General features: G+C 64.2%; 46 protein-coding genes, 3 tRNA genes, 1 pseudogene and 1 riboswitch (1 of these 51 running past the window's edge). Of the genes and pseudogenes, 18 read left to right on the forward strand and 32 right to left on the reverse strand.

Annotated features, from left to right (window positions below; genetic code table 11):
- The 8 genes from EBS11_RS11800 to EBS11_RS11835 all read right to left on the reverse strand — a co-directional run.
- Positions 1-96: GTP-binding protein (locus tag EBS11_RS11800; protein ID WP_033470817.1), on the reverse strand; the 96-nt coding region annotated here is incomplete at its 3' end.
- An 88-nt stretch (positions 97-184) separates the two neighbouring features.
- Positions 185-259, reverse strand: a tRNA-Thr gene (locus EBS11_RS11805).
- Positions 260-302: 43 nt separating this feature from the next.
- Positions 303-376 (reverse strand) — tRNA-Gly (locus EBS11_RS11810).
- A gap of 62 nt (positions 377-438) precedes the next feature.
- Positions 439-523, reverse strand: a tRNA-Tyr gene (locus EBS11_RS11815).
- 233 nt (positions 524-756) lie between these two features.
- Complete coding sequence (locus EBS11_RS11820) at positions 757-2,403, reverse strand: tetratricopeptide repeat-containing response regulator (protein ID WP_290603173.1); 1,647 nt, start codon at positions 2,401-2,403, stop codon at positions 757-759.
- Positions 2,404-2,537: 134 nt separating this feature from the next.
- Entirely contained in the window at positions 2,538-4,133 is a 1,596-nt protein-coding gene (locus EBS11_RS11825; protein WP_290603174.1) for a DUF3369 domain-containing protein, read from the reverse strand.
- A gap of 63 nt (positions 4,134-4,196) precedes the next feature.
- Positions 4,197-5,291: a DnaJ domain-containing protein gene (locus tag EBS11_RS11830; protein WP_290603175.1), complete on the reverse strand. Its 1,095-nt coding sequence runs from the start codon at positions 5,289-5,291 to the stop codon at positions 4,197-4,199.
- Between the two features lie 139 nt (positions 5,292-5,430).
- Entirely contained in the window at positions 5,431-6,582 is a 1,152-nt protein-coding gene (locus tag EBS11_RS11835; protein WP_290603176.1) for an SAM-dependent methyltransferase, read from the reverse strand.
- An 85-nt stretch (positions 6,583-6,667) separates the two neighbouring features.
- Between EBS11_RS11835 and EBS11_RS11840 the strand changes: the two genes are divergently transcribed.
- The 4 genes from EBS11_RS11840 (at position 6,668) to pepF (ending at position 10,956) form a co-directional block, all read left to right on the forward strand.
- The gene (locus EBS11_RS11840) at positions 6,668-7,453 is read left to right on the forward strand and encodes an SDR family oxidoreductase (RefSeq protein WP_290603177.1); all 786 of its coding nucleotides are present in this window, start codon (positions 6,668-6,670) and stop codon (positions 7,451-7,453) included.
- Positions 7,454-7,516: 63 nt separating this feature from the next.
- Positions 7,517-7,915: a dihydroneopterin aldolase gene (locus EBS11_RS11845; protein WP_092798596.1), complete on the forward strand. Its 399-nt coding sequence runs from the start codon at positions 7,517-7,519 to the stop codon at positions 7,913-7,915.
- Between the two features lie 32 nt (positions 7,916-7,947).
- Positions 7,948-8,883: a tRNA 2-thiocytidine(32) synthetase TtcA gene (gene ttcA / locus EBS11_RS11850; protein ID WP_290603241.1), complete on the forward strand. Its 936-nt coding sequence runs from the start codon at positions 7,948-7,950 to the stop codon at positions 8,881-8,883.
- A 189-nt stretch (positions 8,884-9,072) separates the two neighbouring features.
- Positions 9,073-10,956 (forward strand): oligoendopeptidase F, encoded by a 1,884-nt coding sequence (gene pepF / locus EBS11_RS11855; RefSeq protein ID WP_290603178.1) that lies wholly within the window; start codon positions 9,073-9,075, stop codon positions 10,954-10,956.
- A gap of 65 nt (positions 10,957-11,021) precedes the next feature.
- Here pepF and kefC read toward each other — a convergent pair whose 3' ends face one another.
- From kefC to hppD, 6 genes are all read right to left on the reverse strand, one after another.
- Entirely contained in the window at positions 11,022-12,848 is a 1,827-nt protein-coding gene (gene kefC / locus EBS11_RS11860) for a glutathione-regulated potassium-efflux system protein KefC (protein ID WP_290603179.1), read from the reverse strand.
- Between the two features lie 84 nt (positions 12,849-12,932).
- Positions 12,933-14,723, reverse strand: coding sequence for a M14 family metallopeptidase (locus tag EBS11_RS11865; RefSeq protein ID WP_290603180.1), 1,791 nt, complete (start codon positions 14,721-14,723; stop codon positions 12,933-12,935).
- Positions 14,724-14,924: 201 nt separating this feature from the next.
- Positions 14,925-17,648: a TonB-dependent receptor gene (locus tag EBS11_RS11870; RefSeq protein WP_290603181.1), complete on the reverse strand. Its 2,724-nt coding sequence runs from the start codon at positions 17,646-17,648 to the stop codon at positions 14,925-14,927.
- Positions 17,649-17,817: 169 nt separating this feature from the next.
- On the reverse strand, positions 17,818-19,317 hold the full coding sequence (locus tag EBS11_RS11875; protein WP_290603242.1) for a S41 family peptidase: 1,500 nt from the start codon (positions 19,315-19,317) through the stop codon (positions 17,818-17,820).
- A gap of 152 nt (positions 19,318-19,469) precedes the next feature.
- Positions 19,470-23,069: an indolepyruvate ferredoxin oxidoreductase family protein gene (locus EBS11_RS11880; protein ID WP_290603182.1), complete on the reverse strand. Its 3,600-nt coding sequence runs from the start codon at positions 23,067-23,069 to the stop codon at positions 19,470-19,472.
- A 195-nt stretch (positions 23,070-23,264) separates the two neighbouring features.
- A complete protein-coding gene (gene hppD / locus EBS11_RS11885) occupies positions 23,265-24,392 on the reverse strand; it encodes a 4-hydroxyphenylpyruvate dioxygenase (protein ID WP_290603183.1) in 1,128 nt (375 codons plus the stop codon).
- Positions 24,393-24,517: 125 nt separating this feature from the next.
- Between hppD and EBS11_RS11890 the strand changes: the two genes are divergently transcribed.
- The gene (locus tag EBS11_RS11890) at positions 24,518-25,042 is read left to right on the forward strand and encodes an Lrp/AsnC family transcriptional regulator (RefSeq protein WP_034753092.1); all 525 of its coding nucleotides are present in this window, start codon (positions 24,518-24,520) and stop codon (positions 25,040-25,042) included.
- On the opposite strand, the gene EBS11_RS11895 is transcribed toward EBS11_RS11890, so the two are convergent.
- From EBS11_RS11895 to EBS11_RS11910, 4 genes are all read right to left on the reverse strand, one after another.
- Positions 25,043-25,753 (reverse strand): GNAT family N-acetyltransferase, encoded by a 711-nt coding sequence (locus EBS11_RS11895; RefSeq protein WP_290603243.1) that lies wholly within the window; start codon positions 25,751-25,753, stop codon positions 25,043-25,045.
- 79 nt (positions 25,754-25,832) lie between these two features.
- Positions 25,833-26,930: a multifunctional CCA addition/repair protein gene (locus EBS11_RS11900; RefSeq protein ID WP_290603184.1), complete on the reverse strand. Its 1,098-nt coding sequence runs from the start codon at positions 26,928-26,930 to the stop codon at positions 25,833-25,835.
- Between the two features lie 12 nt (positions 26,931-26,942).
- Positions 26,943-27,659 (reverse strand): glutathione S-transferase family protein, encoded by a 717-nt coding sequence (locus tag EBS11_RS11905; RefSeq protein ID WP_290603185.1) that lies wholly within the window; start codon positions 27,657-27,659, stop codon positions 26,943-26,945.
- 12 nt (positions 27,660-27,671) lie between these two features.
- Positions 27,672-29,636, reverse strand: a complete 1,965-nt coding sequence (locus EBS11_RS11910) for a lytic transglycosylase domain-containing protein (protein WP_290603244.1) — start codon at positions 29,634-29,636, stop codon at positions 27,672-27,674.
- Between the two features lie 132 nt (positions 29,637-29,768).
- Here EBS11_RS11910 and EBS11_RS11915 point away from each other — a divergent pair, with 132 nt between their 5' ends.
- Positions 29,769-30,296: a 5-formyltetrahydrofolate cyclo-ligase gene (locus tag EBS11_RS11915; protein WP_290603186.1), complete on the forward strand. Its 528-nt coding sequence runs from the start codon at positions 29,769-29,771 to the stop codon at positions 30,294-30,296.
- A gap of 15 nt (positions 30,297-30,311) precedes the next feature.
- On the opposite strand, the gene metF is transcribed toward EBS11_RS11915, so the two are convergent.
- The 4 genes from metF to metK form a co-directional block, all read right to left on the reverse strand.
- Positions 30,312-31,142 carry a methylenetetrahydrofolate reductase [NAD(P)H] gene (metF, locus tag EBS11_RS11920; RefSeq protein WP_290603187.1) on the reverse strand — a complete coding sequence of 277 codons (831 nt, stop codon included), beginning with the start codon at positions 31,140-31,142 and terminating at the stop codon, positions 30,312-30,314.
- The gene (locus tag EBS11_RS11925; protein WP_290603188.1) at positions 31,129-31,485 is read right to left on the reverse strand and encodes a phage holin family protein; all 357 of its coding nucleotides are present in this window, start codon (positions 31,483-31,485) and stop codon (positions 31,129-31,131) included. The genes metF and EBS11_RS11925 overlap by 14 nt, the downstream gene beginning before the upstream one ends.
- Before the next feature lie 195 nt (positions 31,486-31,680).
- Positions 31,681-33,105: an adenosylhomocysteinase gene (gene ahcY, locus EBS11_RS11930; protein ID WP_290603189.1), complete on the reverse strand. Its 1,425-nt coding sequence runs from the start codon at positions 33,103-33,105 to the stop codon at positions 31,681-31,683.
- 27 nt (positions 33,106-33,132) lie between these two features.
- A riboswitch (S-adenosyl-L-homocysteine riboswitch) is annotated at positions 33,133-33,200 on the reverse strand.
- A 122-nt stretch (positions 33,201-33,322) separates the two neighbouring features.
- Positions 33,323-34,489, reverse strand: coding sequence for a methionine adenosyltransferase (metK, locus tag EBS11_RS11935; RefSeq protein ID WP_102297496.1), 1,167 nt, complete (start codon positions 34,487-34,489; stop codon positions 33,323-33,325).
- A gap of 188 nt (positions 34,490-34,677) precedes the next feature.
- Here metK and EBS11_RS11940 point away from each other — a divergent pair, with 188 nt between their 5' ends.
- Genes EBS11_RS11940 through dapF form a run of 3 tightly spaced genes read left to right on the forward strand, consistent with a single transcriptional unit; the run spans position 34,678 to position 37,294 of the window.
- Positions 34,678-35,547 (forward strand): lysophospholipid acyltransferase family protein, encoded by an 870-nt coding sequence (locus EBS11_RS11940; RefSeq protein WP_290603190.1) that lies wholly within the window; start codon positions 34,678-34,680, stop codon positions 35,545-35,547.
- Positions 35,544-36,419 carry a lipid A biosynthesis acyltransferase gene (locus tag EBS11_RS11945; RefSeq protein ID WP_290603191.1) on the forward strand — a complete coding sequence of 292 codons (876 nt, stop codon included), beginning with the start codon at positions 35,544-35,546 and terminating at the stop codon, positions 36,417-36,419. The genes EBS11_RS11940 and EBS11_RS11945 overlap by 4 nt, the downstream gene beginning before the upstream one ends.
- Before the next feature lie 11 nt (positions 36,420-36,430).
- On the forward strand, positions 36,431-37,294 hold the full coding sequence (gene dapF, locus EBS11_RS11950; RefSeq protein ID WP_290603192.1) for a diaminopimelate epimerase: 864 nt from the start codon (positions 36,431-36,433) through the stop codon (positions 37,292-37,294).
- An 8-nt stretch (positions 37,295-37,302) separates the two neighbouring features.
- Here the strand turns inward: dapF and EBS11_RS11955 are convergent, their stop codons facing one another.
- Positions 37,303-38,823: an SEL1-like repeat protein gene (locus tag EBS11_RS11955; RefSeq protein WP_290603193.1), complete on the reverse strand. Its 1,521-nt coding sequence runs from the start codon at positions 38,821-38,823 to the stop codon at positions 37,303-37,305.
- Between the two features lie 416 nt (positions 38,824-39,239).
- Here EBS11_RS11955 and EBS11_RS11960 point away from each other — a divergent pair, with 416 nt between their 5' ends.
- The 8 genes from EBS11_RS11960 (at position 39,240) to EBS11_RS11995 (ending at position 46,749) form a co-directional block, all read left to right on the forward strand.
- Positions 39,240-40,319 (forward strand): porin, encoded by a 1,080-nt coding sequence (locus EBS11_RS11960; protein ID WP_290603194.1) that lies wholly within the window; start codon positions 39,240-39,242, stop codon positions 40,317-40,319.
- 181 nt (positions 40,320-40,500) lie between these two features.
- Positions 40,501-41,178 (forward strand): DUF484 family protein, encoded by a 678-nt coding sequence (locus EBS11_RS11965; RefSeq protein ID WP_290603195.1) that lies wholly within the window; start codon positions 40,501-40,503, stop codon positions 41,176-41,178.
- Between the two features lie 7 nt (positions 41,179-41,185).
- Entirely contained in the window at positions 41,186-42,133 is a 948-nt protein-coding gene (locus EBS11_RS11970; RefSeq protein WP_290603196.1) for a tyrosine recombinase XerC, read from the forward strand.
- 138 nt (positions 42,134-42,271) lie between these two features.
- Positions 42,272-43,360 carry a GTP-binding protein gene (locus EBS11_RS11975; RefSeq protein WP_290603197.1) on the forward strand — a complete coding sequence of 363 codons (1,089 nt, stop codon included), beginning with the start codon at positions 42,272-42,274 and terminating at the stop codon, positions 43,358-43,360.
- A gap of 481 nt (positions 43,361-43,841) precedes the next feature.
- Complete coding sequence (gene dksA / locus EBS11_RS11980) at positions 43,842-44,294, forward strand: RNA polymerase-binding protein DksA (RefSeq protein WP_131374491.1); 453 nt, start codon at positions 43,842-43,844, stop codon at positions 44,292-44,294.
- Between the two features lie 223 nt (positions 44,295-44,517).
- Positions 44,518-45,054: an ATP-dependent protease subunit HslV gene (hslV, locus tag EBS11_RS11985; protein WP_034783551.1), complete on the forward strand. Its 537-nt coding sequence runs from the start codon at positions 44,518-44,520 to the stop codon at positions 45,052-45,054.
- A 135-nt stretch (positions 45,055-45,189) separates the two neighbouring features.
- Entirely contained in the window at positions 45,190-46,539 is a 1,350-nt protein-coding gene (gene hslU / locus EBS11_RS11990) for an ATP-dependent protease ATPase subunit HslU (RefSeq protein WP_290603198.1), read from the forward strand.
- Positions 46,540-46,554: 15 nt separating this feature from the next.
- Positions 46,555-46,749 carry a hypothetical protein gene (locus tag EBS11_RS11995; RefSeq protein ID WP_290603199.1) on the forward strand — a complete coding sequence of 65 codons (195 nt, stop codon included), beginning with the start codon at positions 46,555-46,557 and terminating at the stop codon, positions 46,747-46,749.
- A gap of 148 nt (positions 46,750-46,897) precedes the next feature.
- On the opposite strand, the gene EBS11_RS12000 is transcribed toward EBS11_RS11995, so the two are convergent.
- Positions 46,898-47,518: an outer membrane beta-barrel protein gene (locus EBS11_RS12000; RefSeq protein WP_290603200.1), complete on the reverse strand. Its 621-nt coding sequence runs from the start codon at positions 47,516-47,518 to the stop codon at positions 46,898-46,900.
- Between the two features lie 180 nt (positions 47,519-47,698).
- Here EBS11_RS12000 and EBS11_RS12005 point away from each other — a divergent pair, with 180 nt between their 5' ends.
- A complete protein-coding gene (locus EBS11_RS12005; RefSeq protein ID WP_290603201.1) occupies positions 47,699-48,493 on the forward strand; it encodes a helix-turn-helix transcriptional regulator in 795 nt (264 codons plus the stop codon).
- On the opposite strand, the gene EBS11_RS12010 is transcribed toward EBS11_RS12005, so the two are convergent.
- The 8 genes and pseudogenes from EBS11_RS12010 to gspL all read right to left on the reverse strand — a co-directional run.
- Positions 48,466-50,721 carry a patatin-like phospholipase family protein gene (locus EBS11_RS12010; RefSeq protein WP_290603202.1) on the reverse strand — a complete coding sequence of 752 codons (2,256 nt, stop codon included), beginning with the start codon at positions 50,719-50,721 and terminating at the stop codon, positions 48,466-48,468. The two genes, EBS11_RS12005 and EBS11_RS12010, sit on opposite strands and share 28 nt — an antisense overlap.
- Before the next feature lie 70 nt (positions 50,722-50,791).
- Entirely contained in the window at positions 50,792-51,346 is a 555-nt protein-coding gene (locus EBS11_RS12015; protein WP_290603203.1) for a type II secretion system protein N, read from the reverse strand.
- A gap of 19 nt (positions 51,347-51,365) precedes the next feature.
- Positions 51,366-52,586, reverse strand: coding sequence for a type II secretion system inner membrane protein GspF (gene gspF, locus EBS11_RS12020; protein ID WP_290603204.1), 1,221 nt, complete (start codon positions 52,584-52,586; stop codon positions 51,366-51,368).
- 10 nt (positions 52,587-52,596) lie between these two features.
- Positions 52,597-54,018 (reverse strand): type II secretion system ATPase GspE, encoded by a 1,422-nt coding sequence (gspE, locus tag EBS11_RS12025; RefSeq protein ID WP_290603205.1) that lies wholly within the window; start codon positions 54,016-54,018, stop codon positions 52,597-52,599.
- A gap of 10 nt (positions 54,019-54,028) precedes the next feature.
- Positions 54,029-56,272 carry a type II secretion system secretin GspD gene (gene gspD, locus EBS11_RS12030; RefSeq protein ID WP_290603206.1) on the reverse strand — a complete coding sequence of 748 codons (2,244 nt, stop codon included), beginning with the start codon at positions 56,270-56,272 and terminating at the stop codon, positions 54,029-54,031.
- Positions 56,269-57,025, reverse strand: a pseudogene (locus EBS11_RS12035) (type II secretion system protein N). Before EBS11_RS12035 ends, gspD begins: the two are co-directional and overlap by 4 nt.
- Positions 57,022-57,555, reverse strand: a complete 534-nt coding sequence (locus EBS11_RS12040; protein WP_290603207.1) for a type II secretion system protein M — start codon at positions 57,553-57,555, stop codon at positions 57,022-57,024. Before EBS11_RS12040 ends, EBS11_RS12035 begins: the two are co-directional and overlap by 4 nt.
- On the reverse strand, positions 57,552-57,671 hold the 3' portion of the coding sequence (gene gspL, locus EBS11_RS12045; protein WP_290603208.1) for a type II secretion system protein GspL. Its footprint extends 1,110 nt past the window's final position; only the last 120 of its 1,230 coding nucleotides appear in the window; its start codon lies beyond the right edge, outside the window; it ends in the stop codon at positions 57,552-57,554. Before gspL ends, EBS11_RS12040 begins: the two co-directional genes overlap by 4 nt.

The raw sequence follows: 57,671 nt of genomic DNA on the forward strand, positions 1-57,671 counted from the left end.
GATTGCAGCGGTCAGCGTGGTTTTACCGTGGTCGACGTGGCCGATGGTGCCGACGTTGACGTGCGGCTTGGTCCGTTCGAATTTACCTTTTGCCATTTTGAACTCCTAATGATTTGATTAGATTGCTCAGGCACACGCCCGACGGTCTGGTTTGAATTGCTTCTGTGCTGCCTGCTGCGAATTCTGGTGCCCTTGACGTGGATCGAACACGTGGCCTCTCCCTTACCAAGGGAGTGCTCTACCACTGAGCTACAAGGGCTGTAATTTGTTGCATGCGATGCATCAAGCATCTGAACGGAAACTGGAGCGGGTGAAGGGAATCGAACCCTCGTCGTAAGCTTGGAAGGCTTCTGCTCTACCATTGAGCTACACCCGCGAGGTATCGTTCACATTATCTTCACTTACTTTTGCTACTACCCAGTTTTCCTTGCAAAAACTTGGTGGAGGGGGCTGGATTCGAACCAGCGTACTCATAGAGAACAGATTTACAGTCTGTCGCCTTTAACCACTCGGCCACCCCTCCGCGGGAACCGCAGAGTATGAAGCATCTACTCACAACTGTCAACCTTATTTACTGATGCCTGACTGCTGCATTTGCTTATAAAGAAGAAGTTGGCTGCTTCGGGGCGTGATTATAAGCTCCCGATTTGAGAATGTGCAAGGGTTGGCGCGAAAAAGTCGTCTTTTTTCGCATTTTTTTTATCCCCCCTGCTTGCAAGCCGCATTTTTCCGTCATTTGCCCCGCATTGCTCCCCTTTACCGGGCATCGGGCGGATGCATCCAGGACGTCCCATGGGGCTTATATTTACGCAACAACTGCTGATGCAGGCCCGACAGCACGGGTAATTTGGGATTGCGCGGATCCAGGCGGCGCACGCCGGCAATCAGCGTCAGCGCCTGCTGCCCCATGCGCTCGTCCCAACCTTCGTGCTCCAGGCATTTCAGCACGGCCACGGCCGCATTGAACACCACTTGCGGATTGTCGGGCAGGCGCGTGACGGCTTCGCCCATCAGCTCGACGGCGCCGCGGAAGTCGCCCTGCCCCGCCTTTGCGGCGCCGGCCGCCACCATGTCGGCCACTTCCTGGCGGCTTTGCCGCGCCAGCGCCTTGGCCAGCTCCTCCTGCCCCGCCCGCTCAAACACGGCCATGGCGCGCGTCATGGCGGCGCTGTCGGGCGCATTACGCATGACTTCGCGCATCACCTCGGCGGCACCGTCTTCGCGCCCATGCGCCAGGCAGTGGCGCGCCAGCTCCGTCTTGAGCATGTTCGAGCCGCCCACGCTGTGGCGGTTGGCGGCCAGGGCCGCGTCGAGCGACTGCTGCAGCCGCTCCTCGTTGCCCGTCTGCGCATGCAGCATGGCGCTGCACAGGGCACTGCACAGTTCCGCGTTCTTCTGTCCGCCCATCGACTTGTCGAGGTCGCGGATGATGGCCCCCGCCTGCAGCGGATCGCCCTTGCGCACGAGCGTCTGCACCAGGCGTACATGGTCTTCCGGATCGCGGAACTCGGAATACTTGGCCTTGCTGACTACCAGCTTCAGGGCTTTTTCCGCCGTCTCGATATCGTCGGCCGCCAGGGCCGCCTCGCCCAGGCGGCGCAGACGGCGCACGGCGTGCGGCGACAGGGCCACCGCTTCGCTCAGGGCTGCCTGCGCCAGCGCCGGCTTGCCTTGCGCCAGATGCGTGCGCGCCAGCCAGTCATACGCGTCGAGAAAGCGCTTGTTGTTTTCCAGCAAACCTTCCAGGGTGCCTTGCGCCGCGTCGTACTCGCCCAGCAGGAACTGCGTCTTGGCCTGGCCCAGGCGCGCCCAGCCGATAGCCTTGGACGCATACAAGGCCGCATAGATCGGCTCGGCATCGGCCGCCTCGCCCAGCAGCAGGTGCAGCTCGGCGCGCAGGCGCAGGAAATCCGTGGCATAGCGGGGATACAGGCTGGCGCCCTCGGCGCAGGCGGCGATGGCCGCGCGCTCGTTGCCCACGTCGATCAAGGCATACACGGGCACGAAGGCGTTGCGCTTGTCCAGCGCGCGGCCGATGCGTTCGAGCATGTTGTCAGCAGTAAACGGTTTCAGGATGTAATCGGTAGGCAGCAGCTCGACGGCGCTGACCACCTTGGCGAAACTGCCCTCGCCCGTGACCATGAAGAACATGGTCGACGCATGCATCAGCTTGTGGTGGCGCAAGTCTTCCAGCATCTGCTGGCCGTCCTGGCCCCCTTCGAGATCGTACTCGCACAGGATCAGGTCATAGGATTTGCTGCCCAGCATGCGGATCGCCTGGCCGGAACTGGCGGCGTCGTCGATCTTCGCCAGGCCGCACAGGTTGAGCATATTGTGCAGGCTGGCGCGCATGCCCGGATGCGGCTCGATGATCAGCGCGCTGAGGCCCTTGAGTTCTTTCATGTCGTGATGTCCGAAAACTCCGCGGCGCACCACACTGGTGCGTGGCGCCAGCCGGCATGAGGCTGCCGAGTATATGCCGGCGCCGCGCGCAAGGGAATGGCACGGCGCGGAAACTGCTCCGGAAAAGCCGTAAATCAGGCGATGGCGCGCTCCGGATGCCACAGTTGCGGCTCGTGGTCGATCAGGTCGAGCAGCGCGGCCACCACTTCCGGATCGAACTGGCTGCCGCGGCGCTGCTCGATGTACTCGCGCACCTGCGGATACGGCCACGGTTCCTTGTACGGCCGCTCGTGCAGCAGCGCGTCAAACACGTCGACCACGGCAACGATGCGCGCGGCCACGGGTATGTCGCGCCCTTTCAGGCCATGCGGATAGCCGGCGCCATCGAAATGCTCATGGTGGCCGCCCGCGATCTGCGCGCCGTAGGTGAGATAGCTGACGCCGTCGACCATGTTCGCCGCCCGCTCGAGGATGGTACGCCCGACACTGGCGTGCAGCTGCATCTGCGCCCGCTCCTCGTCAGTGTGCTTGCCGGGCTTGAGCAGCACGGCGTCCGGCGTGGCCACCTTGCCCACGTCGTGCAGGATGCTGGCCAGGCCGATCATGTCGAGCAGCTGCGGCGTGAGTTCATCGGCATACACGCCGCGCTGCTGCATGCGGCGGGCGATGGCGTCGGACAATTGCTGCACGCGCCGCACATGGCCGCCCGTGTCGCTGTCGCGGAATTCGGCCAGGTCGGCCAGGGCCACCACGGTCGCTTCCTGCGCCTTGCGCAGCTGGCCGAACATGTACAGGTTGTCGAAGGCGGCGGCGATGCGCTGGCAAAACACTTCCAGCAGGTCGCGCTGGATCTGCGCCAGCGGCCACGGCGGCGTGACGGAGATGGCCAGCTCGCGGTTGCCTTCCGTATGGATGAACAGCACGTTGGCCGGATGCTCGAACTGGCTGCGCTTTTCCGCAAACGCCTTGTCGATGGTGGGCGTGAGGGCATGGTCGGCCGGCATGGCTTCCGATTCGGCCAGCACGGCATACGTGCCCGTGGCGGCCACCACCTCGGGCCGCCCCGCGCCGCCCTGCATCAGGCACAGCACGCCGTCGGCGCCCACGTCGAGGATGGCGCTGACCTGGTTCAGCACCCCCGAGGCGAATTCGCGCAGGGAATGGATCTGGTACAGATTGGTGGCGCCGGCGAGGATCTTGCCCAGGCCGATGCGGCTGCGTTCGAGCATCATCAGGCTCTCGTAGGCGCGCAGGGCCGAGATGACGGTGGTAAACAGCTTCTGCGTCGTCAGCTCCGTCTTGGCCTTGTAATCGTTGATGTCGTACTCGATGATGACGCGCTGCTCGGGCGCCTGGCCCGGCTGGCCCGTGCGCAGCACGACGCGCACGATGGAGTTGTTCAGGTCGGCACGGATGCGCTTGGCGAGGATCAGGCCCGCGTCATCCGTTTCCATCACCACGTCGAGCAGCACCAGGGCGATATCGGGCGTGTCGCGCAGGATCTCATACGCTTCGCGGCCGCTGTAGGCAGAAAACAGTTCCAGCTCGCGGCCCTTGAAGCTGACATTGCGCAGCGCCAGCCGCGTGACCGCATGCACATCGACGTCGTCATCGACAATCAGGACGCGCCACAGGCGCTGGTCGGGTGCCGCCAGTCCCGCAGGACTCGCCACCGGCTCATCCTCGTCGAGCAGCCAGTTATCATCTGCATCGGCTTTGATGTCGGTCATGAATACTCCTAATGGATAAGGTCGATGTGGACGCTGCCTTGACGCCTGTCAAGCATAATCAGATTAGATGCTGCTTACAACTGGATTCTGCGTGCCACCCTCGCCGCTGGCCGGCGCCGATGCAGGCGCGGGCGCAGCACTCAGCGGCTTGACGCCGCAACTGTCCTGGCCGGGTCCGACGGCCTGGTAGCGCACTTCATACTTGCCCGCGCCAAGATGCTCCACCGTCAGCTTGTCATGCGCCAGGATGTACAGGTAGCGCACGTTCGAGCGCCGCTCCAGGTCATACAGCTTGACGAACACGGGTGCCGCATTGGCGCTGTTGTCGAGCGTGACAGCCAGCTCTTCGCCCTTGTTACTGATCGGAAATCCATCCACATACCCCGATTGCGCCGGCCATGGCTCGCCATTCGGCGCCACCAGCGCCGCGGACTCGGCCTGGGCCGCGCCATCGCAGACGGGCCGGGTGGCTTTCAGGCTCAGCTGGGAGACGGCCAGCACGCGGATCTCGGGCGCCTTGGCCTGCGCGGGTTCGGCCGCATACGGCTTGCCCACCGCCCAGCTGTCGATGGCCACGGCCTCCCCCTTGGATGGTGGCAGCAAGGCGCCGGCGCCGGGTGCTGCCGGCTCCGGCTGCGGTTTGGCGCCATCGCGCGCCAGGCCGCTCCAGGCCAAGGCCAGCGCGGACGGCATCGGCCGTGACGTATCGAGCATCAGCAAGGCACCCAGCCAGCCCAGCAGTAAACAAACCACCAGGCTCAGCCACCAGCGCCAGTTGCGCCAGATGGGTGCCTGGCCGCGCCGCGGCTTGCCCGTGGGGGGCGGCACGTCCTGCGCCCAGGCCTGTTCCTGCGACGGGGCATGACCTTTCTGCCGGCCATCCTTGGGCTTGCCTTCTTCGTGATGGGTGCTTTCCAGCCATTCGATTTCCCACTCCTCGGCGGCAATCCACTCGTCATGCTCCTTGCGGCGCTGCGGATCGGACAGGGTGCCATAGGCGCTGTTGAGGATGGCCATGATGCGCGCGGCCTTCTCGTCGCCGGGATTCTTGTCGGGATGGTATTTCTGGCTGAGGGCCTTGTACGCGGCACGTATGACTTCCTGCGGCGCCAGGCGCGCCACTTTCAGGTTGTCATAGTGTGTATGTATCTTTCCCATCGTTCTATCTTGAAATCGGTGCGCGGCGACGGGTTCTTGCAGGATGGAACCGTGCTGTATCGGTCATCATATACGATATGACAAGATAATAACCACCGGCGGACAGGAAATTGCAGGGCCTTCATGCCCTGCCTTGATATCAGAGCCGGTGGCTGCGGTCACCCGACAACAGGGCTTCCGGCAGTTCCACCTGGTGGCCCACCACCAGCACCTTGAACAGCTCGCCCATCTCGGCCGGTGACAGCAGTTTCTGCACGGCGCTGGCCTGCGGCAGGTAGGTCTTGACCTCTTGCGGGTCCGTGCGCAGCAGCAAGTCGCCGATGCCGGCGCCCAGCAGGAAGGTGGCCTGGTTCATGTAGGCGAGCACATCGAGGCCCGCATCCTGCGCCGCCACGGCCATGGCCGTGAAGTCCACGTGGGCCGTGATGTCCTGCAAGCCGGGCAGATAAAACGGTTCCGCGTGGGCATGGTGGCGGTAATGGCACATCAGCGTGCCCGTGGCGCGCAAGTCCAGGTAATACTCGTGCGCAGGAAAACCGTAGTCGAACAGCACGGCCGCGCCGCCCTTGCCGGCCGTCAGCATGCGCGCCAGCGAACGCATGAAGCCGCTGGCGACGCCGTGGATTTCCGTGACGTAGCCGACAGGCAAGGCATCGGCATCGGGGATCTGGGCGGCGATCTGCGCCGCCACGTCTGCACCGGCGGGCCGCTCGACAAAGACGAACTGGCCATCGGCGATGCTGACGTCGAGCTCGCACCAGCCGGCGGGCGTCTTGCTGATCAGATTGACGGGCATGGCATCGAGCACTTCATTGCCGAACACGGCGCCGTCGAAACTGTCGGGAAAGCCGTCGAGCCACACCACTTGCGGGAAGGCGGCCAGCGCCAGCTCCTGGCGCGCGCGCAATTCGCCGGACAATTCGACGATCGCATACTGTTCGATATGGATGCCGGCATGCGCCGCTTCCGTCAGGATGTCGCAGGCCAGCTTGCCCGTGCCGGCGCCGAATTCGAGGATGCGCGGGGCCGTTTGCGCCATAATAGCGGCTGCCACATGGGCCAGGGTGGCGCCGAACAGGGGCGAGATTTCCGGTGCGGTTGTAAAATCGCCATCTTTACCCAGCTTGGCGGCACCGCCGCTGTAATAGCCGAGGTCAGGCGCATACAGCGCCAGCTCCATGAAGCGGACAAAGGGAATGGCGCCGTCATTGCGCGCGATTTCGGCGGCAATCTGGTGCTGCAAGGCATGGGACGCGGCCAGCGCGTCGCTATCGGGTACGGGAAGAGACATACCGTATTGTAGCGAATCGGCGGCGCAGGCCGCCAGTACCGGCCACGGCAAGCCCGCTCACTCCACACCTCGACACAGTAAAGACATGACACCAGCATCGACATCGCCACACAGCACACCCCGCGTCGCCCTCGTCACGGGCGCCGCGCGCCGCATCGGCCGCGCCATCGCCCTGGGCCTGGCGCGCGACGGCTGGGATATTGCCGTGCATTACCGCGCGTCGCACGATGAAGCGCTCAGCCTCGTCGCGGAAATTATCGCGCTGGGCCGGCGCGCCCACGCCTTCCCCTGCGACCTGGCCCAGGAAAATGCCGTGCGCCAGCTGCTGCCGCAGGTGCAGGCGGAACTTGGGGCCGTGACTTGTGTCGTGAACAACGCATCGTTGTTTGCATACGACAATGCCGGCACCTTCTCCACCGGCGCCCTGGACGCCCACATGCACGCCAACCTGGCCGCGCCCATCCTGCTGGCGCAAGCCCTGTACCAGGCGACGCCAAGCGGCGAACAAAGCGTTGTCATCAACTTGCTGGACCAAAAACTGTACAATCTCAATCCTGATTTTTTGTCGTACACCTTGTCCAAGGCGGCGCTGCTGTCGGCGACCACCATGCTGGCCCAGGCCCTGGCGCCGAAAGTGCGCGTGGTCGGCATCGCCCCCGGCATCACCATGGTCTCCGGCGACCAGAGCCAGGCGAACTTTGCCAAGGCGCATGAAAACACGCCGCTGGGCCGTTCCAGCACGCCCGAGGATGTGGCCGATTGCGTCTGTTACGTGGCCGGCGCCCGCGCGCTGACGGGCACGACCTTGCTCGTGGATGGCGGCCAGCACCTGATCGGCCTGCCCCGCGACGTCATGTTTTTGACCAAATAATCAGCAGCCACACCAGACAAACCAGACAAACCAGCATTCCAGCATCCCCTAAAAGGTAAAACTATGTCGTCCGCCCTGTTCCACCCCCGCCTGGCCGATTGCCGCCGCCTGTTCCTGCGCAATTACGAAGTGCTCATCAACATCGGTGTCTATGACTTCGAGAAAAAGGGCGAGCAACGCGTCCTCATCAACGTCGACCTGTACATTCCCCTGGCCCTGTCGACGCCGAAGGATGACCAGCTGGAAGAAGTGGTCGACTATGACTTCATGCGCGAAACCATCGCCAAACGCATGGCGCAAGGCCACGTGCAGCTGCAGGAAAGCCTGGTCGACGACGTGCTGGCGGCCATGCTGTCGCACCCGCGCGTGCGCGCGGCCCGCGTGTCGAGCATGAAACCGGACGTGTATCCCGACTGCGAAGGCGTGGGCGTGGAAGTATTCAAGATCAAGGATGAAGTATGAGCAACATGAACAACACCGCAGTGCTGGAAACGATGACAACGGCCGTGGAGATTCCCGCCAACGTGGACGCGCAGAAACTGGCGCGCAAGAAGGCGGAAAAGATCGCCCTGGAAAACAACAAGCTGCACAAGCGCTTGTGCCGCCTCGTGGGCCAGGCCATCGGCGACTTCAATATGATCGAGGATGGCGACAAGGTGATGGTCTGCCTGTCGGGCGGCAAGGACAGCTATGCGCTGCTGGACATCCTGATGACCCTGCGCGAACGCGCGCCCATCCACTTCGACATCGTCGCCGTCAACCTGGACCAGAAGCAGCCGAACTTCCCGCCGGAAATCCTGCCCGCCTACCTGACGGAACTGGGCGTCGCTTTCCACATCGAAAACCAGGATACCTACAGCATCGTCAAGCGCCTGATTCCGGAAGGCAAAACGACCTGCTCGCTGTGCTCGCGCCTGCGCCGCGGCATCCTGTACCGCGTGGCCGACGAGCTGGGCGCCAACAAGATCGCCCTGGGCCACCACCGCGATGACATTCTGGAAACTTTCTTCCTGAATATGTTCTTCGGCGGAAAATTGAAAGGCATGCCGGCCAAGCTGCAATCCGACGACGGCAAGCACATCGTCATCCGCCCGATGGCCTACGTGAAGGAAGAAGACACGCAGCGCTATGCGGAAGTGAAGGGCTTCCCCATCATCCCGTGCGACCTGTGCGGTTCGCAGGAAAACCTGCAGCGCAAGCAGATCAAGGGCTTGATGCGCGAATGGGACAAGAAATTCCCTGGCCGCGTGGAAAGCATCTTCTCGGCCCTGTCGAACGTGGCCCCATCGCACCTGATGGACCCGAAACTGTTCGGCTTCAAGGACTTGAAGGCGGACGGCGTGGCCAATCCGATGGGCGACATCGCCTTTGACGAAGAGCCGTGCTCGACGCCGACCACCTTCGGCACGATCCCCCTGCAACCGTTGTAATCGGCTGTTGTCAGCCCGTGTTGTTTCGCCGCCACCATCACGGTGGCGGACAGTATCTTCCCCCTGCCTCTTCCCCCCTCCCTTCATTTGATGTACCGTAGACAACTCTGCCGGTACGCGGTGTGTCACGCGCGCATCCCTGCCCGGCGGTCAGCACGCATTCTTCCGACAACCTCACTGGAATGAACCATGACGCCATCCGCGCTCAAGCGCCCCCTGCTGTTCTCCCTGCTTGCCCTCAGCCTCGCCACCGCCTTCGCCGCAACTGCCCCCGCGCCCGCCGACAGGCAGGCCGACCGCTGGGATTTGACGGCGCTGTATGCCAGCGACGCCGCCTTCGATGCCGACGCGAAAAAGCTGTCGGCCCAGCTGCAGCAGCTGGCCACCTGCAAAGGGCAGCTGAGCGCTTCGCCGGCCCGCCTGAAAAGCTGCCTGGACCTGTACGCGGATGCGCGCAAGCGCGTCAACATGCTCTACACGTATGCGGGACAGTATTACGACCAGGATACGGGCGACAGCAAGGGCAACCAGCTGAACCAGCGTGCCGCCCTGCTGGGCAATGAATTCAACCAGGCCACCACCTTCCTGCAGCCGGAAATCCTCTCCCTGGGCGCCAAGCGCATCGACGCCATGCTGGCGAAAGACAAGGGCTTGCAGTTATATCGTTTCCAGTTAAGCAACATGCTGCGCAGCGCGCCGCACACGCTGGACGCTGCCGGCGAACAGCTGGTGGCGCAGTTCGGCCTGGCGACGAGCTCGGCCGCCAGCGTCTACCGTACCCTGGCCAACGCGGAAATCCCGTGGCCGACCATCAAATTGTCGAATGGCACGGAGGTACGCCTCGACCAGGCGGCCTACACCAAGTATCGCGGCGACGACAACCGCGCCGACCGCAAGCGGGTGTTCGATGCCTTCTTCGGCAAGTGGAAGGAGTACGAGCGCACCTTTGGCGAAACCCTGTACGGCCAGCTGAAGACGGACGCCGCCTATGCGAAGGTGCGCCACTATGCCGATTCGCAAAGCGCCGCGCTCGACGCCGACAACTTGCCGCCGGCCGTCTACCAGACCCTGATCGCGCAGACCAACGCCAACCTGCCCACCTTGCACCGCTACTTCAAGCTGCGCGCGCGCATGCTGGGCGTGAAGGACCTGGCGTATTACGACATCTATGCGCCGCTGCTGAAAAGCGAGCGCACCTTCCCGCTGGCCGACGGCAAGCAGATGATGCTCGATTCCGTCGCGCCGCTGGGCCCCGACTATGTGAACGCGTTGACGGCCGCCGTCAACGCGCGCTGGATGGATGTGTATCCGCGCCCGCGCAAGGTGGCGGGCGCCTACATGAATGGCGACGCGTATGACGTGCACCCGTTCGTGCTGCTCAACTACACGGACAACTATGAAGCCGTCAGCACCCTGACGCACGAATGGGGCCACGCCATGCACTCGGTGCTGGCCAACAAGGCGCAGCCGTCCATCTATGCGCCGTACAGCATCTTTGTCGCGGAAATCGCCTCGACCACCAACGAGGCCCTGCTGCTCGACGCGCGCCTGAAACAGGCCAAGGATGACGACGAGCGCCTGCTGTACCTGGGCGCGGCACTGGAAAACCTGCGCGGCACCTTCTTCCGCCAGGCCATGTTCGCCGAATTCGAGGCGGCCATCCACGGCAAGGTGGACAAGGGCGAGTCACTGACGGGCGAAGAGATCACGGCCATCTACGCCGGCATCCTCAAGCGCTACCACGGCGAAGCGCAGGGCGTCATGACCATCGACCCCGCCTACGCGCTGGAATGGGCCTACGTGCCGCATTTTTATCACGGCTTCTATGTGTTCCAGTACGCCACCTCGATCGCCGCGGCGCAGGATTTCGCGCAGCGCATCCTCGACAAGGAACCGGGCGCCCTGGCCGCCTACCTGAAGATGCTCGGTGCCGGCGGCTCGGCCTATCCGTATGAACTGGTGAAGGCGGCCGGCGTCGACCTGGCCTCGCCGAAACCGTACCAGGCGCTGGTGGCGCGCATGAACGGCATCATGGACCAGATCGAAGCGATCGAAGCGAAGCGGGGGAAATAAGCTTCAGCAAGCCCCGGGCAAAGGCCGGGGTCAGCCCCTTTCGACCGCTAGCACAAGCCTTGGCGTTAGCGGTGTTGAGGGTCTGCCCCCGGTTCTGCCGCCTGCTCCGAGGCAAACGCGGCCGCATCGCTCTCGAACATGTCTTCCAGCTCCTCGCGTGCCTGGCGCGTGAGCGACATGACTTTTTGCTGATCCTGGAAGTGCGGCGCCACCTCCAGCAAGGTCTTGAGGTTATGCGCGCGGAAGATGCCGGCCGCGCGCTGCGCCCGCTCCTCGCTGAACCCCACCTGGCGCAAGGTTTGCTCGCCCAGCAGCAGGGCCGCGGCGAACGTCTCGCGCTCAATGATGGTCACGCCCCGCTTCATCAGTTCATAGTAATGCGTGACGTTGCGCGCCCGCGCCAGAATCGTCAGCTGGGGCAGGCGCAGGCGCACGGCGTCGACCAGCGCCAGGCTGTCGTCCACGTTGTCGATGGCGATCACCAGGGCCCTGGCCTTTTCGATGCCGGCCGCCACCAGCAGGTCCACGCGCGTGGCATCGCCATAAAACACCTTGAAACCGAACTTGCGCAGCAGCTCGATCTGGTCCGGATCGTGGTCGAGCACCGTCACGCCGATCTTGTTGGCCGCCAGCAGGCGGCCGATGATCTGCCCGAAGCGGCCAAAGCCGGCGATGACGATGGGGTTGTCCTGCGCCTCGATATGGTCGTCGGGGCGGCGCTTCTTCTCGCTTTGCAGGCGCGGCGCGACGAATTTGTCGTGCGCCAGCAGCAGCAGGGGCGTGGCCACCATCGACACCGTCACCACCACCACCAGCAAGGCGCCCGTCTCCGGCGCAAAGACGTGGGCGGCCACGGCGGCGGCAAACACGACGAAGGCGAACTCGCCGCCCTGCGACAGCAGCAGCGCGAAGAACAGCTGCTGGCCGCGGGGAATGTCGAAAAACTTCGACAACACGTACAGCAAGGCGATTTTCACCACCAGCAGGCCCGCCACGAGGGCCAGGATCAGCAGCGGCTGGGCGCGCAGCACGCCGAAATCGACGGACATGCCGACGGCCATGAAGAACAGGCCCAGCAGCAGGCCCTTGAACGGCTCCAAGTCGGAAATAAGCTCATGGCGGTATTCGGAATCGGCCAGCAGCACGCCGGCGACAAACGTCCCCAGCGCCATCGACAGGCCCACCGATTCCATCAGCACGCAGATGGCGATTACCAGCAGCAGGGCGAAGGCCGTGAAGATCTCGCGCAATTCCGTCCTGGCGATGAAGCGCAGGATGGGGTTCACGAGGAAGCGCCCGCCGATCACGAGGGCGGCCAGCACGGCGGCCAGCTTGGCCACGCGCAGCCAGCCCGGCTCGCCCCCATGCGTGACCAGGCCGCCCAGCAGCGGCACCAGCGCGATCATGGGAATGGCGGCGATATCCTGGAACAGCAGGATGGAAAAGCCGGCAGAACCGGCCGGCGTGCTCATCAGCTTGCGTTCGCCCAGGGTGGCCAGCACGATGGCCGTCGACGACAGCGACAGGCCCAGGCCGCCCACCAGCGCCGTGCGCCAGTCCACGCCGAAGGCCATGGCCACGGCGCACAGTCCCGCGCTGACGACGGCCACCTGCGCCCCGCCCCAACCGAAAATCGGGCGGCGCAGCAGCCACAGACGCTTCGGCTCCAGTTCCAGGCCGATCAGGAACAGCAACAGCACGACGCCGAACTCGGAGAAGCTGAGGATCACCTCGACATTCTTGATCAGGCCCAGGCCCCACGGCCCGATGACGACGCCGGCCACCAGGTAGCCCAGCACGGCCCCCATGCCCAGGCGCTTGGCCAGCGGCACCATGATGATGGCGGCCACCAGGTAAAACAGTATGTTGATGAGAAAGCTGTGGTGTTCCATGCAGGTTCCGGGCAGAGATGTGGATGAAACGACATCATGCCTGAAATGCCCGGCCCGGGTTTGTCCCGGGCCGGGAAGTGTCGCTTATTGGGCGGATGGCGCGGCGGCGACGGGCGCCACGTCCGTGCGCAGCACCGGATACAGGTTCAGGCGCTCGTCCCACGAACTGTGGCGGCGGGCGAAGAATTCCAGGCGCGCCTGCGGGCTTTTGGCAAAGGCGGGATCGCTGGCCAAGCGCTCGTGGAACTGCGCCGCCAGCGCCGGGTCGGCCGCCAGCTGGGCGCGCGCCACGTCCTCGGCCACATAGGCTTCCATGTATTCCTTGCGCTCGAAGGCCATGTTGAAACTGCCCCAGGCCAGCAGGGAATCGGGCGCGCGCGGCTCCAGCAGGGCCACCACCAGCCGCGCCTTGGCCTGGCGGACGGGCACGTACAGCGCTCCGGCACCGATCACGCGCGCCTCGTCCTGCCATTCGCCCTGCACGGTCGCCGTCTGCCGGCCTTCGAACGACTGCGCGCCGAATGCCACCTGCGTGGCGCGGAAGGCCTGCACCGGCTGCCGGCCCCAGTCCGCCGCCAGCACCTGGTAAGCGACGCCATGCTGGCGCAGCTTGGCGGCCACCATGCCCGCCTGGGCGGCCGGCACCAGGTAGCCGGCCTTCGGTGCGGCCTGCTGCAGGTCGGGCACGATCTCGTCGCGCAGGGGGACCGTCCACAGCTGCGGCGTGGTCTCGTCATAGCGCGTCATGAGCGCGCCGGAAATGTCGGATGGCGTGCGCGTGTAGGCATAGCCGCGAAACGCGATCAAGTGGCTCTTCTCCGTCGTCTTGTACGTGAGCGGCAAGGTGGCGCCGGCCAGCTGCGCCGCGCGGCTGTCCGCTTCCAGCGCCGTTTGCCGCCACTGCGCGCCATGTTGCGCCATTTGCGACAGCAGCGAGACGATGGTGTTGCGCGTGATGCGCACGCGGGTCGGATAATCCTTCCACGAATGGGTTTCCACCAGCATGCCGAAGCGGTTGCGCAGCAGGAAATAGCCGTGCGAGAAGCGCGGGTTCGGCGCCGAGTCGACAAAGCCCGATTGCGGGTTGTCTTCTTCCGCGAACGAGATATAGAACGGCTTCGGGTCCGAGCCCTGCCGCGCCAGGTCGGCCAGGACGTTGTCGCGCAGGGCCGTGCCAGCCACGCGCAAGGCGGGATCGCCCGCATGCACGGGTTCAACCTGGATCGAAATGTCCGGCTCGAACTGCGCGCCATCGGTGACGTGCAGGTCGACATAGGCCAGCGGGTCCCAGGCGTTCACCAGCGCCAGCATGTGCTGCATCTCGGGCGCATCCGCCTTCACATAGTCGCGGTTCAGGTTGTAGTTCTGCGCCGTGCTGCGCCAGCCCATTTCCACGGGGCCGCGCTGGTTCGGCCGGTTCCACTGGCCATAGCGCTCGTGGCCATCGACGTTAAACACGGGCACGAACAGCAAGACCTGCTTGTCCAGCGCGCCGGGCGCCGCCTTGCCTTCCAGGACTTCGCGCAGGGCCAGGAAACCGGCGTCCTTGCCGTCGATCTCGCCCGCATGGATGCCGCCCTGGACCAGCAGCACGGGCAGCTTGCGGCGCGCCGCCTCGGCCGGCGTCAGGGCCCCCGTATTGCTCACGGCCAGCGCCAGCATGGGCCGGTTTTCCGGCGTGCGGCCAAACTCCACGCAGCGCACCTGCTTCGGATAGCGTGCCTGGAACTGGCGGCACAGCGCTTCCACTTCCGCGTAGCGGCCCGTCTGCAAAAAGCCCGAGCGTTCGGCCACCGTGGTCAACGGCGAAGCGGCGTAGGAGGGCAAGGCAAAGGTGGACAACAGGGCGGCGGACAGCAGGGCGTGGCGTAGCATGGGACGGGCTCCATCGAGAGAGGACAAGCGGGCAATTATAGGGGGAGTATCGAGCGGGAGGACAAATAAAAAGCCGGGAAAGCAGCGTGTGCGATCCCGGCTTGGGAGGCTATGCCCCAGCATCTTCAATGCCGGGGTCAGACGGGGACGCCGAGTCCCGGCGGGTCCGACCCCAGGTTTCAGGTTGGCGCCTGGGTGAGATCAGCTGCCGAAATGGTAGTTGAACTCAACCCAGCCCTGGCGGCCTTGCGGGCTGTAGTTACCCACCGGGTAGTACGGCCAGCCGCCGCTGTTGTCGCGCTTGACCGTGTCGAGGACGTTGTTGATGATCAGCGACAGGGTGGCGCGGTCGCTGAAGCGGTACACGGTGCTGATATTGGCCAGCGCCGTTGGCGTCAGGTAGGCGGTACCGGCGCCGTTCGGGATCTTGCCGTAACGGGTCACCAGCAAGGTATTCGACCAGTCGCCTGCGCTCCAGTTGACGCTCAGGTTCAGCTTGTCAGGCCAATCCGTGCTGCTCATGTCCTTCAGCTCGTCGATCTCTTCGTCGCCCGCAAACTGCTGCGACTTCTTGCTCAGCACCTTGGCGTAGTTGGCCTTGAAGGCGAAGCGGCCATAGTCCGTCGTGCGCAGCAAATACTTCAGGCTGATGTCGACGCCGCTGGTGCTCTGCTTGGCCGCATTGATCGGATTGACGGTGATGGTCTTGATCTCGCCGGCGCGGTTCAAGGCATTCGCGGCAAAGCGTTCCACGCGGTTCAGGGTATCGACGCAGGTCGGCGAATTGATGTCGGTCTTGCCCAGGCGGCAATCGGCTTCATCGCGCAGGATCTTGTCGGCGCTCAGGTTGGTCACCAGATCGTCGATCTTGATGTTCCAATAGTCGACGGAGACGTCGAAGCTGGCACTCGGCGACCAGACGGCGCCCACGCCGAAGGACTTGCCCTTCTCCGACTGCAGATCCTTGCTGCCGTTCTGCACATAGTCGGCGCCCGGCGACTTGTTCGCGTAGTCGCAATCCTCGATGGCCTGTCCGGCGGCGCCGCAACGGTAGTAGTCGGTGGTGCTCGAATAATAGCCCGTGCCGCGCGCCTTGTAGATGTAGTTCATGTCCGGCGCGCGGAAGCTGGTGGCGTAATTGGCGCGGAACAGCACTTCCTTCGTCGGACGCAGCTCCAGCCCGCCGTTATAGGTGAACTTGCCATCGCTGCGGCCGGCAAAGTTGTAGCGGTCATAGCGGCCGGCCAGGGTGCCCGTCAGCTTGTCATGCAGCGGCAGGTTGACTTCGGCGCCCAGCGCGTAGCGCGTGCGCGTGCCGGCCGTGATGTCGGACTTGGTGGCGACGTTGAAGTAGCCCTCGTTGAGGCGCGCATCGGGCACGTTGCTGAAACCCTGCTTGCCCGCCTCGGCGATGGTGGCGATCTTCGCCACGCCGGCCGGCAGCTGGAACAGGTCGCCGTTGGTGGCCAGGCTCAGGGTATTCGTCCAGGCCTTGTCGTCGCTGTCGGAATTGCCCGTGATGCTGTCGAACTCGGCGGCGGTCAGGCGGCGCGACAAACGGGCCGGGTCCGGCGCGTAGATGGCGACGCCATTCGCGTCCGTGCCCAGTTTCGGTCCCAGGAAGAAGCTGTCGATATTGGCCAGCGCGCGCGGCGTGTGGCTTTCGCTCTTGTACAGCGAAGCGTTGTAGTTGGCTTCATACTGCCACGATGCCGTGCCGGGAATGCGGCCCTTGGCGCCCAGCGAGATGGCGGTGGCCAGGTCGTCCCACTTGCGGTTGTAGCGCGACACGCCGCCCATTTCCTCGGGCGAGATGTAGCGCGTCCACGCCTCGTAATTGCCCGTGTTCTGGTTCTTGAAGTAGCTGTTGCCCGTCGACGCAGAGGTCCAGGTGGGGCCGCGCGTATTATTTTCCGTCGCGTTCTTGCCGATCAGGAAATCGGCAAACAGCGTCGTTTCCGGCGACAGCTCGTAATTGGCGCTGCCGAACACGTTCTGGCTCTGGTTCTTGGTCTGCGTGGTCCAGTAGGTCGGGCCCACTTTCGGGCTGGCGCAATAGCTGCCGTTCTTCGCCTGGTATTTCACGACGCTGCCGCCGAACAGGTCGCCGAACTGCTTGCAGGTGTCCCCCAGGTCCACGTAGGTGCCGGAAGTGCCCGACTGCACCACGCGGCGCGAGGCGATGTTCGTCGGCGTGCCCGAGCGGGTGGACATGAAGTCACGCTCCAGGCTGGACAGCGGATCGCGCTGGCTCAGCTCCACGCTGAACAGGGTATGCAGCTTGTCGAAGTTGCCGCCGCCCGTCAGCTGCACGCGCTGGTTGCCGCCGCCGCCGCGCGTGGTGGTACCCGCCTTGAGGTTGATGTCAAAGCCTTCCGTCTGTTTTTTCAGGATCACGTTGATCACGCCGGCGATCGCGTCCGAACCATAGATGGCGGAGGCGCCGCCGTTGAGGATTTCGATGCGGTCGACGATGCTCGACGGGATATTCGCCAGGTTGGTGAAGTTCACCGTGCCTTCGTAGGCGACGGGGAAATCGGCCAGGCGGCGGCCGTTGAGCAGGATCAAGGTGTGATTCGGGCCCAGGCCCCGCAGGCTGATGGTGTTGGCCGACGGCGTGAAGGTATTGCCGAAGTCTTCGCCTTGCGTAAAGCCGCTGTTCTGCACCTGGTTGCTCAGGGCGTCATAGACGTTTTTATAGCCTTGCTTGGTGATTTCATCGCCGGTCAGGATGGTGACGGGCGACGGACCTTCCAGGCTGGCGCGGGGAATCCGCGAACCGGTCACGACAACCGAGTGGGCGCCGGTGTCGGCCTGGCCCTCGGCAGCCGGCGCGGCAGATTGTGCCTGCGCCACGCTGGCGGAACCGCCCAGGATGGCCAGTACGGCAATGCTGAGCGGGGTTAACTTGAATTGTCTAGGCATCTTTACGCTTCTCAAGGTGGAAGAAAAGCCAAAAGATATCAAAATGCAAGTAATTACAGAACGAATCGATTCGTCTTTCTATATACCATAATTGTTATATAGAAATATTTCACAGGAGAAAACCGCACCGTTCCCGGTGCGGCTTGCAGCAGAACATGCTCCGTTATGCTTACCTGACGGAAATTTCCTTATACTGGGGCCGCAACACGCGCAGGGCGACGTCGGCCGGGCTTTCCAGCGTGCCCAGCAGCCTCATGGCGCCCGTCGTCGGGGTGCAATTGCCATTGCTGCGGTACTGCAGCGCTGCCGCCAGCATGCCTTCGGACGTATCGCCCAGCGCATGCTGGTAATCGTCCGCCACGCTGCAAGTGGGCGGCAGGCCATCGGCATAGTCGCCAAAGCCCTTGGCGTTGACGCCCTTGAACTGGATGGCAAAATAGGTGGTGCCGCAGTTGGGCGTCGGATAGAAACCGTAGGGCTTGCCGCAGGTGGTGCCACCGATGAGGTTGACTTCCACGTCGACGCCGCGCAAGCCATTGATGATCGATTCGCTGGCCGAACAGGTACTGCCCGTGGTCAGCAGGGTGACGCGCTTGAGGCCCAGGGTCGGCAGGGCCTGGCCGGCGGCGACGGGATTGGGGGCCGCGAAACCGACGCTGCGCGACAGGAACAGCGAGGGTGTCGCCGCTTTCGTCTTGTCATTGAAGACCAGTTGCTCGAAGGTCTTGCCCGCCGTTTGCGGTCCCGCAATCATGTAGGCCAGTTCGCTGGCGACATCGAGCAAGCCGCCGCCGTTGTAGCGCACATCGAGTACCAGGTCGCTGATGCCGGCAGCCTGGAATTGCCGCATCGCATCAATCAACTGGCGCTCGGCAACATTGTTATGCGTATTGAAGGTCAGGTAGCCGACCTTGCCCGTGGGCGTATCGATGATGCGCTGGTTTTGCACGGCCGTCGTATTGACGTTGACGGGCATCAAGGTCACGCTCAGCGGCTGGCCGTCCCGGCTGAAGTCCAGCTTGTGATTCACCTGCGTGGCAGGCGACAGGCCCCCGTTGATGACGGCGACATTGTCCGTGCCCGTGGCACTGATGAAATCGACGCCATCGACGGCCTGCAGCACGTCGCCGCGGCGCAACCCGGCCAGAGCCGCGGGCGAACCCGGCTCGACAATCGCCACCACGGCATTGCGCGGCGGCGTGTTGCGGCCTATGCCCAGCAGCATGCCATAACCGAACTCGACGCCTTTCAGCGACGCTTCCCATTCCGCCGTCGTATAGGTGAAATGGTATTGATCCTTGGCCTTGCCCGAGGGCGTGATGACAGGCGTCTTGAGCACGTTGAAATACGCGATCGGGGTCGCGAAATTCTGCGGCAGATAGGTCGTCGGCACTTCCTGGTACCACAGATACGTTTCATCGATCCAGCTGCGCACCCACGTCTGTTCGTTGAGCAAGGTGCCTTGCCGGTCCGTCGCATTGCCGCTGCGGGGCTTTTCGCACAGGTTCTGCACGCTGGACGAGGCCACGATCAGGGGCGTGCCGCTGCCGTCCGAGCCGGCAGGCGTGCTGCTTCCGCCACCGCCTCCACCACCGCCGCAGGCGCTCAGCAGCATGAACAGGGGCGCCAGCACTAGAGGCAAACAGGCAGAGGAATAACGGGTTGTCATCACAATCTTTTCCATAAAGAAACTATCAGGAAATTATAGTACCTTTTGGAAAAATAGTTGCCCATTACGGTATTGAAAAGAACATGAAAAAATGGCGCCCGCAGGCGCCATTTCATTTCTTCATGCAAATGCGGACATTTGCGCCTGCAGCATCAGGCCAGCGTTACCGCCACAGGGGCGGCGGCCGTCGCCGACGGCAGCGGCGTCGGCGCGTTGAAGGCGATCAGCAAACTAGCTTCCTTCTCCTTCGCCGCCTTCAGATGACGCTCCTTCACGTGGCCATAGCCGCGGATGTCTTCCGGGATGCTGGCGATGGCCACGGCTTGCGCCAGCTTGGCCGTCGTCAGCTTCGGCAGCAGACCGCCCACCGTCGCGCGGTATTCGAGTATCAGCGCGCGCTCCATCTTGCGCTCGGCCGTATGGCCGAACACGTCGAAGGCCGTGCCACGCAAGCCTTTCATCTTGGCCAGCACGCCGAATGCCTTCATCATCCACGGGCCGAATTCCTTTTTGACCAGGTGGCCCTGGGCGTCGGTTTTCGCCATGATCGGCGGCGCCAGGTGGAACTTGAGCTTGATGTCGCCTTCGAACATGGATGCGATCTTCGCCTGGAAGGCGCCGTCCGTGTACAAACGCGCCACTTCGTACTCGTCCTTGTAGGCCATCAGCTTGTAGAAGTAGCGGGCCACGGCTTCCGTCAGGCGCAGGTGCGGGCCATTCAGGGCGCTTTCGGCGGCGCGTACCTGGCCGACGAAGTCCAGGTATTGCTGCGCATAGGCGCGGTCCTGGTAGGCCGTCAGCAGGGCCACGCGCTTTTCGATCAGGTCGTCGAGCGTTTCGATGCGCTTGAATTCCATTACCTTGGCGGGCGTCGTCATGCGCACCAGGCTGGCCGTATCGTGCGCACCGGCGCGGCCCCAGTTGAAGGCCGCCTTGTTGAATGCCACGGAGACGTTGTTCAAGTCGATGGCCTTCATGATGGATGCCTCCGACAGCGGCACCTTGCCCTTTTGCCAAGCGTAGCCGAGCATGAACATGTTCGTCGCGATGGAGTCGCCCATCAGCGCCGTGGCGATCTGCCCCGCGTCGATGAAATCCACGTGGTCCGCGCCGCAGGCCTTTTCGATTTCCAGGCGCGCGCCGACGCCGGGGAACTGCCAGTCCGGGTTCTTCACGAAGGCCGCCGTCGACGAGCTGGTCGAGTTGATCATGGCCCAGCTGCGGCCTTCTCCCATGCGCGACAGGGCATCGCGGCTGGCCGTGACGATCAGGTCGCAGCCGATCACCAGATCAGCCGCACCCGTGCCGACGCGGGTCGAGTGGATGTCTTCCTGGCGGTCCGCCAGGCGCACGTGCGACATCACGGGGCCGCCCTTCTGCGCCAGGCCGCTCATGTCCAGCACGGAACAGCCCTTGCCTTCCACGTGGGCCGCCATGGCCAGGATCTGGCCCACGGTGACGACGCCCGTGCCGCCGATGCCGGTGACGAGGATGCCGAACGGTTCGGCCGTCGAGGGAATCGCTGGCGTCGGCAGGGCCGGCACTTCCGGGCCGCCCTTGTCGGCGCTGGCCGCCTTCTTCGGCTTTTTCAGGCCGCCGCCTTCCACCGTCACGAAGCTGGGGCAGAAACCCGTCGTGCATGAGAAATCCTTGTTGCAGGACGACTGGTTGATCTGGCGCTTGCGCCCCAGTTCCGTTTCCAGCGGTTCCACCGACAGGCAGTTCGACTGCACGGAGCAGTCGCCGCAGCCTTCGCAGACGGCTTCGTTGATGACGGCGCGCTTGGCCGGGTCCGGGTATTCATTGCGTTTCCGGCGGCGGCGTTTTTCCGACGCACAGGTCTGGTCGTAGATCATGGCCGACACGCCCGGCATGTCGCGCAGTTCGCGCTGCACGTCCATCAGTTCCGAACGGTGGCGCACGGTGACGCCTTCCGCCCAGGCGTAGTCGGACGGGTATTTTTCCGGTTCGTCCGTGACGACGATGATGGGACCGACGCCTTCGGCGGCGATCTGGCGCGAAATGATGGCCGGCGACAGGGGGCCGTCGAATTCCTGGCCGCCCGTCATGGCCACCGCATCGTTGAACAGGATCTTGTAGGTGATGTTCACCTTGGCCGAGACGGCGGCGCGGATGGCCAGGATGCCCGAGTGGAAATACGTGCCGTCACCGAGATTGGTAAACACGTGCTTTTCATTCGTGAACGGCGCCTGCCCCACCCAGGTGACGCCTTCGGCGCCCATGTGGGTAAAGGTCGACGTTTCGCGGTCCATCCACAGCACCATGTAGTGGCAGCCGATGCCGGCCAGCGCGCGCGAGCCTTCCGGCACCTTCGTCGAGCTGTTGTGCGGGCAGCCGGAACAGAAGAACGGCGTGCGGTCCTTCTGCGGATCGGGTTTCACGCTGATGGCCTTGAGGACGTTTTCCTTCGCTTCCAGGTAGGCGATGCGTTCCTTCACGCGCTGCTCGACGGGGTGGCCCGCGTAGTAGCGCGAAATGCGGCTGGCAATCGCGCGGGCGATCATGGCCGGATTCAGTTCATACGTGGCCGGCAGCAGCCAGTCGCCGTGGCCCGTGCCCTTCTGGTTGCTCCATTCGCCCGTGTCGTCGAACTTGCCGACCACGCGCGGACGTTCGCCGTCCTTCAGGTTGTACAGCTCTTCCTTCAGCGCGTATTCGAGGATCTGGCGCTTTTCTTCCACCACGAGGATTTCGTCCAGGCCCTTGGCAAATTCGTGCACGCCGTCCGCTTCCAGCGGCCAGGTCATGCCGATCTTGTACAGGCGGATGCCGATGTCGGACGCCGTCTGCTCGTCGATGCCCAGGTCGGCCAGCGCCTGGCGCGTGTCCAGGTAGGATTTGCCGGCCGTGATGATGCCGATGCGCGCCTTCGGGCTGTCCCAGATGATCTTGTTGAGCTTGTTGGCACGCGCATACGCCAGCGCCGCATACCATTTGTAGCTGTTCATGCGGACTTCTTGTTCCAGCACCGTGTCGGGCCAGCGGATGTTCAGGCCACCGGCCGGCATCTCGAAGTCCGTCGGCAGGGTGATCTGCACGCGGTCCGGGTCGAAATCGACGGCGGCACCCGACTCGATGATGTCGGTCACGCATTTCATCGACACCCACAGACCCGTGTAGCGGCTCATGGCCCACGCATGCAAGCCGTAGTCGATGTATTCCTGCACAGACGAGGGGTACAGCACGGGGATGCCGCAGGCGTTCAGGATATGGTCGGACTGGTGCGCCGTGGACGAGGATTTCGCCGCATGGTCGTCGCCGGCCAGTACCAGCACGCCGCCATGCTTGGCGGAACCGGCATTATTCGCGTGCTTGAAGACGTCGCCGCAGCGGTCGACGCCGGGGCCCTTGCCGTACCACATGCCGAACACGCCGTCGTATTTGGCGTCTTCGAACAGATTCGTTTGCTGCGTGCCCCAGACGGCCGTGGCGGCCAGGTCTTCGTTCAGGCCCGGGTGGAACTTGACGTGGTGTTCATCGAGGTATTTCTTGGCCTTGATCGCCGTCATGTCGACGGACGTCACAGGCGAACCGCGGTAGCCGGTGATGTAGCCGGCCGTATTCAGGCCAGCCTTCAAATCGCGCTCGCGCTGCAGCATGGGCAGGCGGATCAGCGCCTGCGTGCCCGTCATGAAGGCGCGGCCGCGCTCCAGCGTGTATTTGTCGTTCAGGGAAATTTCGGACGCGTGCGCGCCCGGCTCAAGACTCGAGCCCTTGATTGGTGCATTCATTACTTGTCTCCATTATTCTCTGTGCTACGCGTGCAAAGTCGGTTGAACTCACACGTACCGGCGGTGCCTTGTGGGCAATGCCGATGCGGAAAAATGACTTGTTTGTCGTAGACTACCACAGGAATGCGCGCAGTTCTTTGCTGCGCTGCACTCCCATGTTAATGCCTTTTTACTACTATTTTTACAGGGCAATACTTATGCCGCGTTCGTATCTTTCAGCACGCCGCGCTTGATCTGGTCCAGCTCGATCGACTCGAACAGGGCGCGGAAGTTGCCCTCGCCGAAGCCCTGGTCGCCCTTGCGCTGGATGATCTCGAAGAAGATCGGGCCGATCACCGTCTGCGTGAAGATCTGCAGCAGCAGTTCGCGTTCGTTTTCCGTGCTGTGGCCGTCGATCAGGATGCGCAGGCGGCGCAGCTCTTCCAGCTGCTCGCCGTGGTTCGGCAGGCGGCGGTTGACCAGCTCATAGTAAGTTTCAATCGTGTCCTGGAAATCGATACCCGTATCGCGCATGCCTTGCACGGATGCGTAGATATCGTCCGTGCCCAGGGCGATGTGCTGGATGCCTTCGCCATGGTACTGGTCCAGGTATTCGGCGATCTGCGACTTGTCGTCCGACGATTCGTTGATGGGAATGCGGATCTTGCCGCACGGCGAAGTCATGGCCTTCGACTTGAGGCCCGTCAACTTGCCTTCGATGTCGAAATAGCGCACTTCGCGGAAGTTGAACAGGTTTTCATAGAAGCTCGCCCATTCCTTCATGCGGCCGCGGTGCACATTGTGCGTCAGGTGGTCGATATACGTCAGGCCATGGCCGACGGGGTTGGCGACGGCGCCGGGAATGGCGACGAAATCGACGTCATAGATGCTGATGTCGCCGATGCCGCCCGGAGCGGCCGCATCCGGCTTGTCCGCGCCCTTGCCGCGCCAGCGGTCGACGAAGTACAGCAGGGAATCGCCCACGCCCTTGATGGCGGGGATGTTCAGCTCCATCGGGCCGGTTTTATTGTCGAAGCCCCAGGCGCCCAGTTCCAGCGCGCGGCGGTACACGAAGGCCGCGTCGTCGACGCGGATGGCGATGGCGCACACGGACGGGCCGTGATGGCGGGCAAAACGCTGCGCGAACGAATCTTGTTCGGCATTGATGATGAAATTGATGTCGCCCTGGCGATACAGGGTCACATCCTTGTGGCGGTGGCGCGCGATGGCCGTGAAGCCCATGTTCTCGAACAGCTTGCCCAATGCTTTTGGGTCTGGTGCTGCATACTCGACGAACTCGAAACCATCGGTACCCATCGGGTTATCCCAAGGCTGAAATTGCATGATGTCTCCTCCAAGAAGTAGCGCACAGTATAGGCGCGGTCTGTGGGCATTAAATGCCAAAGATCTCCCGAACAATCATGATTTGCGCAATAATATTGCGTGAAAGTCGAACCACCGGAGGAAGCATGAGCAAAATTACGCTGGATAAAACGGACCGCAAGATCCTGGCCGTCCTGCAGGCCGATGGCCGCCTGTCGAACCAGGACGTGGCCGAGCAAGTCAGCCTGTCACCGTCGCCATGCTTGCGCCGCGTCAAACGGCTGGAAGAAGCGGGCGTGATCCGCCAGTACGTGGCCCTGCTGGACCCGGAAAAGATCGGCCTGGGCTTGCTGGCCTACGTCAACGTGCGCCTGGAAAAGCACAGCGACGCCACCGCCCACAGCACGGCGCGCGTGCTGGCGCCCAACCTGGTGACGAATACCTCGCCGCGCGCCGACTTCGCCGTGGCCGTGGCGCAATGGCCGGAAGTGGTGGCCTGCTATGCGATGACGGGCGAAATGGATTACCTGCTGCGCGTGCACGTGGAAGACATGGAGCACTTTTCGCGCTTCATGATGGCGACCCTGCTACGCCACCCGGCCGTGCTGGACGTGAAATCGAGCTTCGCCCTGCAGCGCATCAAGGATACGACGGCCCTGCCCCTGCTGTAATCAATCAGCCGGCGGGGGTGCCGGCGGCGCCGGCTTCTTGCGCCCGGGCAAGCGCTCGAACAGCTTGTAGGCGGCGCGCGCATTGGCCTTGAAGGTGTAGTCGAACATGGCGAACTGCTCCTGCACGGCTTCCTGCAGCATGCTGCTGGGGTTCGGCGGCAATAGTTTCAAATATGCATCGGCTTCGCCATAGTCGCGCTGGATTTCCATGCCCGCCTTCTTGGCGATATGCATCATCGTCTTGTTGGACGACAAACAATGCATGTACAGGGTATCGACATCGTTGTTGCGGCAGTGAATCGCCGCCCGTTCGAACAGCTTCGAGCCCACGCCCATGCCGCGCATGGATTTCGACACGGACACGCCAAACTCGGCCACCTGTTCCTTGTCCGTCACGGTGCTTTTCGCCGGCGACTTGTCCTTCGGCGCGAAGGCCAGGTGCCCCACGCCCACCAGCTTGAACAGGCTGTTGTAGACGCCATAAATCATGTCGCGCGAGAAATCCATCTTTTGCACGTACTGGGCCACCAGTTCATCGGGCAAGGCGCTGCCGAAGCGCAGCAGGCGGTCGCTTTTCTCCAGCGACAGGAAATGCTTCATCATGCGGCGCCGGTCGCGCTCATGCAATTGCTTGACGAGCACGGTCGGACGCCCGCCGCCGCTACGGCCAAGCCAGCGGCGAAACGGGTTTTGAAACAGCTTGGGTAAGATCACGACGACTCCTGGAAGCGGTGCGGCGGCACGTCAGGCCGGCATTGTGCAGTGCAACATTGTAACGTAGTTCCGCCGTTCAAGCCTGGGCCAGGAACGCCTGCACGGCCGCCACCCGCGCCGCATGGATGACGTCGGGGATGCGTTTGGGCTCCGTGCAGGCTTGCGCCAGCGCGCCCGCATTCACGCCCCGCGCCGCGTCCAGGCCGCCCTGCAGCCGCGCCGCCTGGACAAACTCGCCGGCCACCAGGCCGTCGCAGGCCACGGCTTGCAGCAGCTGCGCAAAACGCTGCGGCTTGCGCCAGCCGTCGCAGCGTTCGCACAGGGCGACGATGGCGTCGGCGTCCAGCGCCAGCGCGCCATTGATAGTGTCACGTTCGCGGGCCGCCATGACGGCCAGTTCGCGGCACTCGTTGGGCACGCGCAGACGTACGCTCAATTGCTCGATGGACTCTTTACTCAAATGCAACATCAGGGCGGCGAAGCGCACGGGCAAGTCATGGCCTTGCGCTGCCGCATGGTCGATGACCTGCAGCAGGTGCGCGCTGACGGTGATTTCCCCCATGATGCGTTCCAGCGCGCCGCATTCCTGCAGCACGGCCAGCATGCGCGAAGGACGGCGCTCCATCAACCCCTTGGCCACTTCCTGCCACACGCGCTCGGCCACGAGCGCATCGACTTCGCCATTGGCCACCATCTGGCGCATCAGGGCCATGGTGGCGGGCGCCACCGTAAAAGTGTCGAAGCGGGCGGCAAAACGGGCCAGGCGCAGGATGCGCACGGGATCTTCGCCGAACGCGTCGGACACGTGGCGGAACACTTTATCCTGAATATCCGCAATGCCGCCGAACGGGTCGGTCAACGTCCCGTCCTCGGCCCGGGCGATGGCGTTGATGGTCAGATCGCGCCGCACCAGGTCTTCTTCCAGGGTAACGTCGGGCGCCGCGTGGAAGACGAAGCCCCGGTAGCCGGGCGCCGTCTTGCGTTCCGTGCGGGCCAGCGCGTATTCTTCCTGCGTCTTCGGGTGCAGGAAGACGGGGAAATCCTTGCCCACGGGACGGAAGCCTTTGCGCAGCATGTCGTCGGGCGTGGCGCCGACGACGACGTGGTCGTGGTCTTTCACGGGCAAGCCCAGCAGTTGGTCGCGCACCGCGCCACCGACCGTGTAAATCTTCATGTTGCTCTTTTCTTAATCAGGGAGTTCCGCATCGTGCTTGGGCGCCGTTTCCGTCTCCGCCAGCGCTTCCGTGATCCAGCGCGCCACGGCCGGATGCGCCTGCACGCGCTCGCAATACGCGTTCAGGGCCGGCGCCAGGCTCACGCCATAGGTGCGGAAACGCATGACGACGGGGGCGAAATACGCGTCGGCGATGGAAAAATCGCCAAACAGGAACTGGTGATGGCCGAAGCGCGACAAGCACTCTTCCCAGATTTCGCTGATGCGGCCGATATCGGCTTGCGCGGCGGGCGTGCGGCCCCGGCCCGGCAAGTTCGCCTTGATATTCATCGACATATCCGTGCGCAAGCCGGCGAAACCGGAATGCATTTCCGCGCAGACACAACGCGCCATGGCGCGCGCGGCCACGTCCTGCGGCCACAGATGTTTGTCAGGAAACTGCTCGGCCAGGTATTCGCAGATGGCCAGGCTGTCCCAGATCGTCATTTCGCCCGCCAGCAGCACGGGCACCCTGCCGCAGGCCGAGTATGCGGCGATTTTCGTCGCCGTGTCGCGCTGGTCGAGCAGCACGCGCACTTCCTGGAACGGGATGCCGAAGGCCGTCATGGCCACCCACGGCCGCATCGACCAGGACGAGTAATTCTTGTTGCCGATGATGAGGGTCAGGCCCGGCTCGCGCGCGCTGGCCAGGGCTTGTGTCAGACTGGGGTCAAGGATGGTCGTTTGCATGGTCGGCGAAATTTAGTTGGATGATGGCAAATCGGCAGAAACGGCGCTGTTTTTCGGTCCCACGGTGCCCAGGCGCGCCTTCAGCGACTGCGGGCTTTTCTCGAACAGGGCCGCGTAAAAGGTGGCGTTGGCCATCACGTTCTTCACATAGCCTCGCGTTTCCGTGTATGGAATGGTCTCGGCAAAGACGGCGCCTTCCAGCGGACGCGTCATGGTGGCGCGCCAGATGCGCAGGCGTCCCGGCCCCGCATTGTAGGCGGCGCTGGCCAGCACTTGCGAACCGTCCAGGCCGCCGAGCACCATGTTCAGGTAATTCGTGCCCAGCAAGACATTCGTGCGCACATCGCTCAGGGTTTCCGTGACGAAATCGGTCAGGCCGATCTTCTTGGCCACGTAGCGGGCCGTCGACGGCATGACCTGCATCAAGCCGGAGGCGCCCACGTGCGACTGCGCATCCATGATGAAGCGCGATTCCTGGCGGATCAGGCCATATACCCAGGCCTTGTCCAGGCCCAGGGTTTGCGTGGCCGGATGCATGACGTCGTCGTGCGGCGTCGGGTAGCGCTGCGTGTAGTCCACTTCCAGGCGCGTGCGGTCCGAGGTGTTGACCATGCGGTCGAGCACATTGTTCTGGCGCGCAAATTCCGCGGCCGCCAGATGTTGCCTGTCCGTCATCGAACGCAGTTCCCAGTTCCACTCGCGCGTGCCTTCGAAGCGCAAGCGCATGTTGAAGAATTTCAAGGCCCGCTGCAAGCCCGGATTGGCGGCCATGGCGGCGATTTCCATCGGCGTGACGGGCTGGCCCGGCGGCGGCAAGACCAGGTGATTGCCCAGCTCTTCATTGGCCAGCAGACCATAGAAGTTCGATTGATCGCTGATCGTGCGGTACAGGGCATCGGCCTGCGCGTTCGGGCGGCCCGGCGTTTCCGCCTGCTGCGCCCGTGCCAGCCAGTACACCCAGGTGGGGTCCGTGCGCAGCGAGGCCGGCATGGCCTGGATCGACGACTTGACCACGGGCCAGTTGCCTTCGCGCAAGGCAATGCGCGCCTTCCACTGCATCTGCTCCAGGGTCAGCGGTGCGCCATTACTTTTTTGCCAATATTCAAACGCTTCCGGCGCCAGCGAATACGATGCCTGCAGGGCCAGGTTGGACCAGCCGATGGCCTGCTCCTGCGCCGTCAGGGACGGGCTGGCCTTTTGCAGGGCCACCACGCCCAGTTTCAGGGTGCTTTTCGCCATGCGGCCCACGGCCACCAGATACATTTCATGGTCGGCGCGGCTGGCGCCCGCGCCCTTGGCCAGCACCAAGGCGGGCAAGTCGATCGCCTGCGCCATCTTCGCGTCGGACGCGCCCAGCAGCAGCGCGATGCGGCGCGCCGGGCCCGTGGCATTCGTCTGGCCCGCCAGGCGGATCTGTGCCCACAGGTCGTTCGTATCGAACTGGCCATTTTGCGCCAATACCGCGATCAGGCTGCCGCACGCTTCGCCATAGCCGGGCGGCGAGACGAGCAGGTTGCGCGCCTCGGGCGCCACGTTCTGCCCCTTGGCCGCGCGCGACATCAGCGCGTAGCACTTGAGCTGGGTATCGTCGTCGAGGGCGAATTGTGGATATTGCTCATCAAACACGACCCAGTCGCGCTTGCGGCCCAGTTCCAGCAGCCAGTCGTTGCGGAAACGGTCGGCGATGGCGCTGCCCTTGTAGCGGTTCAGGTAATCGCGAAATTGTGCTTCGGTCAACTGCTTGATGCGCGGTTTCAGCCGATAATAGTCAACATACGATGGAATCTGGTAATTCGTCAGCCGGGCCGCATAGAAGTCCGCCTTGTCGGCGTCATCCTTGCGCGCGGCGTCGCGCAGCAGCAGGAAGGCATCGTCCTCGCTGCGCGTATCGGACGCAAGCGCTGCGGCAGGCGATACGGTGGCGGTCACCTGTGCCAGGGCGGCCAGGGGAGACAGGACCGATGCGGCACACAGCATCGAGCCGGCAATCCATTTCAGTGGGGAAATCAATGTACGACTCTCAATCTTGATGGTGATATGAATAGCGACCCTAGAATAACATGCGATCCGGCTACACGGCCACCCATTGCGCCACAGGAAAAAGCCAGCTTGCGCAAAGCCCTGCTGGCGGCCCGCCGCGCCCTGCCCGACGCCACGCGCGCGCCGTGGGATGCGGCCATCGCGCGGCGCCTGCTGGACTGGTGCGCGCAGGAAAATGTCAGGGAACTGGGCGTGTACTGGCCCCTGCATGGCGAGCCGGACCTGCACGACGCCTATGCCCGGCTGGCCGCGCGCGGCGTGCAGTTAAGCTTGCCGGTGGTGCTGGAAAAACATGCGCCGCTGGCGTTTTCCGCCTGGACGCCGGGCGAGCCCATGGTCAAGGATGGCATGGGCGTGGCCGTGCCGGCCCAGCTGCGCCTGCGCCCGGCACCCGCCGCCCTGCTGGTGCCCTGCCTGGGATTTAATGAAGAACGTTACCGGCTCGGCTATGGCGGCGGCTATTACGACCGCACCCTGGCGGCCACGCCCCGCCCGCGCACGGTCGGCATCGCCTATGCGTGCCTGGCGGCACACTTTCCCAAGGGCGAATACGACATCGCCCTCGATCACATCGTGACCGAGGGCGATCTGCTCTGACGCATCAGACGGGGATTACTTGACCAGGCGCTGCCACAATGCGGTCGTGGGCGCCGCCTGGTTCATGCTATAGAAATGCAAGCCTGGCGCGCCGCCTTCCAGCAGGCGTTCGCACAAGCCCGTCACCACGTCCAGGCCGAAGGCCTTGATGGACGCGCTGTCGTCGCCGAAGCTGGCCAGCTTCAGACGCACCCAGCGTGGAATTTCCGCGCCGCACATGTCCGAAAAACGCATCAGCTGCGTGTAGTTCGTGATCGGCATGATGCCGGCCACGATGGGCACGTTGATGCCCACCTTCTGCGCCTGCTCGACGAACTGGAAATACGCGTCGGCATTGTAGAAGTACTGGGTGATGGCGGCATCGGCACCGGCCTGCACCTTGCGCGCGAACGCCTGCAGGTCGTCCTGCGGCGAACGGGCTTGCGGATGCACTTCCGGATAGGCGGCCACCTCGATATGGAAATGGTCGCCCGTCTCGGCGCGAATGAATTCCACCAGCTCGTTGGCGTAGCGGAACTCGCCCGAGGCACCATAGCCGCTGGGCAAGTCGCCGCGCAAGGCGACGATGCGGTTCACGCCCGCCGCCTTGAAGTCGGCCAGCACGGCGCGAATCGATGCGCGCGAACCGCCCACGCAAGACAGATGGGGCGCGGCTTCTTCGCCGGCCGCCAGGATCTCGCGCACGGTGTCGAGCGTACCCTGCTGCGTCGTGCCGCCCGCACCGAACGTCACCGAAAAATACTTCGGATGCAATTCAGACAACTTGGCGCGCGTGGCGCGCAGCTTTTCCGCCCCTTCCGGGGTTTTCGGCGGGAAAAACTCAATACTGAAGTTATGGGTTGCCATTGTCATTACTCAAAAGTAAGGTCGACAAGGCCCAGGAAATGATGCTGTACAGAATGGCACCACCCACGGCCGACCAGAAACTGGCGACATGGAAACCAGCGATCATCTGCGCCACCAGCCAGAACATGAAGCCGTTGATGATCAGGATGAACAGGCCCAGTGACAAGAACGTCACGGGCAGGGTCAGCAGGATCAGCAGGGGGCGGATCAGCGCATTGACCAGCCCCAGCACGGCAGCGGCCAGCAGCGCGGTCCAGCCGCTGCTCATCGTCACCGAGTGCATCAGGTAGGGAACGGCAAACAGGGCTGCCGCATTGATAAACCAAATCAGTAGCAAGCGCATTTCTCTAGCCTGTCAAAAAAGAGGGGCAAGCCGGCCGCAGCCGGCTTTCAAGTAGTCCGCGAAGTATCGTTGCTTCGGGAGCCGTAGCGAGCAGACGTGCGGCGTGGCCGAGAAGCGCAGCTGTACTTTATGTACAGCGAGCATCGCCGGCCTCGCCCCGCGTCGCGCAGTAGGCTCGCGGAGCAACCAGCCAAATTAGTAGCGGTAGTGGTCGGGCTTGTATGGACCTTCCGTGCGCACGCCGATGTAGTCGGCTTGCTCTTGCGTCAATTCCGTCAGCTGCGCATTCAACTTTTTGAGTTGCAGGCGGGCGACTTTTTCATCCAGGTGTTTCGGCAGGGTGTACACGCCGACCGGGTAGTTGGCCGTGTTCGCGTACAGTTCGATCTGCGCGATCGTCTGGTTGGCGAACGACGAGCTCATCACGTACGACGGGTGGCCCGTGCCGCAACCGAGGTTGACCAGGCGGCCTTCGGCCAGCAGGATGATGCGGCGGCCCGACGGGAAGATGATGTGGTCGACTTGCGGCTTGATGTTTTCCCACTCGTATTGCTTCAGCGAAGCAACATCGATTTCATTGTCAAAGTGACCAATGTTGCAGACGATGGCCTGGTCTTTCATGCGCGTCAGGTGATCGTGCGTGAGGATATGGTAGTTGCCGGTGCAGGTAACGAAAATGTCGCCGTGTTCGCAGGCGTAATCCATGGTCACGACGCGGTAGCCTTCCATCGCCGCCTGCAGTGCGCAGATCGGATCGACTTCCGTCACCCATACTTGCGCCGACAGGGCGCGCATGGCTTGGGCCGAACCCTTGCCCACGTCACCGTAACCGGCGATGACGGCCACTTTGCCGGCGATCATCACATCGGTGGCGCGCTTGATGCCATCGACCAGCGACTCGCGGCAGCCATACAGGTTGTCGAATTTCGATTTCGTCACGGAATCGTTCACGTTGATGGCAGGGAAAGCCAGCTTGCCTTCCTTGTGCATCTGGTACAGGCGGTGCACGCCGGTCGTCGTTTCTTCCGTCACGCCGAGGATTTCCGGCAGGCGCTTCGAGTACCAGGTCGGGTCGACCAGCAAGTGCTTCTTGATCGAGTTGAACAGGCAGATTTCTTCTTCCGAGCCAGGGTTGGCCAGCACGGACAGGTCGGTTTCCGCGCGCACGCCCAGGTGCAGCAGCAGGGTCGCGTCGCCGCCATCGTCGAGGATCATGTTCGAATAGACGGCCTTGCCGTTCGCATCCGGCCATTCGAAGATGCGGTGCGTGTATTCCCAGTAGTCATCCAGCGACTCGCCCTTGACGGCGAACACAGGGGTGCCGGCGGCGGCGATGGCGGCGGCGGCATGGTCTTGCGTGGAGTAAATGTTGCACGATGCCCAACGCACTTGCGCGCCCAGTGCTTCCAGGGTCTGGATCAGCACGGCGGTCTGGATGGTCATGTGGATGGAACCGGTGATGCGCGCGCCTTTCAGAGGCTGCGCTGCCGCGAATTCTTCGCGGATGGCCATCAGGCCTGGCATTTCCGTTTCAGCAATCTTGATTTCTTTGTCGCCCCATGCGGCCAGAGTGATATCGGCGATGGTGTAGTCGTGTTGCGATTTGAGTACGGCGTTCATCACGCCCTCCTTTCAGTTGTTGAAAAAGGTACGTGAGCGCGGTTGCAGGATATTCCGAGCCTGGCGAATTTCTTCGTCGCAACGCTCCTCGGACGCCGGATTTTAACATTGTCAAGCCGCGCGCGCCAGCCTGTTCGGCATGCATGGCCCCGCAACAACACATAAAAAAAGCGCCCGCGGCCTAGCGGCCGGGGCGCTCATCAGCAAGCGGGCTGGATTACTTCAGGCCGGCCGCGTCGCGCAGCAGGGCGACCTTGTCCGTGCGTTCCCACGTGAATTCCGGCTCTTCGCGGCCGAAGTGGCCGTAGGCGGCGCTCTTTTGGTAGATCGGGCGCAGCAGGTCGAGCATTTGCACGATGCCTTTCGGACGCAGGTCGAAGTGCGCCAGCACCAGCTTGGCGATTTCCGTATCGGGAATCACGCCCGTGCCTTCCGTGTAGACGGTGATGTTGATCGGCTTGGCCACGCCGATGGCGTAGCTGACCTGCACCTGGCATTGGCGCGCCAGGCCGGCGGCAACGATGTTTTTCGCCACGTAGCGGGCCGCATACGCTGCCGAACGGTCGACTTTCGACGGGTCCTTGCCCGAGAACGCGCCGCCGCCGTGCGGGGCTGCGCCGCCGTAGGTATCGACGATGATCTTGCGCCCGGTCAAACCGCAATCGCCTTGCGGACCGCCGATGACGAAACGGCCTGTCGGGTTGACGAGGAATTTCGTGTCCGTCAGCCATTCGCGCGGCAGGATGGGCTTGATGATTTCTTCGATGACGGCTTCTTCGATCTGCGAGTGCGAGATTTCCGGCGCATGCTGGGTCGACAGCACGACCGTGTGCACGCCGACAGGGCGGCCGTCGACGTAGCGCAGCGTGACTTGCGATTTGGCGTCCGGACGCAGCCATGGCAGGCGGCCATCCTTGCGCAGCTGCGACTGGCGCTCGACCAGGCGGTGCGCGTAGTGGATGGCGGCGGGCATCAGCTCGGCCGTTTCATCGCAGGCGTAGCCGAACATCAGGCCCTGATCGCCAGCGCCTTGATCCAGGTCAATCCCCGCACCTTCGTCAACGCCTTGCGCGATGTCCGGCGACTGCTTGTCGTAGGCCACCAGCACGGCGCAACCCTTGTAGTCGATGCCGTATTCCGTGTTGTCGTAGCCGATGCGTTTGATGGTTTCGCGCGCAACTTGAATATAATCCACATTGGCGTGGGTGGTAATCTCGCCAGCCAGCACCACCAGACCCGTGTTGCACAAGGTTTCGGCAGCCACGCGGGCGGCCGGGTCCTGGGTCAGGATGGCGTCAAGGATGGCGTCGGAAATTTGATCGGCAACCTTGTCGGGATGGCCTTCCGAGACGGATTCGGAAGTGAAGAGATAGTCGTTTGACATTGCAAGCTCCTGATTACTATGTGAATGTTCTGTCGCAGTAAAGAGGATTTTGCCTGCGACGCTTTAGCGATATTTATATTCCGCTTCGCAAGTTGTCTATTAACTCAGCGGTTACTGCATACGTGGTATTTTACGCTTCTTAAAAAATTTTGGCACGGCAACACGCCATTCCTGGAAACAGCTCATTCATGTTAGTCCCCATTTTTCGCTTCTTATCGATCTTTCCCTTGCCCGTCCTGCATGGCCTAGGCGCTGTGCTGGGGTGGGTGATTTACGCCATTTCACCGTCCTACCGCCGCCGCATGCGCGAGAACATGCAGGGTGCGGGTTTTTCGCAACACTTGCATACGGCCGTGGCCGAAGCGGGCAAGAGCGTGCTGGAACTGCCCTTCATCTGGTGCGCCCCCGCCGAGCGCGTGGCGCGCCATGCGACGGTGGAAAACTGGGAGCTGGTGGAACAAGCCCTGCAGCACGGCCGCGGCATCGTCTTTCTCACGCCGCACCTGGGCTGCTTTGAAATCGTCGCCCAGCAGATCGCCCTGCGCACGCCGCTCACCGTGATGTACCGCCCGCCCAAGCGCGCCGCCTTGAAGCCGCTGATCGAAGGGGCCCGCGCGCGCGAAAACCTGATGCTGGCGCCGGCCAATATGTCGGGCGTGCGCATCTTCGCCAAATGCCTGAAAAAAGGCCAGCCCATCGGCCTGCTGCCGGACCAGGTGCCGCAGGAAGGCGAAGGCGTGTGGGCCGATTTCTTCGGCCGTCCCGCCTACACCATGACCCTACCGGCCAAGCTGGCGCAGATGGGCGGCGCCGAAGTCATCATCACCTACGCGGAGCGCCTGCCGGGCGGACGCGGCTACGTCGTGCACTTCGTGCCGTTTACCGAGTCGCTCGATTGCACCTCGGCGGAGCAGGCCCGTACCATCAATGCCGCCATGGAACAATTGATCGCCCGCAGCCCGGCGCAATACCTGTGGAGCTACAACCGCTACAAGGTGCCGCGCGGCGCGCCGCCGCCCACGCCCGCCACGCCCGATGCCGCCAAGGAGCCGGCATGAGACTGCTGATCGCCTTCATGTGGCTGCTGCACTGGCTGCCCTTGCCCATCCTCGGCCGCTTTGGCGTGGCCGTCGGCAGCCTGCTGTTCATCGCCATGCCCACGCGGCGCAAGATTGCCCTGACGAACCTGCGCCTGTGCATGCCGGAATTGACGGAACAGCAACGCGTGGCCCTGGCGCGCCAGCATTTCCAGGCCTACTCGCGCAGCGTGTGGGAGCGCAGCATCCTGTGGTGGGCGCCGGAAGAACGCCTGAACCGCCTGATCAAAAAAGTGCCCGCCTTCCCGGGCCAGCAGATCGCCGCCAAGCCCACCATCCTGCTGTGCCCGCACTTCGTCTGCCTCGACGTGGCCGGCGCCGCCACGGCCATGGAAATTTCCGCTTCCTCGATGTACGTGCAGCAAAAGAACGCCGCCTTCGACCAGGCCTTGCGCGCCGGCCGTTCGCGCTTCAAGCCGCCCAAGCTGTTTACGCGCCAGGACGGCATCAAGACGATTCTGCGCGCCCTGCGCGACGGCTTGCCCTACTTCATGCTGCCGGACATGGATTTCGGCGAGAAGGATGCGGAATTCGTGCCCTTCTTCGGCGTACCCGCCGCCACGCTGACGGCCACGGCGCGCCTGGCGCTGGCCGCCAAGGCGCAGGTCATTCCCGTCATCGCCACCTTCCTGCCCAACTACGAAGGCTGGCAAGTGACGTACTACCCGGCCTGGGACGATTATCCGGGCGACGACATCACGGCCGCCACGCGCCGCATGAACGAATTCATCGAAGAACGCGTGCGCGAAGCGCCGGCCGAATATTTCTGGACGCATAAGCGCTTCAAAACGCGCCCCGAAGGCGAAGCGTCGTTCTATAACCAGCACAAGTGATACGGCAGAACATGAAACTCCACTTTACCAAGATGCATGGCGCCGGCAATGACTTCATCGTCATCGACGCCATCAGCCAGGACATCGATTTCACGCCGGCCCAGTGGCAGCGCCTGGCCGACCGCCGCTTCGGCATCGGCGCCGACCAGATCCTCGTGGTGGAAAAGCCGCGCCTGCCCGGCTGCGACTTCCGCTACCGCATCTATAACAACGACGGCGGCGAAGTGGAGCAATGCGGCAACGGCGCGCGCGCCTTCGTCAAGTTCGTCAGCGAAAAAGGCTTGTCCGACAAGGCCAGCATCCGCGTGGAAACCATGGCCGGCGTCATCGCGCCGCGCCTGGAAGCCGACGGCAGCATCACGGTCGACATGGGCGCGCCCGTGCTGGAGCCAAAGCTGGTGCCGTTCGATGCGCATGGCCTGGACGGCGTGTCGCAAGGCAGCGATCTGCTGTGGCCGCTGGAGCTGGACTTGCCAGGCGACAACGCTCCCGTGCTGGTGTCCGTCGTCTCGATGGGCAATCCGCATGCCGTGCAGGTGGTCGACGACGTCGAGGCGCAAGACCTGGAAACATCGGGCCCGCGCATCGAGCACCATCCGCGCTTTCCGCGCCGCGTCAATGCGGGCTACATGCAGGTCATCGACCGCCACCACGTGAAACTGCGCGTGTACGAGCGGGGCGCGGGCGAAACCCTGGCCTGCGGCACGGGCGCCTGCGCCGCCGCCGTGGCCGGCATCCGCCGCGGCTTGCTGGACTCGCCCGTGCGCATCAGCGCGCGCGGCGGCGAACTGTCGATCGCCTGGCAAGGCCCGGGCAAGCCCGTGCTGATGACGGGTCCGGCCGTGACCGTCTTCGAAGGCACGATCGAGCTGTAACCCCTGCCTCAGGCCGCCAGGAACTGCCGCTCCTGCGGCGCATGTTCCTGCGGTACATGTTCCTGCGACAACTCCAGTTCCGTCAGATAGCACTTCAGGCGGTACAGCCGCTGCCGGTAATTGCCTTCCGGGCCAGTCACGCCGCAGTCGACACGCTCGAACAGGCGCGCGACCTGGTCGAGCACCTGGCGTTCCTGCGCCGTGCGGACCAGCACCAGGCGCCGCTTGCCCCGTCCATGCGTGGCGCTGATATCGACCAGCAGGCAGTGCCCCTGGTCGGCCGCATGCACGTCGAGCAGCAGGGCTTCGGCGCGCGACAGGTGAAACCAGCGCGCCAGCTCCAGCCGCGCCGCCAGCAAGGGGTGATTCTGTCCCAGCTGGCGCAGGTGCGCGCCCGCATGCACGGCGCCGCACTGGCCCCAGTCGCCCGGCTCGCCGCGCGGCGCAATGCGCGCCAGCGCCGCTTCCGCTTCGCGGCTGCCTTGCGCCTGCGCCTGCAGCAGCCAGTAGGCGGCCCGCACGTCGCTGTTGACGCCTTCGCGCCGGTTGCGCCAGGCATGCATGCCGCATTCGAGCTGGGCCGGGGCATGTCCCAGGTCGGCAGCACGTTCTAGGCAGCAATGGGCTTCGACCACATTGCGCTGGGAAAATTCCGGTTTCGTATAAATGCGCGACAGCACGAACCAGGCTTCGGCCAGGCCCTGTTCGCCGGCCTGCGTCAGCCAGCGCACGGCCCGCTTGAAGTTGGCGGCGCCATGGCGCGTGGCCAGGCGCTGGCCCTGCGCATCCATGCGCGCATAGCCAAGTCCCAGTTCCAGCTGCGCCGTGCGGTCGCCGCCATGCGCGGCCAGTTCGCAGCACTGCCAGCCTTCGGCATCGCCAGCGGGGGCCAGCGCCTGGGCGCAGCGCGACAGCAGCAGCACCTGCTGCGCGTCGAGCGCGAGGGTGCGCGCCCCGGCGGCGGCCTGGCGCTGCAACAGCTCGCGCGCCAGCGGCAAGCCCTGCGCCAGGAAGCCGGCATGGTCGCCGCTGCTCCACGCCTGCTCCAGGGCCGCGTACAGGGTGACGTCGATGTCGCTGGCGGGCTCGGCCGCATGCCGCACCAGCGGTGCAGCCGCGCCGTCCTGCAGGGACAACAGCCAGCGGGCATCGGGCAAACCGGCCGCCGCCGCCGCTTCCAGTCCCCGGCGCGCCGTGGCCCGCAAGGTGTCGCAGCTGCCCGGATGGCCCAGCACCAGTTGCGCCAGCACCAGCCCGGCCTGGGCCAGCCCCGCATCGAAGGCTTGCGCATAATACGGAATCAGGGCCTGGGCCGCCGGGCGCGCCACCTCGAAAGGCACATGCGTGCCGATCAGCATGCAGGCTTCCTGGCTGCCTTCCTGGGCGGCCCGCGCCAGCCAGTGCAAGGCCGTGGGCAGGCTTTGCGGCACGCCCTGGCCGAACAGATACACCCTTCCCAACGCCAACTGGCAGGCCACATCGCCCGCCCGCGCCCCCTTGATCAATCCTAATGTTTCGCGATTTGCCATCGATTCTCGATATTGAGTCAATGATTCTAATAATGAGTATGCCGTCTCCAGGCCCGTCCATGCAGGCCGTCCCCTAGTGTACCGTCCTTGTGTGGGAAATCCGCCAAAGCCGGCGCAAGAACTTGATTCAACGCAACAATGCCTACCCACCAACAAGTCAATATGGCGACATGCCGCTACCGTGGCAATGGGAAAACGCTTGCCTCAAGCATACGGTCGGCAGAAATCGCGCGTTACAAAAATACAACAGGGTCATGGATTTATGACGCTTTCCACCAACCTTTTCACGCACATTTGACCAATCCCGCACGTCTTGCGTGCCAACGAATTAAGGTTCATTCATCGAAACGCGATCGTTAATGCCTTTCAATCTGCTCGGATCTCGGACGGAACTCACTTTTAATAGGGATTAAAACATGAAAAAATCACTCGTTGCCCTCGCACTCTTCGGCGCTTTCGCCGCAACCGCACAAGCGCAGTCGTCCGTTCAAATCTACGGCACGATCGATGCAGGCGTGGCCAAGGCGACTGGTAATTCCGCCATCGTGACCAAACGCGACAACAACAAACTGGGCTTCAAGGGCACGGAAGATCTGGGCAATGGCTTGAAAGCTATTTTCCAACTGGAAATTCGCTATGAATCCGATACCGGCACCATCGAAAACACTTCGGGCACCAATTCGCGTCCCCTGTTCCAGGGCCAGAGCCGCGTCGGCCTGCAAGGCGACTTCGGTACCGTGCGCCTGGGCCGTGGCCTGACCGCCTTCCAGGAAACGAGCACCGCGTTTGAACCGTGGTCGGGCATGCCGACGCCAGCCGGTTTCCAGACCGACCTGACCGTGGCCGGCTACACCAGCGATCCGCTGAGCGCCCCGGGCAACTCGCGTAACCGTTTCTCGAACGCCGCGTTCTACAACTCGCCCGTCATCGCCGGCTTCCAGTTCAACGCCACCGTGGCCGCCAAGGAAGCGAACAACAACGCCGCCGTTCCAGTGACGTTGCCTAACCTGACGACAAATGCCAGCGGCAACTACGCTCTGGCAGCCAACGTGGCACCGGCGTCGAGCCCGTACTCGGTCTCGCTGACCTACAACTACGCGCAATTTGCCGCCATGGCCGCCTACGAGCGCAATGGCGTGCAAGCCAAGCTGTGGTCGATCGGCGCCTCGTTCAATCCCGTCACGGAATTGAAACTGATGGCAACGTACCAGCACCAGGATGACGGCGACTTCAAGATCATCAACACCGACACCAAATCGTGGGTGCTGGGCATGAACTACGATGTGGGCCCAGGCAAGGTACGCGCTGGCTACGGTCAAAAAACGCCGGATGGCGTCGCCAAGACCAAGCAGGCATCGCTGGGCTACGATTACAACCTGTCGAAGCGTACCTACCTGTACGCAGATATTTCGAACAAGAAATCGGCTAGCGTCACCAACTACAACAACACCACGTCGGTCAACTACATCGGCGTAGGCGTGCATCACAACTTCTAATGGCGCCGCGGCCCACCCCTTGCGGGTGGGCTGACGACCATGGAAGAACGGGCGGCATGGGCAACCATGCCGCCTTTTTCATGGGCGCGCGGAAAATGCACCGGTGCCGCGCCCTTTGCGCCTATGGCGCGGCACTCTCGGTTAGAATGAAGCGTTCAACTTTCACTGACAGACATTCTCAATGACCGCCACTCTCGATTCCAGCACCGTCGCCCAGTATCTGAGCGAGCATCCGAATTTCTTCGAAGAGCATACCGCCCTGCTCGGTGAGGTCAAGCTGAGCAGCCCGCTGACGGGACGCACCATCTCGCTGCAGGAGCGGCAGATGGAAGTGATGCGCGACAAGTACAAGGCGCTGGAACTGCGCATGTCCAAGCTGAGCCGCCTGGCCGAGGAAAATGGCGACATCGCCAGCAAGTTTCACGGCTGGAACCAGGCCATGCTGCAGGTGCGCAGCGATGCCAACATGCCGCGCGTGCTGGTCGACGCCTTGCAAAGCAGTTTCGACGTGCCCCACGTCAGCCTGCGCCTGTGGCAAGTGCTGCCGGAACACGCCAGCGGCTGGTTCACGGAAGACGTCACGGCCGACGTGCGCATGTTCGCCAACAGCCTGCAGGCGCCGTACTGCGGCAGCAACCGCGATTTCGAAGCCGTGCACTGGCTGCAGGCGGACAAGATCGAATCGACCGTCATGATCGCCCTGCGCGCCCCCGGCACCACGGGCACCTTCGGCCTGCTGGTGCTCGGTTCGCCCGACAGCGAACGGTTTACCTCCAGCATGGGCACGGACTTCCTCGTGCACATCGGCGCCACGGCCAGCGCCGCCCTGGCGCACCTGCGCGCCGGCTCGCCTGCCTGAGCACGCCATGCATGCGGCGCGCGGCAAGAGCGACTGGCTGGATGCCTACCTGGCGCAGCTGGCCACGCAGCGCAAGCTGTCGCCGCACACGCTGGACGCCTACGGGCGCGACCTGCGCGCCTTGCTGGCCCTGAGCGGCGATGCGCCCTGGACGGCCCTCGCCCATAACGACGTACGCCGCTACGCGGCCAAGCTGCACGCTGGCGGCCTCGACCCACGCTCGATCGCCCGCAAGCTGTCGTCGTGGCGCGGCTTCTTCAACTGGCTCAGCGGTGAAACGGCACTCGACGCCAACCCCGTCGACGGCATCCGCGCGCCCAAGCGGGCCAGGACCCTGCCGAAAGCCCTGTCGGTGGACGATGCCGTGCGCCTCGTCGCACCCGCGCCGCACCAGCAGGGTGGCGCCGAGCCGGAACAGCTGTGCAACCGCGCCATGTTCGAGCTGCTGTATTCGAGCGGCTTGCGCGTCTCCGAGCTGACCAGCCTGGACACCCATTACTGCAAGGCCGACAACGGCCAGCCCGCCTCGCAGGGCTGGCTCGACATGGCCAGCTTCGAAGTCATCGTCACGGGCAAGGGCAGCAAGATGCGCAAGGTGCCTGTCGGCAAGGCCGCCCTCGTGGCCCTGAGCACCTGGCTGGCCGTGCGCCCGCCGGCGGCCGACGGCAGCGCCGCCCTGTTCCTCAGCACGCGCGGCACGCGCATCTCGCCCCGCGTGCTGCAGCTGCGCCTGAAGGCGCACGCGCTGGCGACGGAGATTCCCGCCAATGTGCACCCGCACGTGCTGCGCCACTCGTTTGCCTCGCACGTGCTGCAATCGTCGGGCGACCTGCGCGCCGTGCAGGAAATGCTGGGCCACTCCAGCATCACCTCGACCCAGGTCTACACGGCCCTCGATTTCCAGCACCTGGCCCACGTGTACGACCAGGCGCACCCCCGCGCCAAGGCCAAGTAGACGCCCCTGCCCGCCGTCCGGCCTGATCCATATCAAGCGAACCGGCCCCCATTTGCAAGCTTTTGCAAAATTCCGGCATAATCGTCCGCATTCGACCGCTTGCGCGGCGGCATCCCTGATTCCAGCATAGGCATTCTCATGGCAATGATTCCCACCACCATACTCACCGGCTTCCTCGGCGCCGGCAAAACCACCTTGCTCAACCGCATACTGCAGGAAGAGCATGGCATGCGCATCGCCGTGATCGAAAACGAGTTTGGCCAGGAAAACATCGACAACGAGATCCTGGTGCAGGACAGCAACGAGCACATCATCGAGATGAACAACGGCTGCATCTGCTGCACCGTGCGCGGCGACCTGATCGTGGGCCTGACGGAACTGGCGCGCAAGCGCGACGCCGGCCTGCTGGCGTTCGACCGCGTCGTCATCGAAACGACGGGCCTGGCCAATCCCGGCCCCGTGGCGCAAACCTTCTTCGTCGACGAGGAAGTGGGCAGCCACTACATGCTCGACGCCATCCTCACGGTGGTCGATGCGCGCCATGCCATGAAGCAACTCGACGAATATGAGGAAGCCCAGCGGCAAGTGGGTTTTGCCGACAAGCTGCTGCTGTCGAAAACCGACCTCGTCAGTGAAGAGGACGTGGCCGTGCTGACGCGCCGCCTGAAGCGCATCAACCCGCGCGCGCCCATCGCCAAGGTCGATTTCGGCCGCGCCCCGCTGGCCGAGGTGCTCGACATCCGCGGCTTCAACCTGAACGAAAAGCTGGAACTGGACCCGGACTTCCTGGCCACGGAAACGGCGCACGTGCATGACCATGACCACGCGCACGAGCATGGCCATGCGCACGCCCATGAGCACCAGCACGAACACAGCGACGCCTGCGCCACCGACTGCGGCCATGCCGACCACCACCATGCCCAGCACAGCGACGACATCGCCGCCTTCGTTTTCAAGAGCACGCAACCGTTCGACAGCGCCAAGCTCGACGAGTTCCTGGGCGGTCTGGTGCAGGTGTATGGCCCGCGCATGCTGCGCTACAAGGGCGTGCTGCTGATGCAGGGCGCCGAGCGCAAGGTGGTCTTCCAGGGCGTGCACCAGCTGATGGGCAGCGACCTGGGCGCCAAATGGGGCGAAAACGAAGTACGCAGCAGCAAAATGGTCTTTATTGGCAAAAATCTACCAAAAGACATTTTTATTCGCGGACTCGAACAATGTTTGGTATAAACTAGCCGGGTTTTGCAAAGTACCCGTTGCAAAGCAGAAACAAAAGGGAAAGTTAAGCACGCTTTCCCGCTGTCCGACACCAATCTTGCTGGCATAAACCAACAAGTCGCCGTTCCTGATCGGCTAGTCAACAAATCGGGATGGCAATATAAAGCAAAGCGTGCCAAAATCAGCGACGAAAACGGCCCTTGTCGTTCGCCTGTCATGAAATGCTGGCAAACTGCCGCTGGCCGCATGCCAGGCATGCAACCGATCCACCCAACACGCCGGTAACGCGCGCGCAGCGCGACTGGCATAGAGCGGTAAAAAGTTATCAACATGGCAAATATAGCCGGCCGGTAGTCCTGGCCGCCGCCGGCAAGCCAAGGTCGCAAGCAGTACATCCGGACAGCAATGCCCAGCGGAACCTGTACAGTTGCTCGGCATCGCCGCATCAACTGATCAATTTGAAAACTCTGTCGTATCGAAGGTAAGCGAAGTCATGACCAAAACTAATAAATCGACCCCGGCCGCCAACCAAGACATCCCTCTCATCAGCGAAGAGCAAATTCGCGCCATGAGCGACGATGACTACATGAATCCGGCACAACTGGCATTCTTCAAGGCACGTTTGCAACAGCTGGAAAAAGAGCTGCTGAAAAACGCCGGCGAAACCACGGAACACTTGCGTGAAACCGTGCTGGTACCGGACCCTGCCGACCGCGCCACCATCGAGGAAGAGCATGCGCTGGAACTGCGCACGCGCGACCGCGAGCGCAAATTGCTGAAGAAAGTACAACAATCGATCGCCAGCATCGACGCCGGCGACTATGGCTGGTGCGAAGAAACGGGCGAGCCCATCGGCATCCCGCGCCTGATCGCCCGTCCGACGGCCACCCTGTCGCTGGAAGCCCAGCAACGGCGCGAGCTGAAGCAGAAACTCTACGGCGACTGATCGCCCGCCCCCGCGCAAGCCGCCCCGGCGGCCGCGCGACGGCGCATGAAAAAGCACGCACTCTACGGATGCGTGCTTTTTTTTCGCCCCGCGCCAGCTACACTGAAGCAGGCACGGCAGCGGCAAGCGGCGCTTGCAATTGCCTTTTCCATCCCCACTTTTGAGCCATGGGCGCGCAACCGCATGACGCTGCACGCATAGGCATGAAACTTTTGAGGTCAATATGGAACAATTTCACGGCACCACCATCCTCTGCGTCCGGCGCGGCAAGCAAGTGGCCCTGGGCGGCGATGGGCAAGTTACCTTGGGCAACATCGTCATGAAGGGCACGGCCCGCAAAGTGCGCAAGTTGTACCAGGGCAAGGTCCTCGTGGGCTTCGCCGGCGGCACGGCCGATGCCTTCACCCTGCTCGACCGCTTCGAAGGCAAGCTGGAAAAACACCAGGGCAACCTGCTGCGCGCCTCCGTCGAACTGGCCAAGGACTGGCGCACGGACCGCGTGCTGCGCCGCCTGGAAGCCATGCTGCTGGTGGCCGACAGCGAATCGACCCTGGTCATCACGGGCAACGGCGACGTGCTGGAACCGGAAGACGGCATCGGCGCCATCGGCTCGGGCGGTACCTACGCCCAGTCCGCCGCCAAGGCGCTGCAGGAAAATACGGACTTGTCGCCGGCCGACGTGGTCAGGAAATCGCTGACCATCGCCGCGGAACTCTGTATCTACACCAATATGTCCCACATCATCGAGACCCTGGACTAAGCGTCCCCGAGAAAACGCCCATGGCTGCGTTGCCTGGCCTGGGCGTAAAAAAAGGTACTGCCTGCGGCCAAGGGCCTTGCCCTGAACGTTTTTCGGGCACTCTACGCAAATGAAGGATAGAAAGCCATTATGATCATGAACATGACCCCGTCGGAAATCGTCACCGAACTCGACAAGCACGTGGTGGGCCAGGCCAAGGCCAAGCGCGCCGTCGCCATCGCCCTGCGCAACCGCTGGCGCCGCCAGCAGGTGGCCGAGCCCCTGCGCCATGAAATCACGCCCAAGAACATCCTGATGATCGGCCCCACGGGCGTCGGCAAGACGGAAATCGCGCGCCGGCTGGCCAAGCTGGCCGAGGCGCCCTTCATCAAGATCGAAGCGACCAAGTTCACGGAAGTGGGCTACGTGGGGCGCGACGTCGATACCATCATCCGCGACCTGATCGACATCGGCATCAAGCAGACGCGCGCGCTGGAAATGAAGAAAGTGCGCGCCCGCGCCGAAGACGCGGCGGAAGACCGCATCATCGACATCCTCGTACCGCCGGCGCGCGACTTCGGCTTCACGCCGAATACGGCGGCGGCCGTGGACACGGGCGGCGACAGCACGCGCCAGACCTTCCGCAAGCGCCTGCGCCAGGGCGAGCTCGATGACAAGGAAATCGAGATCGAGCTGGCCGAGGCAGGCCCGCAGATGGAAATCATGGCGCCGCCGGGCATGGAAGAAATGACGGAGCAGATCAAGTCCATGTTCTCCGGCGTGGGCGGGCAGCGCAAGAAGGCGCGCAAGGTCAAGATCCGCGAAGCGTTGAAGTTGCTGGTCGAGGAAGAAGCGGCCAAGCTGGTCAACGAGGACGAGCTGAAACAGAAGGCCATCCAGAACGTCGAGCAGAACGGCATCGTCTTCCTCGATGAAATCGACAAGATCGCCTCGCGCTCGGAGTCCGGCGGCGCCGACGTCTCGCGCGCCGGCGTGCAGCGCGACCTGCTGCCGCTGGTCGAGGGCACGACCGTCAACACCAAGTACGGCATGATACGCACGGACCACATCCTGTTCATCGCCTCGGGCGCCTTCCACCTGTCGAAGCCGTCGGACCTGATTCCCGAGCTGCAGGGGCGCTTCCCCATCCGCGTGGAACTGGAATCGCTGTCGATTGCGGACTTCGAGCGCATCCTGACGAGCACCGACGCCTGCCTGACGATGCAGTACGAAGCCTTGCTGGCGACGGAGAATTTGAAGCTGCAGTTTGCGCCGGAAGGCATCACGCGCCTGGCGGAAATCGCCTATTCGGTCAACGAGCGCACGGAAAACATCGGCGCGCGCCGCCTGCACACGGTGATGGAAAAACTGCTGGAAGAAGTGTCGTTTACGGCCAGCGAAGGCAGCAGCACGACGGAAAATGTGCTGGTGATCGATGCCGCCTACGTCAACGAGCGCCTGGAAGCGTTGTCGGTCAACGAAGACCTGTCGCGCTACGTGCTGTAATCAGGGAGGGGACCGATGGCAAACAAGGCATTGGCGACGCGGCAGAAGATGCAGTTCCGCGTCGAACCCTCGCAAAAACCGCGCAACCCCGTGGCCAGCGCTGCCCTGCAGCGCAGCGCCGGGGCGCACGTAAAAACCGTCTCCGGCCAGCGCCAGCACGAAAAACGCCTGCTGGCGAAACTGCTGCTGAAGGCAGACGTCAAAGACTGATCTGCAAATGTCCATGGCAAGGCGCATGGACGAAGACAGCATGAGCATGGCGACGCCGTGCTACGCCGCCAGGGACATGTCAGGCCGCCCGCGGACACCCCGCTCCCGGGGCGTCCGCCATCAGGCCATCCTTGCCAGCCGCCCGCCGTCAGAAACGGTAGGACGCGCCCAGCGAAAACATGTCGACCTTGGTCGTTTGCTTGTCGTTGTACTTGACGGGCACGCGGTCCCAGTCGAGGTGCAGCGACCAGTTCTGGTTCAGCGCATACGCCGTGCCGATGCCATAGATCAGGCCAGCCTTGTTCTTCTTGTCCGAACCGCCGCCCAGATAATCGACCTTGCCCTGCGTGTAGGCCACGCCCGCACGCCCGCTCAGCGTAAACGCGTCGAACTGGTAGCCGAGCACGCCCTGCACGCCGGCGCCCGTGAACTTGCCGCGCCCTGCCGCCTTGCCGGCGCCCGTGTCAAAACCGGATTTGACCTCGCCGCCCGTGTACCCCACCAGTTCAATCGCAGGCAGGGCCACGCCGCCCTGAAACGGCAGCGCGTTGAAACTGTAGCCCACGTAGGCCTTGCCATTGCGCTTGCTGCTTTTGTCGCAATCGGCTTGTCCTGGCACGCAGTCAAGGCCGGTATTGGCGCGAAAGCCGTAGCTGGCGCCCGCGTAGACGGGACCCGGCGCAGGATCGGCTGCGGCAGCCGAGGCATGCAGGGGAGCGATGGCGGCCAGCGCCAGTAATGCTGCGGGAAAACGGAAAGTTGGGAACATGGATAACCTCTACAAGTGGGTGGATTGCCTGGTTGTAGCGCACTGCGTGAACCACGCTTCGGCGCCACCAACGGGAGTGTCATCGCTTTTGCGCCAAAGTACTATCACCTTGTGCAAAGTGTCATTACGGGCTACATTCGGTACCGGCATCCGCTACCAAACTTGTAAAAAGGATATATCGTGAGTTCGCCTGAACTGGTCTTACGCGTGCTGCGCACCCAATTGCGCGCCGCCGGCATCACTTATAAGGTTCTGGCCGAGCGCATCGGCATGAGCGAGTCGAGCGTCAAGCGCATGTTCGGCCAGCACGACATGTCGCTGTCGCGCCTGGCCCTGATCTGCAAGGCCTCCGGCATCGCCATGGAAGACGTGCTGCGCGGCGCGGCCGACATCACGCCGCACGCCGACACGCTCACCCTGGTGCAGGAAAAGTCGCTGGTGGCGCATCCGCGCCTGCTGCTCGTGGCGATCTGCTGCCTGGGCCACTGGAGCCTGGAACAGGTGGTGGAAACGTATGCGCTGACGCAGGCCGAGTGCATCGGCTGCCTGGCCGAGCTGGACCGCCTGGGCTTGATCGAGCTCAAGCCGCTGAACCGCTACAGCCTGCGCGTCTCGAACGCCTTCCACTGGCTGGCCGACGGACCCGTGCAGCAGTACTTCCGCGAATACGTGGTGGCCGATTATTTCAGCGGGCATTTCGACGGCGCCGGCGAAACCCTGATGTGCATCCCCGCCCGCCTGTCGCTGTCGAGCGCGCAGGAGCTGGTGCAGAAGATCCGCCAGCTGGCCGAGGAACTGGCGCGCCTGCACCAGAACGACCGGCGCCTGGCGCCGCAGGAGCGCGACGGCTTCACCCTGCTGCTGGGCTTCCGTTCATGGGAATTTGCCGCCTTCACGGCCCTGCGGCGCAACCCGGCCAGCGCCCTGCCCGCCACGCCGGGCGCCAGTTACCAGACGGGGCCCAGGAACAGATAGAAGGTGCTCTCGCCGCCCTTCGAGGCGCCCGAAGCCATGTACACGGGACCGAAGCGGGTATCGACGGAGATGAAGGCGCTGCTGGCCTGCGTGAACTTGCTGGCCTTCCAGCGCTCGCTCTGGTCGAAGCCGCCGCCCATTTCCAGCGAAAAGCCGGCCCGCACGGCGCCGCCCAGGGTACTCGGCAGGGAGCCGATGCGGCGCGCCATCACCACGCGCGCCAGGGCGATGCTGCGCCCGCTCACGGATTCAAATTCCGTGCCGGACAGGCGCAGGAAGCCGCCCAGGCTGAGCGGCGCTTCGCCCCGCTGGGCACGCGCCCACTCGCCATACACGTGGCCGGCCCAGTTGCCGTAGCCGAAAGCCTTCAGCGCCGTGACCGAGGAGCGGCCCAGCGCCGCTTCGCCCGAACCCGTGGTCGAGGCGCGCGTCCAGGTGGCGTCAAACAGCACGCCGCGCGTGGGAAAGCCGGGCGAATCGAGCGTATCGGCGCGGAACTGCACGAACTGCGTCGTGCCCAGCGCGCGCGACTCCGGCAGCGTGGGGTCGGCCGGAATCGCCAGCTTGCCCTTGACCTCGCTGCGCGTGACGCCGAACTGCAGGTCGCCCCAGTTGCCGAACTCGCGTCCCAGGATCAGCGCCCCCGCCTGGCCGTTGTACGCCAGGCGCGCGCTGCGCCGGCCCTGGTCGAACAGGTCCATCGCCGACGAGGTATACTGCAGCTGCGGCGCGATATACCACGGGTTGCCGGCGCCCAGCGGCTGCCAGTACTGCACGCCGAAGCCGCGCGCGTTGCCGATCTGCGCCGTGCTGCGCAGCTCGCCGCCCCAGCTGTTCAGGTTCGAGCGCACATGCAGCAGTTTCAGGGCGAAGCTGTTGCTGTCCCTGAAATCGCTGGACAGCTCCAGGCCCACGCGCAGGCGGTTGCTGGCCCATGGCGCCTCGACGGCCTTGATGTTGACCGTGCGCTGGTCGCCCGCGTCGACCACTTCCGTCTCCACGCGCGCCACGTCGCCGCGGCCATACAGCCTGGCGGCCGCCTTGAGCACGTCTTCCTGGCTGACCGCCTGCCCTTCCACCAGGCCCGATTGGGCCTGCAGGATGCGCGGGTTGATGTCGCCCTCGCTTTCCACGGCCAGGCGCGTGAGTGGCAAGGCCACGTCCAGCAGGGCCGGCGCGGCCAGGCGCAGCTGCTCGCGCGCCGCATACTGCTCCGGCGGCAGGGCCAGCGGCGCCAGGCGGGCGGCCAGCGCCTGCGCCGCCTGCTCGCCGGCGCGCATGGCGCGCGCGTAGTTCTCGAAATCGAGGAAGCTCACGCCCGTCAGGTCCGGCGCCACCAGGATATCCTGCGGCCGCAATTCCTTCAGCGAGCGCTGCACGTTCTGCTCCGTGAGGATCTGCAGCATCTGCTGCGCCACGCCGATGGCGCTGCCCAGGTCCTTTTCCGGCGCCAGCGGCGTGCCCACGTTGACGGCGATGACGATGTCGGCGCCCATCGCGCGCGCCATGTCGACGGGCAGGTTGCGCACCAGGCCGCCATCGACCACCAGGCGGTTATTCACGCGCACGGGAGAAAACACGCCCGGCACGGCCAGCGAGGCGCGCATCGACAGGAACAGCGGCGTGTCGACCAGTTCCACCAGTTCGCCGCTGACCAGGTCCGACGCCACGGAACGGAAAGGCAAGGGCAGCTGGCTGGCCGGACGGTCGCGCATGCCGGCGGGCAGAAGACGGTTCAAGGCCATCTCCAGCGCCGCATTGCTGGCCGCGGCCGGCGGCGTGGAAATGCCGTTGCGGCTGAGGCCAAATTCGATGCGCGAAGGCAGCAGCAAGTCTTCCTCGCGGCGGCGGAAGGCCAGTTCGTCGCGCGGCGGACGGTCGGCCACCACGCGCGCCCAGTTGGTTTCGCGCGCCATCTTTTCCAGGTCGGCGACGGAGGCGCCGGCCGCATAGGCGCCGCCCACCACGCCGCCCATGCTGGTGCCGACCACCATGTCGACCGGCACATGCAGCTCCTGCAGCACTTTCAGGACGCCGATATGCGCCAGGCCGCGCGCGCCGCCGCCCGACAGCACCAGGGCGATGCGCGGGCGCGCGGGCGCGGGCGCTGCCTGCGCGGAGACGGGGACAGGCGCGGCGGCGGGAACATCGGCGGCGGCGCCAGCTTGCGGCAGGGCGCACAGCGCCGCCACGCAGCCTGCTGCCAGGACGGCACGGATCGAAAACATGAAGACTCCTGTGGTGACAGCGGCATGGCGCCGTCAGCATGATGGTAACGGGGTGTCGCTGAAAATCAGGTCAATTCGACGGCGGTGGCGGCACGGCCGTCACCTGCGGCGGTGCCGGCATCTGCACGGCCGGGCGCTGCGCTTCCGTCGGCAAGGGCGGCGGCACCAGGTTCGCCGCCGGCGCGGGCGTCGGGGCGGCGGCGACCTGCGCCGGCAGGGCCAGCGCCTTGTCGTCGGCCACCAGGTCGATGCGCTTGCTCACGCCGCCGTCGCGCAGCAGCACGTGGCGCGCATGCACTTCCTGCACCGTCACGCCGGGCACCACCTCGGCGCCTTCCGGCACGGCCACGGAAGGCTTGCCGTCCGTCGAGATGATGGCCACGCTGCGGCGTCCGTTCTCCGCCGCCACCACGCCCTTGAGCTGGTAGTTGCTGGCCGTGGCCACGCTGACCTGGCCGCCGAACAGCGAGGCGCCCGCCTCCACGCTGGCATCCTGCACCACCGGCACGGCCGGCGGATTGATGGGGCGTTGCGGTGCCTTGAACAGCTGCATGGCCCAGTAGGCCAGCGATACGGACAACGCCACGACGGCGAGCAAACTTGTAAATTGGGGCAAACGCTTCATGGCTTCCTTGATATTTCTCTTAACGCACCAATTGATTAATCTCGATAATCGGCATCAATACGGCCAGCACGATCAGCAGCACCACCACGCCCATGGCCAGGATCAGGGCCGGCTCCAGCAGGCCGGCGATGGTGAGCGTGCGGCGCTCCAGGTCCTGCTCCTGCGCGCTGGCGGCGCGCTCGAGCATGGCCGGCAGCTCGCCCGTGATTTCGCCGGCGCGTATCATGTGGATCAGCATGGGCGGGAAATGCTTTTGCGCCGACAGCGCGCGCGCCAGGCTCACGCCCTCGCGCACGGCGCCGCTGGCGTCCGCCACCAGCTCCTGCATCGCCACGTTCGTCAAGGTATCGCGGCTAGTGTCGAGCGCGCGCAGGATCGGCACGCCGGAACCCGTGGTGATGGCCAGGGTACTGGCAAAGCGCGCCGTGTTCAGGCTGCGCTCGAATTTGCCGTACAGGGGCGCCGTCAGCAGCCAGGTATGCCAGCGCCGCTTCAGGGCCGGCTGCTGCAAGGCGCGGCGCCAGGCGAACCAGGCGCCGGCCAGGATCACGGCCACGATGATGCCGTAATGGCGCACGAAGTCCGACAGCGCCAGCATGATCACCGTCAGCATGGGCAGCTTCTGCTTGGTGTTGGCGAACACGGAAACGATCTGCGGCACCACGTAGGTGAGCAGGAACATCACGATGGAAAACGCCACCACCGTGACGATGGCCGGATAGGTGAACGCCAGCTTGACCTTCTGCACCAGCGCATTGCGCCGCTCGATATAGTCGGCCAGGCGCGAGAGCACGCGCGACAGATGGCCGATCTGCTCGCCCGACGCCACGAGGGCGCGGTAAATCTCCGCGAAATCGCGCGGATGGCGCGCCAGCACGTCGGAAAACGCGGCGCCGCCGATCACTTCGGAGCGGATCGACGCGATCAGGTCGCGCAGGTAGGGCCGCTCGGCCTGTTCCAGCAGCGCGGAAAAAGCCTGCTCCAGCGGCAGTCCCGCTTCCAGCAGGCTGGCCAGCTGGCGCGTGAACAGGGCCAGTTCGGTGCTCGACAGGCGCTCGCCGAAGCCGCGCCGGCGGGTCACGCCGGCGGCGTCGACCTGCGCGGCGATCTGCTCGACGGCCAGCGGCACCAGGCCTTGCACGCGCAGCTCGGCGCGCGCGGAACGGGGACTGTCGGCATTGAGCACGCCCTTGCGGGTGGCGCCCAGGGCGTCGACGGCTTCATAACGGAATGCGGGCATGGTGGCGGGCCTAGTCTTTGGTCACGCGCAGCAATTCTGCCTGCGTGGTGGTGCCGTCGCGCAGCCAGCGTTCGCCGTCCTCGCGCATGCCCGTCATGCCGTCCTGCAGGGCGACGGCGCGCACGTCCGCTTCCGAGGCCCGGTTGTGGATCTGCGCGCGGATCTGCTCCGTCGTGCGCAGCAGCTCGTAGACGCCGACCCGGCCCTGGTAGCCCGTCTGGCCGCAATGCTCGCAGCCGACCGCCTGCCAGTACTGCCCGTCGAAGGTCTTGCAGGAGCCGCACAGCTTGCGCACCAGGCGCTGCGCCAGCACGCCCAGCAGGGACGACGACAGCAGGAAGGGCTCAATGCCCATGTCCAGCAGGCGCGTGACGGCCGCCGACGCGTCGTTCGTGTGCAGGGTCGCCAGCACCAGGTGGCCCGTCAGGGAAGCCTGCACGGCGATCTGCGCCGTTTCCAAGTCGCGGATCTCGCCGATCATGATCACATCGGGATCTTGCCGCAGAATGGCCCGCAGCGCCTTGGCAAATGTCATGTCGATGCGCGGATTGACCTGCGTCTGGCCCACGCCCGCCAGGTCGTACTCGATCGGGTCTTCCACCGTCAGGATGTTGGTGGTGGTGGCGTTGAGCATCGACAGCGCCGCGTACAGGGTGGTCGTCTTGCCCGAGCCGGTGGGGCCCGTGACGAGCACGATGCCGTGCGGTTGCGTGATCAGGCCATCGAACTGCGCCAGCATGGGCGCGCTCATGCCCAGGTGCTGCAGGTCAAGGCGGCCCGCTTCCTTGTCCAGCAAGCGCAGCACGGCCCGTTCGCCATGGCCCGTGGGCAGGGTCGAGACGCGCACGTCGACGGGCTTGCCGCCCACGCGCAGGGTGATGCGGCCGTCCTGCGGCAGGCGTTTTTCCGCGATGTCGAGCTGCGCCATGATCTTGATGCGCGAGATCAGCGAGCCGTGGATGGCCTTGCGCGGGCGCACGACGTCGCGCAGGCTGCCGTCGATGCGGAAGCGCACGACGGAGGTCTGCTCGAACGGCTCGATGTGGATGTCGGACGCGCCTTCGCGCAGCGCCTGCGTCAGCAAGGCGTTGATCATGCGGATGACGGGCGCGTCGTCGGACGATTCGAGCAAGTCCTCGATGGCCGGCACGTCCTGCAGCAGCTTGGTCAGATCGAGGTCGGCGTCGAATTCATCGGCCATCTGCGACGCATCCCCGCCGCCGCCCGCGTAGGCGCCGGCGATGGCCGCATCGAGGTCGGGACGCGGCAGCACCGTCAGCTGGATGCGGCCGAAACGGCGCGACACCTCGGCGATAGCCGCCGGCGCCGTCGATGACGCCACCAGCACCTCGACGGGGGCGCCGTCGACGGCGCCCGGCCGGGCCAGCAGGCCGAAATCGCGCGCGTAGGCGTAGGGAAGCAAATTACTCATGGCTGCCCCGTCACTTCTGCTGCTGCGGCAGTTGCTGCTGCTGGTACTGCTGCAGCAGCGGCTGCGGCGGCGTGGCCGCATTGGCCGGCGCGCCTGGCGGCGGCGTCGGCGCCGGCGGCACGGGGCGCGTCACCATGTTGCCGCCCACGGGCTGGCCATCCTGCAGGGCCGGCAGCACGGGCGTGCCCAGGTCCTTCAGCATCAAATTGCCCGTGGCCGGCACGGCGGCCGTCTCGGCCGAACGCATGTAGTCGTAGCGGTCGGCCGCCAGGCTGCCGCTCTGTTCCTTGTTGCGCACGATGACGGGGCGCAGGAAGATCATCAGGTTGGTCTTCGTGCGCTCGCGCGTCTGGTACTTGAACAGGTTGCCAATCAGGGGAATGTCGCCCAGGCCGCGCACCTTTTCCGCGTTGTCGCCCGTGGTGTCCTCGATCAAGCCGCCCAGCACGATGATCTGGCCATCGTCGGCCAGCACATTGTTCTCGATCACGCGGTTGTTGATGGTGATGCCGCTGACGGCCGACGCCGTGGATTTGTCCACGCTCGACGTCTCGTGATAGATGCCCAGCTTGATGGTGCCGCCTTCGGAAATCTGCGGGCGCACCTTCAGGGTCAGGCCCACTTCCTTGCGGTCGATGGTCTGGAACGGATTCGTGTTGGTGCCGGCCGTGCTGGTGTACTGGCCCGTCAGGATAGGCACGTTCTGGCCCACCTTGATGGTCGCCAGTTCGTTGTCCAGGGTGATCAGGTTCGGCGTCGACAGGATGTTGGCGTTGCCGTCCGATTCCAGTGCATGCGCCACGGCGCCCAGGCCCAGCGCGCCGTTGATCTGCTTGAAGATGCCGACCGTCAGGCCGCCCGTCGGCAAGGTCTTGCCGCCGCCCGTGGCGATGGCGCCGATATTGTTGTTGGTGCCCGCGGCGAACGACTGCAGCGCGCCCACGCGGTAGTTGCTGGTGCTGTCGCCCGACAGGCCCAGCCACTGCACGCCGAATTCGGACGCCTTGGACGACGTCACTTCGACGATCAGCGCCTCGATGTAGACCTGGGCGCGGCGCACGTCGAGCTGGTCGATCACGGCGCGCAGGTTGCGGTAGACGGCCTCGTTGCACGTCAGGATCAGGGTATTCGTCGAGGCATCGGCCTGGATGAAGCCGGCCGCGCCGCCCGAGGACAGCTGCTGCGGGCCGTTGCTCAGTGAAGCGCCGCCCGAGGTGCCGCTTTGCGTATTGCCGCCCAGGCCAGTGCTGTTCATGCCGCTGTTGTTCTGGCTGATCTGGTTGTTCGTGGCGAGGTTGCTCGTGCCCTGCTGCGCCGAGGCGGCCGTGCCGTCCGACGTGACGACCGAGCGCAGGGTCTGCGCCAGCTTGGTGGCGTCCGCATTTTTGAGGTACACGACGTGCACGTTGCCCAGCTGCGTGGTGGGCTGGTCCAGCTTGGAGATCAGCGACTTGGCCAGGTTGGCGCGCGCAGCCGACGGCGCGCGCAGCACCAGCGAATTGGTACGCGGATCGGCCAGCACGGAGACCTTGCCCGTGTCGCCCGCCGCGCCGGCGCCACCGCCGCCGCCTTCCATCAGCTTGTTCACCATCGACGCCAGGTCGGAGGCGATGGCATAGCGCACGGGGATCACGTCCAGGTCCGTCGAGGCGGGCACGTCGAGCGCGGCGATGATCTTCGCCAGGCGCTTGAGGTTATCCGCGTAGTCGGTGATCACCAGCGAGTTGTTGCCCGGGTTGGCGTTGATCGTGTTATTCGGCGAAATCAGGGGCCGCAGCACGGCCAGCAGGTTGGCCGACGATTCGTAGTTCAGGTAAAACACCTGGGTGGCGATCTGGTCGCCCTTCACCTGGCTGCTGCCGTTGCCCACCTGGGTCGGCACGGACTGCAGCTTGGCGTCCGCTTCCGGCACCACTTTCGCATAGCCGTCGCCGGACACCACCGCATAGCCCTGCAGGCGCAAGGCCGAAGCCAGCAGCCCGAAGGCCTGCGTCTTGCTGATGGATTTTTCCGACACCAGGGTGATCGTGCCCTTGACGCGGGGATCGATGACGAAGTTGATGTTGGTGTAATGGCCCACCGCCTTGATCACCGACTCGATGTCGGCGCCGACGAAGTTGAGTGCCGCCTCGTCGCCGGGCGCGGACCAGGCGGGTGCCGGCATGCCGGCCACGGAACAGCACAGCAGGGCGGCGGCCGACAGGCGGCGCAGCGAGAAGGAGAAGGTATTTGGGCTCACGGATGGTTTTTTCATTGTCTAAACTCTAAGGCGATGATGTTTTTTTCGCTATTGCTACGGCGCTGTCCCAGCAAATTCAACAAACTCGCCAAGGTCTCTTCATATCCTGCTGCGGCCTGGGCCTGGCCGGAAAACTGCATGCGCCCCTGATTCAGGCTGCCGCTGCCGTCCAGCAGCAGCGGTCCCTTGATGGAGCGCAAGGTCAATGTCGCCTGCTGCCCCTGCCAATCGAAATCGAGTTCATAACTGCCCAGCGGACGCAGGGACGACAGGCGCGACGCCATGTCCGTCATCTGCAGGGTGGTGCGGCCGATGGCGGAAAACTGCCGCTGCTCCAGGGCCAGCTCCAGGGTGCTCCACGACAGGCGCATGCTGCCCGTCGGCGCCACGGTATTCAAGGGCGCGCCCAGGCAGCAGCAGGGCCGCCGGACTGACCTGCCAGTGCGACCAGGAACCGCGCAGGTTGACGGGCTGCGACAGCGCCTGCGGATTCTGCAGTTCCACGTCCGCCGATCCCCACAGCACCGAGGGCGAGATGCGCCAGCTGAAGCGCCCCGGCAGCAAGGGCGTCACGGCGCCATTCGCGCTGGCCGCCCCGCCGACAAAGGCCGAGCCGCGCCACAGGGTACCCTGCGCGTCGCCCAAGGTCAAACGCCCGCCCGTCTGCTTTTCCACGATGCCCGCCACCCAGCCGGCCGGGAAAAACACCAGCAGGGTGATGCAGACGCTGGCAACGATGGCCAGCAGCCATCCGAGCACGCGCATCATCGCGTCGCGCCCGGGCTCTGGTGCAGGCTGAAGGTGGCATTCACCTGGCCCGCCTTGTCCTGCGCCGTGATGGTGGCTTCCTGCACGGCGATGCGCCCTTCGCGGCGCAAGCCGTCGAGCCACAGCATGACGCTGGCAAACGGCACGCCGTTCAGCTGCACGCGCGCATATTCACCCGTCAGCGACAGCGATTGCGGCGTCAAGCCACGCGCCTTGAGCGACGCGTCCAGGCTGGCGCGGCTCATGGGGGCCACCTGCACGGGCGCCTGGCGCGCCAGCTCGCCCGCTTCGCGCGCCAGCGCCTGCAATTGGGCCGCGTTCTGGCGCAGCTCGGGCAAGCTCTTCTGCAATTCGATGCGCCCCGTCCAGGCCGGCTCGAAAAACACGGCGTAGACGAGGGCCAGGCCCGCCACCACGCCGCCGAGGGCCAGCAGCTTGCGCTCCTGCTGCGTGCGTTCGGCCCAGAACGTTTGCAGGTTCTGCTCCTGCCCCACCAGCGCGGCGCGGATCTTGTTGACGGCTGTACTCATGCTTTTACTCCCGTGGCCAGGCTGATCTTCCACACGCCCGGCGCCGTTTCATTCAGGGCCAGCTTGCGCGCGGCCAGGCCGTCGCGCACCTGCGCCTGGGCGCTGGCGTCGACCAT

It is taken from the genome of Janthinobacterium sp. (assembly GCF_009923995.1).
Taxonomy (GTDB): Bacteria; Pseudomonadota; Gammaproteobacteria; order Burkholderiales; family Burkholderiaceae_D; genus Janthinobacterium.

What these genes read in the sequence shown, in the direction of transcription:
- EBS11_RS11945 (WP_290603191.1), top strand. Translation starts at nt 35,544, where the DNA reads ATGAGACTGCTGATCGCCTTCATGTGGCTGCTGCACTGGCTGCCCTTG.
- gspF (WP_290603204.1), bottom strand. Translation starts at nt 52,586, where the DNA reads ATGCCCGCATTCCGTTATGAAGCCGTCGACGCCCTGGGCGCCACCCGC.
- EBS11_RS12015 (WP_290603203.1), bottom strand. Translation starts at nt 51,346, where the DNA reads ATGAAGCGTTTGCCCCAATTTACAAGTTTGCTCGCCGTCGTGGCGTTG.
- ahcY (WP_290603189.1), bottom strand. Translation starts at nt 33,105, where the DNA reads ATGAACGCCGTACTCAAATCGCAACACGACTACACCATCGCCGATATC.
- hslV (WP_034783551.1), top strand. Translation starts at nt 44,518, where the DNA reads ATGGAACAATTTCACGGCACCACCATCCTCTGCGTCCGGCGCGGCAAG.
- EBS11_RS11880 (WP_290603182.1), bottom strand. Translation starts at nt 23,069, where the DNA reads ATGAATGCACCAATCAAGGGCTCGAGTCTTGAGCCGGGCGCGCACGCG.
- EBS11_RS11865 (WP_290603180.1), bottom strand. Translation starts at nt 14,723, where the DNA reads ATGCTACGCCACGCCCTGCTGTCCGCCGCCCTGTTGTCCACCTTTGCC.
- EBS11_RS11845 (WP_092798596.1), top strand. Translation starts at nt 7,517, where the DNA reads ATGTCGTCCGCCCTGTTCCACCCCCGCCTGGCCGATTGCCGCCGCCTG.
- EBS11_RS11955 (WP_290603193.1), bottom strand. Translation starts at nt 38,823, where the DNA reads ATGGCAAATCGCGAAACATTAGGATTGATCAAGGGGGCGCGGGCGGGC.
- EBS11_RS11900 (WP_290603184.1), bottom strand. Translation starts at nt 26,930, where the DNA reads ATGAAGATTTACACGGTCGGTGGCGCGGTGCGCGACCAACTGCTGGGC.
- EBS11_RS11820 (WP_290603173.1), bottom strand. Translation starts at nt 2,403, where the DNA reads ATGAAAGAACTCAAGGGCCTCAGCGCGCTGATCATCGAGCCGCATCCG.
- metF (WP_290603187.1), bottom strand. Translation starts at nt 31,142, where the DNA reads ATGGCAACCCATAACTTCAGTATTGAGTTTTTCCCGCCGAAAACCCCG.
- EBS11_RS11890 (WP_034753092.1), top strand. Translation starts at nt 24,518, where the DNA reads ATGAGCAAAATTACGCTGGATAAAACGGACCGCAAGATCCTGGCCGTC.
- EBS11_RS11960 (WP_290603194.1), top strand. Translation starts at nt 39,240, where the DNA reads ATGAAAAAATCACTCGTTGCCCTCGCACTCTTCGGCGCTTTCGCCGCA.
- EBS11_RS11840 (WP_290603177.1), top strand. Translation starts at nt 6,668, where the DNA reads ATGACACCAGCATCGACATCGCCACACAGCACACCCCGCGTCGCCCTC.
- gspE (WP_290603205.1), bottom strand. Translation starts at nt 54,018, where the DNA reads ATGAGTAATTTGCTTCCCTACGCCTACGCGCGCGATTTCGGCCTGCTG.
- EBS11_RS12040 (WP_290603207.1), bottom strand. Translation starts at nt 57,555, where the DNA reads ATGAGTACAGCCGTCAACAAGATCCGCGCCGCGCTGGTGGGGCAGGAG.
- EBS11_RS11875 (WP_290603242.1), bottom strand. Translation starts at nt 19,317, where the DNA reads ATGACAACCCGTTATTCCTCTGCCTGTTTGCCTCTAGTGCTGGCGCCC.
- hppD (WP_290603183.1), bottom strand. Translation starts at nt 24,392, where the DNA reads ATGCAATTTCAGCCTTGGGATAACCCGATGGGTACCGATGGTTTCGAG.
- ttcA (WP_290603241.1), top strand. Translation starts at nt 7,948, where the DNA reads ATGACAACGGCCGTGGAGATTCCCGCCAACGTGGACGCGCAGAAACTG.
- EBS11_RS11965 (WP_290603195.1), top strand. Translation starts at nt 40,501, where the DNA reads ATGACCGCCACTCTCGATTCCAGCACCGTCGCCCAGTATCTGAGCGAG.
- EBS11_RS11940 (WP_290603190.1), top strand. Translation starts at nt 34,678, where the DNA reads ATGTTAGTCCCCATTTTTCGCTTCTTATCGATCTTTCCCTTGCCCGTC.
- hslU (WP_290603198.1), top strand. Translation starts at nt 45,190, where the DNA reads ATGAACATGACCCCGTCGGAAATCGTCACCGAACTCGACAAGCACGTG.
- EBS11_RS11995 (WP_290603199.1), top strand. Translation starts at nt 46,555, where the DNA reads ATGGCAAACAAGGCATTGGCGACGCGGCAGAAGATGCAGTTCCGCGTC.
- EBS11_RS11925 (WP_290603188.1), bottom strand. Translation starts at nt 31,485, where the DNA reads ATGCGCTTGCTACTGATTTGGTTTATCAATGCGGCAGCCCTGTTTGCC.
- dapF (WP_290603192.1), top strand. Translation starts at nt 36,431, where the DNA reads ATGAAACTCCACTTTACCAAGATGCATGGCGCCGGCAATGACTTCATC.
- EBS11_RS11910 (WP_290603244.1), bottom strand. Translation starts at nt 29,636, where the DNA reads ATGCTGTGTGCCGCATCGGTCCTGTCTCCCCTGGCCGCCCTGGCACAG.
- EBS11_RS11970 (WP_290603196.1), top strand. Translation starts at nt 41,186, where the DNA reads ATGCATGCGGCGCGCGGCAAGAGCGACTGGCTGGATGCCTACCTGGCG.
- metK (WP_102297496.1), bottom strand. Translation starts at nt 34,489, where the DNA reads ATGTCAAACGACTATCTCTTCACTTCCGAATCCGTCTCGGAAGGCCAT.
- EBS11_RS11830 (WP_290603175.1), bottom strand. Translation starts at nt 5,291, where the DNA reads ATGGGAAAGATACATACACACTATGACAACCTGAAAGTGGCGCGCCTG.
- EBS11_RS12010 (WP_290603202.1), bottom strand. Translation starts at nt 50,721, where the DNA reads ATGTTTTCGATCCGTGCCGTCCTGGCAGCAGGCTGCGTGGCGGCGCTG.
- dksA (WP_131374491.1), top strand. Translation starts at nt 43,842, where the DNA reads ATGACCAAAACTAATAAATCGACCCCGGCCGCCAACCAAGACATCCCT.
- gspD (WP_290603206.1), bottom strand. Translation starts at nt 56,272, where the DNA reads ATGAAAAAACCATCCGTGAGCCCAAATACCTTCTCCTTCTCGCTGCGC.
- pepF (WP_290603178.1), top strand. Translation starts at nt 9,073, where the DNA reads ATGACGCCATCCGCGCTCAAGCGCCCCCTGCTGTTCTCCCTGCTTGCC.
- EBS11_RS11975 (WP_290603197.1), top strand. Translation starts at nt 42,272, where the DNA reads ATGGCAATGATTCCCACCACCATACTCACCGGCTTCCTCGGCGCCGGC.
- kefC (WP_290603179.1), bottom strand. Translation starts at nt 12,848, where the DNA reads ATGGAACACCACAGCTTTCTCATCAACATACTGTTTTACCTGGTGGCC.
- EBS11_RS11835 (WP_290603176.1), bottom strand. Translation starts at nt 6,582, where the DNA reads ATGTCTCTTCCCGTACCCGATAGCGACGCGCTGGCCGCGTCCCATGCC.
- EBS11_RS11905 (WP_290603185.1), bottom strand. Translation starts at nt 27,659, where the DNA reads ATGCAAACGACCATCCTTGACCCCAGTCTGACACAAGCCCTGGCCAGC.
- EBS11_RS12000 (WP_290603200.1), bottom strand. Translation starts at nt 47,518, where the DNA reads ATGTTCCCAACTTTCCGTTTTCCCGCAGCATTACTGGCGCTGGCCGCC.
- EBS11_RS11870 (WP_290603181.1), bottom strand. Translation starts at nt 17,648, where the DNA reads ATGCCTAGACAATTCAAGTTAACCCCGCTCAGCATTGCCGTACTGGCC.
- EBS11_RS11825 (WP_290603174.1), bottom strand. Translation starts at nt 4,133, where the DNA reads ATGACCGACATCAAAGCCGATGCAGATGATAACTGGCTGCTCGACGAG.